This window comes from Shewanella sp. 553 (assembly GCF_059338375.1).
Map to the genome: position 1 here is coordinate 3631811 of NZ_CM181701.1, position 57671 is coordinate 3689481.

The following is a 57671-nucleotide window of genomic DNA, read 5'->3' on the forward strand; positions in this document are numbered from 1 at the left end:
GTTTTATCGTCAAACTCGATACCACACCTAGCGGCGATATCTTGCGCCATTGCTTCACCTAACTGACGCAGCTTAATTAAGGTGGTGTTGGGGTCTGAGGTAAAGGCACGCTCTGCGCTATAGGCTAAATCTAAAAAGATGGGATCGTATGATGACAGAAAACTAAAGTTTGTAGATTTGTTTTCTAAATTTTGACCCAGTGTATTCAATGCCATCATTCCCTCGCAGCGGTATTTTTCTAATCTAATCATAGCTTTTTAAAAATTGATAATCACGATTTAAGTTCAGAATTTGTAGCCCGCTCATTAAGCGGACGAATCGCAAACTCCTAGTTACAGCGTTGAGGCAATTTAGCTACAATACTTTCTTAATCAACAGCTTTAGTTTGTCATAGGGAACACGACATGGATCTCGACTCCATTCCAACGATTGAATCACTTTTAGAGCAAGATGCCATTCACTTTACTGGGAATGCGGAGTGGATTAATCGTTTTATTGATTTAATCACACCTTACGGCGTATTAACGCATTTCATATATGGTTCACCTGCCACAAGGTTTGATTCTCCTTTTAAGACCCTTGACCCGATTGACCTATGCGCCAATACACCACTTATTGATTTAAATACTAATGAAAAGCGGTTTTTAACAACTGAAGAGCTCAATCAATATCAATCAGTAAGGAAAATACACAAGCAAGTGAGACCACTTTACACTGTTAATATTGATAAAGATTTTACTGTTATCGCCCACGTTAACAGCAACAGTGGCAACTTTGATAAGCTTATCCATCAAAAAATTAATGTAAATCCGCACCGCCTAATACACAGCCTGAAAGCATTAGCTAGAGCAATTGACCAATCAAATGCCTTTTTTATCTGTAGCACATGTAATCAATTAATTGACGCCGATTTTAAATCCAAAGGACGCCAGCCGGTCACTTGTGACGATAACGCTTGCAACAATATGGCTAAGCAACATTTCGACGTATCATCTGCAAAAGTAACTAATCAGGCATATAACCAGGATATGCGCATAGACATACTGGAGGATGGAATCACCATTTCAACGGCTATCGTTGGATGGCATGGTCCATATAGCTCCCATCTTGAGTGGGTGACACAACAAAAAATGAGCCTAAACTCCACACCTCGTCAAGTAAAGTCAGCCGCTAAAGCTATTCATGAAAGTGACTCCTACAGAATAAAATGCATATACTGCAAGGAAATGACTAATATTGGCAATATGTTCGATGACGATACCTGCCATTCCTGTGCATCCAGCCAATATGGTATCTTGTATTAATTTATCACTTAGTCCAAACCGCAACACTTGCTCTTTCAAAACAAAAAATGAGTAGTAGAAGCTGACTTCGGCAAAGCAGCTTAACAAAGTAGACTTGGTGACTAAATTGGTGACTAAAATCTAGTTAATCATCACCAAACAAACCCAAGAAGCTGAATATTAAGGATTTAAATTTCTATCACCACATTCAGATCCAAAACGTGGAATAAACTCCCCTCCTAACAAAAAAGCCTCACCATTGAGGCTTTTTTTTTTTGGATGCTGTAAAACTACACCGTGAGTCCCCACATATCGAAGGTTTCTTGGCAAAGCTGTTCTCTAAAATCTGGGTGAGCGATGTCGATTAAGGCGCGGGCTCGCTCTCGCAGTGATTTACCTCGCAAATTGGCGATGCCATATTCGGTGACGATGTAATGTACATGAGCCCTGGTGGTGACCACGCCTGCACCAGGTGAGAGTACGGTGCTGATACGTGACACACTTCCATGCGCTGCAGTGCTTGGCAGTGCGATCACCGAGCGGCCGCCTTCTGATAGGCCCGCACCGCGAATAAAGTCCATCTGCCCACCTACGCCAGAATAGATACGCGTGCCTAATGAGTCGGCGCAAATTTGTCCCGAAATATCCACTTGCAGCGCCGAGTTTATTGCCATCACATTGGGATTTTTACGGATAATCGAGGTGTCATTGACCTGCTCAATATCCATAAAGATCACCGATGGGTTGTCGTCAACATAGTCATAGAGTCGCTGGCTACCGAGGGCAAAACCCGTGACCAATTTACCAGGATGCACTTTTTTGCGGCTATTGTTGATCACCCCAAGTTCGACCAGATTAAGCACGCCATCGGAAAATAGCTCAGTGTGCACACCTAAGTCTTGATGTTCGGTTAAGCAGGCAAGCACGGCGTCGGGGATCGCGCCTATACCCATTTGTAAGCAATCACCATCACGCACTAGTTTTGCCACATTTTGACCTATCGCCAAACTGGTGACATCGCTGGCAGCGAGTGGGTGTTGTGGTAAAGGCATACTCTGCTCATACACAGCGGCAAATTTTTGATAATGAATAAATCCATCACCGTGAGTGCGCGGCATCATAGGGTTGATGTGAGCGATGATTTTTTTAGCTACTTGGCAAGCGGCCAAGGTGGCTTCTACCGAGATACCTAAAGAGCAGATACCGTGTTTATCTGGTGGCGACACTTGAATGATAGCGGTGTCGATGGGTTGCTCGCCCGAGCGAAACAGTTTGGGGACTTCCGAGAGGAAAATAGGTACATAGTCGGCATCGCCACGCTGTAACAATTGACGCGTTGGCAGGCCACCAAAAAAACAGCGGTGTCGCAAATGCCCTTTCAGATTGGGTGAGCTAAGCGACTCGGCACATTCGGTATGCAGCTGTAATAGGGTTAAGTCTTGAATCGTTAACGCATGCTGCGCTAGCGCATCGAGTAGCACCTTAGGCGTCGCCCCCATAGAGTGTGTCCACAGGGTTTCACCGCTTTCGATTAAAGACACAGCTTCTAGGGCAGAGTTACAGATAATGGGGGCCATCAATGGTTATCCAATGTTATTAATCTGTAAGCAGTGTAAGGGCTTATGCAACACTTTAATAGTGATTGCGAGGATGAGTTGCACCTTAGTTGATCTTGAGCAACCTGGCCAAATATTGCCGGGAGCCTCAACGGGCATAAACCAAAAGAGCGCATTATTTTGCGCTCTTTTACTTGATTAATCGCTATTGTGCACAGGCTATTGAAAATACTTTTTCAACGTCGCTTGTTGGTTCAATAGGCTTTGATACAAGGTAAACTGATTGGCCGCTCGATCGAGATTATGGGTGTCATGCTGCACATGGAAGTAGCTATCGCCATTGAGATAGTCGGTCAAAAAGCGGACCCCAATCATTAGGCAGATCACTCGCGCGCCCAGCCATAGGCTACGCTTTTCATCCACAGTTAACACATCACCTAGCTCAGCTAAGTAGCCACGGCAGATAGCGGCAAATATCGACTCGCGAACCTCAACCTTATCAAGGTTGGTGGAATCCTCCTCCTCGGGCGAGGTAAAGGTGCGCACCATATCGCCAAAATCATACATTAAATGCCCTTTCATGCAGGTATCTAAGTCTATGATGGCTAAACTGCTCATGTCGCGCTTATCGTAAAGCATGTTATTGATTTTTGTGTCGTTATGGCAGGTTCGCAGCGGTAATGTCTCAGCCAACAGAGCCAATTCATCAAGTAGATGAGTCTGCGCCAGTGCAAAATCAACCCAGTGTTGGCAGTGTACTAATCGACCCACCATGTCTTGGGTGGCGGCCTGGTTAAGCAGCGCTATTCGTCCGGGAAGATGATGAAATTGCGGGATCACATCTTCCAAGTCGGTCGCATCTAGATCACTCAAGGCGCGTGAAAAATGGCCAAAGGCTTTAGCGGCTGACTCAGCCTCTTGCTCATTAGATACCACTTCGATGCTATGACTGTGGGGTAAGTAATTAATCGCGCGCCAAAAACCATTGTCGGCTAAATCAACATATAAGGCGTTATCCATGGTCAATACAGGTGCCACCACACTTAAATGATAATCACCGCACGCCGCTTTCACTTGCAAGTGGCTGGCTATCTTTTTTGCGTTGTTCACCAAGGCTTCTGGCCTCTTGAAGACTTGAGTGTTAATCCGCTGTAAGACTAACTCGCCCTGCGCTGAGCGCACTAAAAATGTGTCATTGATATGACCATTGCCAAGGGGCGACACTTTAGCGCAATCGGTTATGCCAAAGTGGGGCAGCACCTGCTGCCGAATAAGCTCAATCACCCAATAACTCCATTAATTTTTGTTTGACCCAGAGGGCATCTTGCGGATATGTCACGCCCATCCAGGTGTCGGCGCTAATATTAACGTAAACCGGTTTGACGCTGATATTATGGTCTTGCTGATGCTGTGACGGTAGGCAAGTCTGCACCACAGCGGGCAAGTAACATTCACTGCCAGCAAGATGACCACTATCTTTGATGAAGTGAATCAAGGCCTGCTCTAACACCCTAAAAATATCGACCGAAAACCCCCAGCATGTCATCGACACTAGGCTTTGTGGATCGAGCTCAGCTTGGTGCTGACCATTGTGTCCCAGCAGTTTATCACCTTGCCATGCAATATCGAGCCACTCCTGAACACTGCTTAAATAGTCCCCTTGTGTTTGGCAAATCCCCCGATTAACGCCACCATGTTGTGACAAGGTTTCATTGAGGCAATAAGCCACCATTTGCCACCGTTCGCTAGCGTGTTTAAAGCCATCGACCAGCAATTTAAAGGCATTATCACCATAATAATCATCGGCGTTAATCACTATCATAGGGCCATTAACCCAATGCCTGGCGCACCAAAGTGCGTGGGCAGTCCCCCAGGGCTTGCCCCGCCGCTTAGCTTCACCTTGCAAAGGCAAACACTCGGCTGGTAAGTCATCGGTTTGTTGCACACAAAAATGCAGTGCAAAACCGTCTGGCAAGGCGGTTAACCGCTGCTGCAGCGGTTCGATAAGCTCGGCGCGGGTGATAATCACCGCCGCCGAACATCCTGCCTTTATCGCACTCGCCAGCGAGAGCTCAAGCATGGTTTCGCCATGCGGCCCTAGGTTTGCCAGTTGTTTATCGCCGCCGAAACGACTACCTAAACCAGCTGCCATGATCACCAGCGTGACATTATTGAACTCATTATCGGGTGTACTAGAAGAGTGCGTCGCAACCATTGTCTACAACCAACTGGACTAGGGGCGGCGCGCTGGCCACCGACCATTAAAAATGTAACCGACGAGTTTAATCAGTTATGACGATGAACACCAGCGCCAATAGCCGCCATTCCCCCCTATTGTATAAAGCTAGCTGTAATAGATCTCGCCGATTAATCACCCGTTCATAGTGTTGAACATTAGCCTAAAGATAGGGACGAAACGCCGCTTGTTTCGCCAATGCCGCCTGACTGCCTTTGAGACTAAACTGATACCCACACAACTTAAGGCTGCCGCGCATGGCGACATCGTTAAGAATGGCTCGGGTATCGAGCGGCGAAAATCGGGCTAACGTCGATGAGTCAGGCAATAAACTCACCTCCATCGGGCGATATTGAGCACCATTATTAAAGGTTAACTCTTGGCAGCTACTATCCCCTTTACCAGTGGCTAATGACCACAATAATCCTGGCTCGCCGCGCTCACCCAACCAACTGATCATCAGCACATCTTCATCGAGTAGTATGCTAAAACCGTCGGGCATTATTGCCTCTTGATAAGAGGCCGTTTGGTTTATGCTACCTGATGCTTCGGCGCTGTTCTGCTGCACACTCTGGGTAGAGCTAGGTTCATCCGACCACATTAACACTAATGCGCTCACTAACATCAAGCTGCCAGCGCCAAGCAAACTGGCTCGGGGCCGGGCTTTAATCACCTTAATGGCACGCAAAGCACCTTGACCTATCACCTTTATGATACTTGCGAGGGCTTCACTATTATGTGTACTCGCGCTGTGAGTACTAGAGCCGATAGCATGCTCATAAGATTGTTGGTCATTAGCTTGATGCCCCTGATATCGATAGGGGCGCTCATTGGGGTCATCATCAAGCTCAAGGGGCATAACAGCGTCGCGCGCATCGCCAGCAATCACAGGCTCGACACGCCTTACGCGGCGATTCGCCGGTGATAATGGCCCCTGATAGCCGTAACAGCTTGCCGTAAATTGGCTTTTAGCTGGCGCTTGCAGCACCACAAACACGCAGGCTGCCAACTCCAGTAACACACCACAACCAATAACTATGGTATTAGCTTCATTAATCAGGCCAACACTCAACAATATCAGTCCGGGCACAGGCAAAAAAGCCCATATGATGGGCCGACCTTGCAACCGACGCTTAGCACTTAAGCTAGCAAACAATGCCGCAGCCAGCCCAACTAACAATAGCGATACATGGCCGTTTAGTAGCACATAGAAAATCAATACGGCAAAGAATGCGGCGAGATTGATCAGCGCAAAACGCACACTGCTATCCACGCCTTGACGACAAAAAAAGGTATTAAACTGCATAAAAATCCTACTACATTGGCTATCGGTTCACAGGTTCAGCCAAGAGTCTACGCTATCGACTCTGAGCTAGAACTTAAAAACTACCATAAATTACCCACTTTGGCGGACAAACAGTGACACTAATAGGCTAAATCACTAGCCTAATTTTACCGCTAGGCTGTATAATGTCTGGCTACCTAAATCAATCAGCTTTTGGATAGCACGCTCATGACCGCTCGCGGAAACCTGTTTATTATTTCAGCGCCTAGTGGTGCCGGTAAGTCTTCTCTTCTTAGCGCTATTTTGCAGGATAATCCTGCCGATATGAAAGTGTCTGTATCGCATACTACGCGCCAGCCACGTGTGGGGGAAGTCGACGGCCAACATTATCACTTTGTCTCGGTTGATGAATTTAAAGCGCTTATTGAAAAACAAGCTTTTTTTGAGTGGGCTGAAGTGTTTGGTAACTACTACGGCACCTCTCGCGAAGCGATTGAAGTGATGCTCGCCCAAGGGATCGACGTGTTTCTCGATATTGACTGGCAAGGCGCGCAACAGGTGAAACAGATGATGCCAGAGGCCATAGGGGTATTCATCTTACCGCCGTCAAAAGCTGAACTTGAGCGCCGTCTTACTGGCCGAGGTCAAGACAGTAGCGAAGTGATTGCTGGCCGCATGGCACAAGCCACTTCTGAGATTTCACACTATGGTGAATACGACTTCATCATAGTCAATGACGACTTTGAGCAAGCTCAGGTCGATTTAAAAGCAATTATTCGTAGCCAACGCCTTACTCGCGCTGGTCAAATTCATACTCTAAATGATATGCTTAACGATCTGTTGGCAGACTAACTGTCATAATGTATAATTTTGCGTCATTTTTTCACCCATAATCACTGGAGTTTCAACACATGGCTCGCGTAACTGTAGAAGACGCCGTAAACCAAATCGGCAACCGTTTTGATATGATCCTGGTTGCAGCGCGTCGTGCTCGCCAAATCGCCGTGCAGGGTAAAGACCCTATGGTTGAAGAAGAGAACGACAAGCCAACGGTTATCGCCCTGCGCGAAATCGAACTTGGTTTAGTCACCGCTGACACACTTGATGCCGATGAGCGTCAAACTGTGCGCGAACGTGAAGCGGCAGAAATTGCTGCTGTTGCTGCTATCGCTGAAGGCCGCAACGCTATATAAGGAGTGCTGCCACTTGTATCTGTTTGAAGGTCTCAAGGAGTCTGCGTCAGCTTATTTAGAACCGACGCAAGTAGAATTACTCAAGCAGGCCTATCAGGTTGCGCGCGATGCTCATGAAGGGCAAATGCGTACCAGTGGCGAACCTTATATTACCCATCCGGTTGCGGTTGCTCGCATCCTGGCCGATATGCGTCTCGATCATGAGACGCTAATGGCCGCTCTGCTGCACGACACTATCGAAGATACCCCCGTCACCAAAGAAGAGCTGTCCGAACTTTTTGGACCCGCCATTGGTGAGCTGGTTGAGGGCGTCTCTAAGCTAGACAAACTCAAGTTTCGCGATAAAAAAGAAGCCCAAGCAGAAAACTTTCGCAAGATGATGATGGCGATGACCCAAGATATTCGCGTCATCTTAATCAAACTTGCCGACCGCACCCACAATATGCGTACCTTAGGTGCACTGCGTCCCGACAAACGCCGTCGTATCGCCCGTGAAACCTTAGAAATTTACGCGCCGATCGCCAACCGCTTAGGTATCCACAACATTAAGACCGAGCTCGAAGATTTAGGTTTTCAGGCTTACTACCCGATGCGCTATCGCGTACTCAAAGAGGTAGTCAAGGCGGCTCGCGGTAACCGTAAAGAGCTGATCCAGCGCATTGAAGTGGCGATAAAAACCCGCTTAGAAGATGCGGGCATCAAAGGCACGGTAAAGGGGCGAGAAAAAAACCTTTATTCCATCTATAACAAGATGCGTAATAAAGAACTCCAATTTCAAGAAGTCATGGATATCTATGCCTTCCGCATCATAGTCGACACCATAGATACCTGTTATCGAGTGGTGGGCGCGATGCATAGCTTATACAAACCACGTCCTGGGCGGTTTAAAGATTATATTGCCATTCCTAAAGCGAACGGCTACCAATCGCTGCACACCTCGCTGTTTGGCCCCCATGCGGTCCCTGTTGAAGTACAAATTCGTACCGAAGATATGGATCAGATGGCAGACAAAGGGGTCGCGGCTCACTGGCTCTATAAAGGCGCCGGCACGCAACAGCAAGGCACCACCACCCAAGTGCGAGCACGCAAGTGGATGCAAAGCCTATTGGAGCTGCAACAAAGCGCCAGCACCTCCTTTGAATTTGTAGAAAACTTTAAGACTGAACTGTTCCCTGAAGAGATTTATGTCTTCACCCCAGAAGGGCGTATCTTGGAGCTTCCTGTGGGGGCGACGCCGGTGGATTTTGCCTATGAAGTGCATACCGATGTGGGTAACACTTGTGTCGGCGCGCGCGTCAATCGCCAAGCGTATCCCTTGAGTCAGCCATTGATTTCGGGGCAAACCGTCGAAATCATTACCGCTAAAGGTGCCAGACCCAACGCAGCCTGGCTTAACTTTGTCGTCACAGGTAAGGCACGCGCCAAGATAAGACAACTACTCAAGAGTCTCAAGGAAGATGAGGCGGTGGTTTTAGGTAAACGTCTACTCAATCATGCATTAGGTGATGTCAAACTTAAAGACATTGCCCCTGAACAGATTGACAAAGTGGTGCGTGAAACCAAACATAAGAGTCTAGAGTCATTACTCGCCGATATCGGTCTAGGCAATGCCATGAGCATTGTTATTGCACAGCGCCTTAAAGGTGACAGAATAGAGGTGCAAGAACATAAAGAAGCCAATATGATGCCCATTCGCGGCGCCGAAGGGATGCTGGTTTCCTTTGCTAACTGTTGTCGCCCCATTCCTGGCGACGCTGTTATTGCTCATGTTAGCCCAGGTAAAGGGTTGGTGGTGCACATGGAAAGCTGCGCCAATATTCGTGGCTACCAAGGTGAGCCCGATAAATATATCCCCGTGCATTGGGATAACGCCGAAGGGGTTGAATTTCAAGCTAATTTGCGTATCGAAATTGTCAACCATCAAGGCGCACTGGCAAAAATCACCTCTATCGTGGCCGCCGAAGGCTCCAATATTCATAACTTGAGTACCGAAGAGCGCGATGGCAGAGTCTTTTTGATTAACTTACGGATCTCGGTGACCGACCGAGTCCATTTAGCCAATGTGATGCGTCGTATTCGAGTGCTACCCGAAGTATTGCGTACCTCGCGCAATCGTTAAGTTGCGCGGCGCTTAACCTGCATTTATTAACCCCGTCGGCATAACGACAACTATTAATAACGACAAGTAGGAAAAAGTTTATGGCAGAGAAGATTATTATCGCAACCGACAAAGCCCCACAGGCTATCGGTACGTATTCTCAAGCAGTTAAAGTGGGCAGCACAGTGTACCTTTCTGGCCAGATCCCGTTAAATCCTGAAACTATGCAGATGGTCAGTGATGAGTTTGCAGCCCAAGTAGTTCAGGTATTTGATAATTTAACCGCCGTTTGCGCAGCCGCTGGTGGTTCACTACAAGATATCGTTAAACTCAATATCTATATGACCGACCTGAGCAACTTTGCAACCGTCAATGAGATAATGGGGCGCTACTTTGAGCAACCTTATCCTGCCCGCGCCGCCATTGGCGTTAAACAGCTACCGAAAGATTCGCTAGTTGAAATGGACGGAGTGATGGAGCTTTAATTTAGCCATTACCCTTGAGGGCGCCGCGGCGCCCTTTATACTTTTGATCTACAAGTAATCCCTATCGCCATGAGCCCAGAACGCTTCGCCCGCATCAATCAGATGCTAGACAATCGCCAAACCGACCTTACTGTTTGCCTCGATAAAGTCCATAAAACCAATAATATTGCTGCGGTTATTCGCACAGCTGATGCCGTAGGTATCCATCAAATCCATGCCGTGTGGCCTGACATTGAGATGCGAGTATCGGGTAATACTGCTTCGGGCAGTCAGCAATGGGTAAACACCATCAAGCACTATCATATGGATGAAGCTGCGGCCCAATTTGCTCAACAAGGCATGCAGGTGTTAGCGACCAACTTTTCCCCCAGCGCGGTGGATTTTCGCGAGATTGATTACACTAAACCTACGGTAGTGATCATGGGTAACGAGCGCGATGGAGTCAGTGACGCAGGCCTTGCGATTGCCGACCAGCACATCATTATTCCTATGGTGGGCATGGTGCAATCACTCAATGTGTCGGTCGCATCGGCATTAATCATGTACGAGGCTCAGCGTCAACGCGAACACGCTGGCATGTATGGCACGCGCACCTTAGATGATGCTTACTGCCAAACCATGCTATTTGAACAGGGGCACCCTATTTACGCCAAGGCTTGTCGACGCAAAAATATCCCCTACCCACGCATCGATGATCAGGGAAAAATTGTGGCCGATGACACCTGGTGGCAACGGATGCGCGCCCCCGATCCCGACGCAGAGCAATAAAGTCGCCTAGTCATAATGTGACCCCCCTCCTCAGGTTATCCCTACGCCTAAATCTATGACAATTCGTTTATTATTCAAGCAAAACAATTGTCATAGATCACATTTTTCGCCATACTCAACAAGCGCGCACACATAAACAGAACAACTCGATGCGCTTACTTTCACTTACGGATAACTATGGAATTGCAGATGGACTCACACTTTAAATCTCCGGTCGACATGTTGCAGCATTGGGTCGATCTTTATGGCGACAGCACCTACCTAAGACAACCCATCAACGGCCAATACGTCGACTTTAGCTGGCGAGAAGTACAGCAAAAAATGCAGCAAATTGCTGGAGCGCTGCGTCACCTCGGCCTGCAGCCAGGTGAAAAGATTGCCGTCTTATCGAAAAACTGCGCCGAATGGTTTATTACCGATCTGGCATTAATGCATGGCGGCTATATCAGCGTCCCCATTTACCCAACGGCAAACGCCGATACTATTCGCTATGTGCTAGAACACAGCGAAGCCAAAGCTATTTTCATTGGTAAACTCGATTACTGGGCCGATCAAGAAGCTGGCGTCGGTGGTGATATCCTCCGCATGGCGATGCCCTATGACACCATGCCCGCGCAATACCAATGGAACAGTCTACTCAAATTGGGCCAGCCATTAATCGACGCACCGGTTATCACCCCAGATAAGATAATGACCATCATCTACACCTCCGGCTCTACCGGTAAGCCTAAAGGGGCGATACAAACATTCGCCAGTTTTGAATGGACCTGTAAAGCTGTGGTGCGCGATCTTAAAACCGATGTAGAAGACCGACTGCTGTCGTACCTGCCACTGGCACACATTACCGAACGAGTGGCGATGGAAGGCTCCTCATTTTATTCTGGCAGTTGTGTGGCCTTCGTAGAAAGCCTCGACAGTTTTGTCGACGATGTTAAGCGTGCCAGACCCACGGTATTTTTCTCCGTGCCAAGACTTTGGAGCCTATTTCAGAAAAACATTATCGATAAAATTGGCTATAGCAAACTGAATTTTTTACTAAAAATCCCTATTATCAGCAGTATCGTTAAGCGAAAAATTCGCCAAGGATTAGGGCTTGAACACTGTAATCTACTGGGATCGGGTTCGGCGCCAATTCCACCTTCACTGATCACTTGGTATCACAAGATAGGCCTCGATATTTGCGAAGCGTGGGGCATGACTGAAAATAGCGCTTACTCCATCATTAACCACCCTTTCAATGCGAGTAAAATTGGTTCTGTCGGCCGCGCCGTAGAAGGCTGCAGCATAAAACAAGCCGACAATGGTGAGCTGTTAGTTAAAAGCCCAGGCCTAATGAGTGGCTATTATAAACAGCCCGAAACCAGTGCCAGTAGTTTCGATGCCGATGGCTATTTCCACACCGGAGACTTATGCGCTATCGATGCCGAGGGTTATGTGACCATCACCGGGCGAGTTAAGGACAATTTCAAAACCTCTAAAGGCAAATATGTGGCTCCAGTCCCCATTGAGCGTAAGTTGGCCCAAGATCCTCATGTTGAGCTGATCTGCATCATAGGCTCGGGCTTACCGCATCCTATCGCCTTAGTGCAACTGTCTGAGGGTGCTGCCATGCAGCCTAAAGAGGAGATCCGCACTTCTCTCAAAGCCACACTCGACAGTGTGAATCCGCATCTAGAGTCTCACGAAACCGTCGATGCCATAGTGGTCGTCAGTGAGCCTTGGGATATCGACAACGATGTGCTCACGCCGACACTCAAGATCAAACGTCATGTACTTGAGGAGCGATTTAGCGCCAAAGTCGATGGGCTGCGCGGCGGTAAAATCCGCTGGGAAGATGAGCTTTAAGCCCTTAGACAGAAATTAATCGGTGTAACAGCTAAAAGCACGTCTAAGACGTGCTTTTTTACTATTAATTTAACCGCTTATCTTAAATAAAATTTAATCTTGGCAGTGCAAAATTTTAGTTGCCTTCCGAGTGTTAAAGCCTATCCTTGCCGCCTAACGTTTATTGGAGGTAACCATGTTGACTTTATTAGCCATTATCGGTGGTTTTATTATCCTGACCGCAGGGGCAGAAGCCTTGGTACGCGGTGCTAGCTCGGTGGCATTAAAGTTAGGAATTGCACCTTTAATCATAGGATTAACTATTGTTGCATTCGGTACTAGTGCACCTGAACTGGCTGTAAGCCTTAAATCTGCATTAGCTGGCAACCCAGGTATCGCCATTGGTAATGTTATCGGCTCTAACATCGCCAATATTGGCTTGATCTTAGGTATCACTGCCCTTATTCGGCCAATACAGGTACAGACGCAAATGATCAAACGGGATATCCCTATCATGATCGGTGCCAGCCTACTGTTTTGGGGGTTAATTAGCGATGGCGATGTTAGCCTGCTCGATGGTGCACTGCTCACTGCACTGCTGGTGGCCTATTTAGGCTTTAGCTATATCAGCAGTAAAGGGGAAGGAGCCGACGATATTCCAGGTTCGAGTTCAGTGCATCCGCTATTAGCGACTCTGCTCATCGCCATAGGCATCAGCATGCTGGTTGGCGGTGGTATGCTGTTTGTCGATGGCGCGGTGACACTGGCGCAGCAATTTGGGGTTAGCGAACTCATCATCGGCCTGACCATAGTCGCGATAGGCACCAGCATGCCAGAACTGGTGACATCGGTGGTTGCGGCCCGTAAAGGCGAAAGCGATATCGCCATCGGTAATGTTGTTGGCTCTAACCTTTTTAATATATTGGGTATTTTAGGTGTTACCGCACTTGTACACCCTATCACCTCAGGTGGCTTACAGGTTATCGATATGAGCGTGATGCTGGCGCTGGCGCTGATCTTACTGCCCGTGGCGTGGACAGGCTTGCGTATTGGCCGCCGCGAAGGCGCTTTACTGCTAATGGCTTACCTTGCCTACATGGGTTATCTCATTAATAGCGCCATGGGATAAAGCGGCTAAAGGAGCTGCCTTAAACAAGGCAACCAAACCCAATAGCTCAACAAATAGACCTAGGCAAGAGTCCTAGGTCTATTTGCATTTGCCTCACCCTCTCACGCTTCACCACGCATTCCTTTTCCCTCGGACTGTCACCAGCCCACTGCACGCCAATTTGACTAAGATTGCGTTCAGAGTAAACTCTGATAATATATGTATATATTTACAGTGATTGAGCCAATAGTTGTTTAAATGACTCAATGAATCAAATGGGTATAAAGCGTGGATAGACTCGATCTTATGGCTGTTACAGAGCTAAAAGGCGTTGCGATTAAAATGGCGCAGCGGCTAGAGAAGCTCGGCATAAAAACAGTCCAAGATCTCCTATTTCATCTGCCACTGCGCTACGAAGACCGCACTCAGATATACCCGATTGCCGCGCTTTACCCCGGTAGCTATGGCACCATCGAAGCCGTAATTCAGTCATCGCAAATTATTCAAGGCCGCAAACGTATGCTCACCTGCACCGTACGCGATGACAGCGGCATGATGACCTTACGCTTCTTTAATTTTTCCGTCGCCCAGCGTAACGGTTTAGAAAATGGGGCCACTATTCGCGCCTATGGCGAAGTGCGCCGCGCTAAACATTCGGTAGAGATCATCCACCCTGAATATAAGCTCATTCATGGCGCCAGCGATGCAGGGCTCAGTGAAACACTTACCCCTATCTACCCCACGACCGAAGGGCTAAAGCAAGCCAGCTGGATAAAATTGACCGACCAAGCCTTGTCACTACTCGACAGTGGTGCACTCGCCGAGTTATTACCGCCAGCACTGCGACCTAATCAAATGTCGCTCATCGAGGCCCTCAAATTACTGCATCGGCCACCCACAGGCACCGATCCTTTTACGCTCGAACAAGGCACACACCCGGCGCAGCAGCGCTTGATCCAAGAAGAACTACTGGCCCACAATTTGAGTATGTTACGGCTAAGGCAACGTAGTCATCGCGATACGGCCGTATCGCTCGCGGGGAGCGGCCAACTGATCAATCCGTTTTTAACCACACTACCCTTTAGTCCAACTGGAGCCCAGCAACGTGTGGTGGCAGAGATCAAGAGTGATTTACGCCAGCAACATCCAATGATGCGCTTAGTGCAAGGCGATGTGGGATCGGGAAAAACCTTAGTTGCCGCATTGGCAGCGCTACAAGCGATTGAGAGCGGCTATCAAGTCGCCATGATGGCGCCCACCGAACTACTGGCAGAGCAACATGCCAATAACTTTGCCACTTGGTTTGAGCCACTGGGATTAACCGTGGGTTGGTTAGCGGGCAAGCTCAAAGGTAAGGCGCGCAGCCAATCTTTGGACATGATAAAAAGCGGTGAGGCCCATATCGTTATCGGTACCCACGCGATTTTTCAAGACAAGGTCGAATTTAATAACCTAGCCCTGATCATTATTGATGAGCAGCACAGGTTCGGCGTGCACCAGCGACTGGGGCTACGTGAAAAGGGGATCAGTCAGGGCTTTCATCCACATCAATTAATCATGACAGCCACGCCTATCCCGCGCACATTAGCCATGACCGCCTACGCCGATTTAGACACCTCTATTATCGACGAACTACCGCCCGGCAGAACCCCTGTGACCACGGTGGCGGTATCCGATAGCAGGCGAGCCGAAGTGATTGAGCGAGTGCGCCAAGCCGCGCTGCAACATAATCGCCAAGCCTATTGGGTCTGCACCCTAATTGAAGAGTCGGAAGTGTTAGAGTGCCAAGCGGCCGAAGACACCGCAGAGGAACTCAAGCAGCAACTACCAGAGTTGGCGATAGGCCTGGTACATGGGCGGATGAAGCCCGCAGAAAAACAAGCCATTATGGCCGACTTCAAAGCAGGGATAATTCAATTATTGGTTGCCACGACTGTGATTGAAGTGGGCGTCGATGTGCCCAATGCCAGCTTAATGATCATCGAAAATCCCGAACGCTTAGGTCTAGCACAGTTGCATCAGCTCAGGGGACGTGTTGGCCGTGGCGCCATTGCCAGTCACTGTGTCCTCATGTATAAGGCGCCGCTGTCGGCAACTGCGACTAAGCGCTTAGGCGTACTGCGTGACAGTAATGATGGTTTTGTTATCGCGCAGAAAGATCTCGAAATACGCGGGCCGGGTGAGGTCCTAGGCACTAAACAAACTGGTCTTGTCGACATGAAAATCGCCGATCTTATCCGCGATCAAGCCTTGATCCCCAATATCCAAAAACTGGCGCAACACGTGATGCAGCAGGCTCCCGATAATGTCGATGCCATCATCACGCGCTGGCTCGGGAACAGGCAGCAATATGTACAAGCCTAATCAGTGCTATAACTTGGGTTATACCCTCTGTTGAAGTTAAATATTTTTTATTTCAGTCAACTTCACTAGACAAGTCGACTGAATTTTGCAGAATGAAGAGAGGCTGTGTTGGCCCCTCCTACACACGAGCTATTTTTCAAGGAACTCACATGCAAGTCAGTCAAGAAGATAGAATTGCCCCGCAAGAAAAACGTGGTGGTGCCAGCGCGCTAACGATTGCTGTTGTGGTGATTTTGCTGATCGTGGCCGCTGGCGCTTATTATTTCTTTGACAGCAAAGAAACCCAATCTGAGCCAGAGCAACCAACGGCTGTGACCTTGCCCGAAATCGTCCCCGAGCAGCCGTTACCCACCGATGCCAATCTGCCAGAGCCCGAAGCTGAGCCTGAGCCCGTTGTTGAGCCGCCTGTAGCGGAAGTCACAACGCCACAAGTTGAGCCCATCCCCACGCTCGCTGACAGTGATAGTTATGTGACCGCTAAAACACTCGACGTCGCTAACGGCATGAAAATCGACCCTATTTTAGTTGAAAAAGATATCATCAGACACTTTGTGGTGTTCGTCGATAATATCGCCCAAGGGGAGTTAGCCCGCAAAGTCAGTCCACTTAAGGCGCCCAAGAGCCAGTTTACGGTTTCAGATGTGAGTAATAAAACATACCTAAACCCAGATAGTTACCACAGATACGATCTCTACGCCGACTTTATTAGCAATCTTGATGAGCAGCAACTCGTCACCACCTATGAACAGTTAACGCCACTACTTAACCAAGCGTTTGAGGAGCTCGGTTACAGTAATGGCAGCTTTAACGAACGCATGATCGACGCCATCAACGTGATGCTTGCTGCACCCATTATTGAACAAGCGATTGAGCTCAATAGCGTTAGCGTTAACTATAAGTTTGTCGATCCACAGCTAGAATCGTTACCCAATGCACAAAAATTGATGATCCGCATGGGCCCCGAAAACAGCAAAAAAGTCAAAATGGCGTTGCGTAAGCTGAAAAAACAACTGCAAGAGTAGTCACAGCCAACACCTAAAAAAACCGCCTCATTTGGCGGTTTTTTTACTGTAACTAGCACAGCATGTTATCTAGCTGTACGCACCATAATCATCACCATAACAGGGCAACATCGACATAGCGCAAATCGTGCTTTTTCTCTACATATCGGTGTACAATGGCACAATTGATGCGGCGTAAAGCCCATTCCCCTGTTATGGAAAACGCAGCCGTATGCTGCAGATTGAGGCAAAGCAGTGCAGTTAACCTTTAGGATCCAGTCGTCAGGTGCTTGGTCACCTCGCTACCAACAGATAGCCGATTGGCAACAATGGCCTCAGTCGCTCGGCGATGAAAATGATCTGGCGAGTACACCCAAACTGTCTCAAATACCTGCGATGCAGCGTCGACGCTTTAGCAAGCTGACCAAAATGCTGCTCGATGCGGCATTTCAATGTGATGCCCCTGATCAATGCCGCACTATTTTCGCTTCGCGTCATGGCGAGCTTAACCGCACCGTCGAACTCCTCGAAGATATTGTGCAAGAACAGCCCATTTCCCCCATGGGCTTTAGCCAATCGGTACATAATACTGCTAGCGGTATCTTTAGTATTTTGACCCATAACCGCGCCCCCTCAACCTCTATCGCCGCCAGCGAAACTACGCTGGAACAAGCTCTTATTGAGGCTTATGGCCAGCTTTGTGAAGATAATAGCGATCTGCTGCTGGTGTTTGGCGATGAGCCAGTCTCTGATGTGTATAAAGAGTTCACCCATGAACCTGAGCTGCCTATCGCTATCGCGCTGCAATTGTCGCTGCCAACGCCTGACTCGCCACCGGCCATGTTACTGCAATTACACACCCAACCCAGCGCCCAACAGTATCTCGATGCGCCACCCTTAAGTTATGGCCAGCTGCTCCATGCTATCGCCTGCAAACACCCCCTATATGGGCGTTTAAACCGCTTCATCTGGCAACTCTCCCATGGCTAGCACAACAGGCACAGGTTTACACTCACTGGCCTATATTCCGCGCTGGTTAGCAGGCGTCAGTTGTTATGTGGCTTTCGGCCTCGGTGGTTTATTGCTCTCTTTGACTGTGATCCCTGTGCTAAGGATATGCTCAAGCAATCCACAGCAACGTGCCGCGCGCGTGCAGCGCACAGTTCATAGGATGTTTGGCGGCTTTGTCACCTTGCTCACTTGGGCTGGGGTAATCAAAGTGACCTGCCAAGATCTGCATCGCCTAAATGGCGCTAAGGGCAAAGTGATTATCGCCAACCATCCCACACTGGTGGATGTGGTGGTGCTTATTAGCCTGATGCCCAATGTGGGCTGTATCGTTAAGCAAAGCTTGTGGCGTAACCCGCTTATACGGGTCGTGCTTTCTAGCGCCGGCTATATCCCTAATCGCGGTGCTGATCTACTCTTAAAAGATTGCCAAGCGATGTTGCGTCAGGGCACTTGCCTAATCATCTTCCCCGAAGGCACCCGTACTCAACAAGGAGCCATCATCAACCCATTTGCGCGCGGGGCGGCCAATATCGCCCTGCGGACAAAAACAGACCTGATCCCAATTGTATTGCGCACCAATGCCGTTGGCCTCACCAAACAGCAGCCTTGGTATGAAATACCTCGCCAAACCATAGGCATGCATGTGGAAGTAGGCGAAACCATTGCCCATATCGGGTATGATGCTGGCCCAGGCGGCGAAGCCAAGATGGCGCGTCAACTGACTCGAGATCTTGAAAACTATTATAAACAACAATTTGATAATAATTATGAGCTTACAAAACGAAATTAAACAACTGATCATTGATTGCCTCGATCTTGAAGACGTCAGCATCGACGATATCGACACCGACGCTCCCCTTTTTGGTGAGGGCTTAGGCTTAGACTCGATAGATGCACTAGAACTGGGCTTAGCGATAAAGAAACAGTTCGATGTAAAAATTGAAGCCAACTCCGAAGCGACCAAGGCACACTTTTTCAGTGTGGCCAGCTTAGCCGACTTTATTGAATCACAGCGCGCGTAGGGGGTTACATGCAAAATCGTCAACAGATCCTCGACATGCTGACAAACATTTTGGTCGAAGAGTTCGAAATTGAAGCACAAGATATTACCCCTGAGGCCTCATTATATGACGAGCTCGATCTCGACAGCATAGATGCGGTCGATTTGGTGATTAAACTGCAACAACTTACGGGCAAGAAGATTAAACCCGATGAGTTTAAAGCGGTGCGCACGGTCGATGATGTCGTATCTGCCATCGAAGGACTCGTTAAGCAGTAATGCGCCTGATAATACAAGTAATTAGCACCCTACTGTTATTGGGCTACCCCATAGCCGTATATTTTGGGCTGCATTACTTGCCACCGGGCGTGATTGCGTTAAGCCTATGCCTGCTGCTGGTGGCGCGCTTAGCCATTCAACAACAGCGCGTCAAGGCGATGGCCCTGCCGCTACTGGCTGGTATAGGCTTGACCGCTGGCAGCTTTATTGCCAAGCGTAACGACTGGCTACTCTACTATCCTGTGGTGATCAATCTAACTATGTTGGGGTTGTTTGCTTATTCGCTTAAACACGGCCCCAGCATGATAGAGCGTCTGGCGAGGTTGAAAGAGCCTAAGTTGCCTGACGCGGCGATCCCCTATTTGGCCAACGTCACCAAACTCTGGTGCGGGCTATTTATTGTTAACGGCGTAGTGGCCTGCTATACCGCTCACTACACCAGCTTAGCAACCTGGACCCTGTACAACGGTCTCATCGCGTATCTGCTTATTGGGCTGCTACTCGGTGGGGAATGGCTATATCGAACACTGTGGTTAACAAAGTCATGACAGAGCTATTAAAAACTTGGCTGTCTCAAGGCCCCTCGAGCCAGCAACTTATCAGCTTCAATCACCACGACATCGTCACGGGTAGCGCATTTACCGCCCAAGTGGCCGCCCTGTATGCTAGCTTAAGTGAGCAACCCGCCAAGCGCTGGTTACTGGCAAGCGACAGTAGCGATCTCTTCGCCATAGGGTTGTGCGCGGGGTTGCTTGCGGGTAAACAATTGATCTTACCTAGCAATACCCAAGCAGGCACCTTGAGTGAACTGACCCACGAGTTTGACGGCATCTTGTCCGACAGTTGCCTGTGTGAAGGAAAGTTGATGTTGACGCTCAAAAAAGAGCACTCTGGCGCCGAATCTCACTGGCCGTCCCTTGCAGATAACGCTGTCGTGGGTGAACTGGTGCTCTTTACCTCAGGCAGCAGCGGCCAACCCAAAGCCATCACCAAGACCCTAGCCCAGCTCGATGCCGAAGTCAGCGTACTGGAGCAAACATTTGCGGCGCACCTGCCCCATTGCAGCGTGATATCGACAGTGTCACACCAACATATTTACGGGCTCTTGTTTAAAATTCTCTGGCCACTCGCCGCCAGTCGCCCTTTCCTGAGCGATCTGGTGGAGTACCCAGAAACCTTAACCTATTACACTAGCTTATTTCCTAACTTATGTTTGATCAGTAGCCCGGCGCAACTGTCGCGACTTCCCGAAGCACTCGAGCATCAGCCACAGCTGCATTCGCCCAGCTTAGTCTTTAGCTCTGGCGGGCCGCTCAATTTCCAAGCGGCAGCAGAAATAGCCCACTGCTATGGCAAACCGCCGATTGAGGTGTACGGCAGCACTGAAACCGGTGGCATCGCTTATCGCCGTCAAAGCGCCGACAATCAACCTTGGCGCATTTTTGCCTCACACCAGATTAAGCAAGATGCAATCGATGGCGCGCTGCTGCTCAAATCACCTTATCTGGACAATGACGACTGGCTAAAATGTGACGATAAAGTCAATCTTGTCAGCGACAGCGAGTTTCACCTGCTGGGTCGACTCGACCGTATCGTCAAAATTGAAGAGAAGCGTATCTGCTTGGTGCAGATGGAGCAGTTACTAGAACGCCACCCCATGGTGTCTCAGGCCATGTTAATGGTATTGGAGCAGCCACGCATGCAGCTTGGCGCGGCCATCGTACTATCGGCTCAGGGGAAAAAGATGCTTAATAATGAAGGTAAGTTGGCGGTGAATAACCAACTCAAAGCCCACCTGTTAACCCAGTTTGAGCGGGTCACTCTGCCCAAGCGCTGGCGCTATCCTGAAGTGCTTGAGCTGACCCCGCAGGGCAAGCGTGATAATCAACGATTAATCGAGTTATTTAGCCATGATTAAGTCCAGTTTACCGCCCATTATCGGTAAGACCACACTCGCCGATGGCGTCGAATGGCACCTCGATATTACGGCAACCCTGCCCTATTTCGACGGCCATTTTCCACAGCAAGCCGTGTTACCCGGGGTGACTCAGTTAGATTGGGCGGTGCAACTCGGCGCGCACGAATTTGGCTATGAAGCACAAGTCGACAGCCTTGAAGTACTAAAATTTCAGCAACTTATATTGCCTAGCAGCCAAGTGTTTCTCAAAATCAGCCTCAATGCCAGCAAACATAAGCTCACCTTTGCCTATTACGATGGCGACAAACGTTTTGGCTCGGGTCGTATCGCCCTGAGCGGCGCTAAACTCGAGGAGAGCGCCTGATGCAATTAGCGTTAGTCATTCCTAATTACAACCATCAACAGGCGATTAAGCAGACCCTTGATCGCTTAGCGCCGCTGGCTCTGCCCTGCTATCTAGTTAATGATGGTAGTAACGATGAGACCCGCTACCTCTTAAGCCAATTAGCCGAGCAATATGATTGGGTTACCCTATTGCATCACCCTTATAATCGGGGCAAGGGAGCCGCGGTCACCACGGGACTCAGGGCGGCTTACGCCGATGGTTTTAGCCACGCCTTGCAAGTCGATGCCGATGGTCAGCATGATTTGGACGATATTCCGGCCTTTATCGAGCACGCCAAAGCCCAACCAGAGGCGGTGATTTCCGGCCAGCCGCAATACGATGACTCTGTGCCTAAAGGCCGTCTCTATGGCCGCTATATCACCCACTTTTGGGTTTGGGTCGAGACCTTAAGTTTTGAGATAAAAGATGCCATGTGTGGCTTTCGCGTCTATCCGCTGACGGCGACAGAGCGACTATTTTTAACCGAGGCGCTAGGCGAGCGCATGGACTTTGACATCGAGATCTTAGTCAAACTCTATTGGCAAGGCACACGTATCGTGCACCTGCCCACCAAGGTGATTTATCCAGAAGATGGTAGCAGCCACTTCCAAGCGGTACGGGATAACCTACGCATCTCAGCCCTGCATACCAAACTGTGTTTCACCATGCTCAAACGCCTACCTAAGCGACTGCAGCGCCAGCCCGAGCCACAACAAGCCAGACACTGGTCGCGCATCAGCGAACGCGGCAGTTATTGGGGCATCAAGCTGCTCGCAAGTAGCTATAAGATTGGCGGCCACTGGTTATGCCGCGCCATTATGTATCCGGTGATCGGCTATTTCTTTCTCACTGGCAGCAGCGCACGAGCCGCCTCTTTGCAATTTTTACAGCAAGTTAAAAGCGTTGAACCCCAACACCCCCAACTCAAGGGCAAGATAGGGTGGCGCCATAGCTTAAAACACTTCATCAGCTTTGGTAATGCCGCCTTAGACCGTATCGATGCCTGGTGCAATCGGCTGCAAATAAGCCAAGTAGACTTCGCGAACCGCGAGCTGCTCAACCAACAAATTGAACAGGGGAAAGGCGCGGTATTGCTGGCCTCACACTTAGGTAACATAGAGCTGTGCCGAGCGATATCCAGCCACCAGCACAAGATTAAAGTCAATGTGATGGTGTTAACCGAGAACGCCGAAAACTTCAATCGGGTACTTAAACAACTCAACCCGGACAGCGCACTAAACCTTATCCAAGTGAGCGAACTGGGCCCCACCACCTCCATGCTGCTGCACGAAAAAGTCGCCCAAGGAGAGTTAGTGGTTATCGCAGGCGATCGCACCTCATCGCGCAGCGAAGGCCGAGTCGTTTACGCCCCCTTTATGGGTAAACCTGCGCCATTTCCTCAGGGGCCCTTTATTTTGGCAGGGTTACTCGACTGCCCCGTATATTTAATGTTTTGCTTGCGAGAACAGGGTCGCTATCGCGTCTATTTAGAACACTTTAGCGACACCCTGAAAGGGCCACGCGCCGGACGCATGCAACGCCTAGAGCAAGCCATTGGCCGCTACAGCGCAAGGCTTGAATACTACGCACGGCGCGAGCCACTGCAGTGGTTTAACTTTTTCGATTTTTGGCGCAAGGATGACGAGCACCTGCGCGCGGCGAGTGTAACTCGCCCCTCAACCGCTAACAGGACAGATAAATAGATGACGCAACCCGCAGTAAACCTCGTTGAGTTCGGCCAACGCTCATTGACGCTAGAAGAGGTGGTGGCCATTGCCAAAGGCGCTCAAGCCAAACTCAACCGCCAGCCAGATTACCAAGAGTCGATTCAAAAAGGCGCCCGCTTTATCGACAGCCTACTGGCCGAAGAGGGGGTGGTTTATGGTGTCACCACTGGGTATGGCGACTCCTGCACTGTTGCCGTGGGGCTGGACTTGGTCCATGAGCTGCCGCTGCACTTGTCACGCTTTCATGGCTGCGGACTCGGCGACACTTTCAGTGAAATGCAGTCCCGCGCGATAATGGCGTGCCGGCTCAACTCGTTGGCACTGGGTAAGTCTGGGGTGAGTTATGAGCTGCTGCAGCGCATCGAAACCTTGCTCAATCTTAATATTATTCCCGTGATCCCCCAAGAAGGTTCGGTCGGCGCCAGTGGCGATCTCACCCCGCTCTCCTATTTAGCGGCGGTATTGGTCGGCGAGCGCGAGGTGTTTTATCAAGGCAAGCGCCAAGCGACAGCCCAGGTGTACGCCCAGCTATCCATCACGCCGCTCACCTTACGCCCCAAAGAAGGGCTCGCGCTGATGAACGGCACCGCGGTAATGACGGCGCTGGCTTGCCTTGCCTACGACAGAGCCCAGTATTTAGCTCGCCTGACCAGCCGCATTACCGCCATGGCCTCGTTAACGCTTAAGGGCAACGCAAACCATTTCGATGAGATACTGTTTGCCGCCAAGCCACACCCAGGGCAAAACCAAATTGCCGCTTGGATCCGCGCCGATTTGAATCACCATGAACATCCACGCAACTCTGATCGCTTACAAGATAGATACTCTATCCGCTGTGCACCTCACATTATTGGCGTGTTACAAGATGCCCTGCCGTTTATGCGCCAGTTTATTGAGACCGAACTCAACAGTGCCAACGACAACCCCATTGTCGATGCCGAAGGTGAGCATATTCTCCATGGCGGCCACTTCTATGGCGGCCATATCGCCTTCGCCATGGACTCGATGAAAAACACAGTGGCGAACCTTGCTGACCTTATCGATCGCCAGATGGCCTTGGTGATGGACCCCAAATTTAACAATGGCTTACCGGCTAACCTGTCGGGGGCCACCGGCCATCGCCGCGCCATTAACCATGGCTTTAAAGCGGTGCAAATTGGCGTGTCAGCCTGGACGGCCGAAGCGCTAAAAAACACCATGCCCGCCAGCGTCTTTTCACGCTCGACCGAGTGTCACAACCAAGATAAAGTCAGCATGGGCACCATTGCCGCACGTGACTGCATGCGGGTATTACAGTTAACCGAACAAGTCGCGGCCGCCGCCTTGCTCGCCATGACTCAAGGCATTCATTTGCGGGTAAGCCAACAAGAGTTATGCCAAGCATCCTTGACCCCATCGGTGGCGAAAACCCTGCAACAGGTGAGCGCTGACTTCGACTTTTTAAGCGAAGACCGACCGCTAGAGCAGGTATTACGCCAAACGGTCGATAAAATACAGCAAGGGTTATGGGAAGTGTGCCACTAAGGAATGATGCCGATGAAAGCCATATTGACAACCGAAATGGATATGCTGATCCCCTTCCATGATGTCGACTCCATGGGGATCACTTGGCACGGTAACTACCTGCGCTATTTTGAGGTGATCCGCTGTCAGCTGCTGGATAAAATTGATTATGGCTATCGCAAGATGCAAGAATCAGGCTATGGTTGGCCCATTGTGGATCTGCAGATCAAATACGTGCAGCCCAGCACCTTCGATCAAAAGGTGAAGCTCACCGCGTCACTGGTCGAGTGGGAAAACCGCATTAAAATCACCTATGAAGTCCGCGACCTCGCCAGCAACAAGCGTTTGACCAAAGGCTATACCATTCAGGCGGCGGTCGACATGCGTGACCAGCAGCTGTGCTTTGTGACCCCAGAGTGTTTTCGCGACAAGATTGCACATCTGCTCGACAGCAGCGGAGACTAGCCATGGCCACCTCAAGCCGCTACCTTTGCGCCCTCTTGCTGGGCTTAATCCTCAGCACACCAAGCTATGCCGAGCAGGTGAGTCCTGCTGCCGATAGCACCTTTATCAGCCTGTTTGCCACGCCAGCGGATAAGCTCGCCCTGCAGCAACTGGCCGAGCAGCTCAGCAGTGGCGACACGGCTCAAGGGCAATTTACTCAATATCGCTACTTAACCGTGCTGCAACGCCCGCTTGTCAGCCATGGCGAATTTGTATTTCAAAGTGACTTAGGTTTGGCTTGGGTGCAGCTGCGCCCGTTTGCCAGCACCTTAGTGCTGAGCCAAGACACCTTGGTGCAGATCGACAGTGACGGTCAGCGTCAGGTCAATCGAGCCGATGACAATCCCCAAGCACAAGCCTTAGCACGCACGATTCCCCTATTGATGAGTGCCTTGCTGCGTGGCGACATAGCGCCGCTCAGCCAGCAATTTAGCCTGCATCTCATCCAAGAGGCCAGTGGCTGGCAACTCGGTTTGATCCCCAAAGATCCCATGCTAGCGCAAGCGCTGCCCAAAATGGTGATGCAGGGGCAAAGCCAGATAAAGTCACTCACCTTACTTAATAGCAATGGCGATCGTAGCCTCATTGAGTTTGAGCAGATAAGTGAGCAACCATTATCACCCCAACAACGGGCGCTATTTGGCACCGACAATTTGGGCACCGACAATGATGCCGACAACCGGCCTGACGCGCGCCGATGATCGCCCTTCTCGCACGTCAACTCGACCGTCTATCGGCCAACAGTAAGCTGTGTATGTGGTTGCTGCTACTGGGGACTATGTTCGTCTTAGGCGCAGTGCAGCTGCAACAAGGCGCTAAGCTGCAAAGCGATATTTTGGCCATGCTGCCAACATTACAGCAAGATGCGCTCACACAAACGGCCATAAACCGGGTTGAGCAGCAACTCAGCGACCGTATCTATATCGGATTAGTGGCTGACACTCAGATTCAAGCTATCAGCGCCGCAAAGCGGCTCATGCAGGCACTGGCGCAACATCCTGACAGTTTTACCGACATCAGCAGCGCTAATAGCGATAGCGCCAACGCGTTTAATCACTTTTACTTTGCCCATAGGTTTAAGCTACTCACCGAGCAGCAGCGTAACTTACTCAGCGAAGGTCAGCTGGACAGATTAGAGCAGCAAGCACTCGCCCAGCTCTACAACGCCTTTGGTTATGCCAATAGTGCGCTGCTGAGCCAAGATCCATTGCTGCTGTATCCCGCTAACCTACAAGCCTTAGCGCCAAGCCAACAACTGCAAAGCGCGCAAGGGATCTTGCTTAGTACCCAACAAGAGGCGTCAGGGAAGACTCGCTACGGGGCCATAGTGATGGCGAAAGGCGTAGGCAGCGTTTTTAATCCTAACGCCCAGCAACAACAGATAACCGCCTTAGACGCCTCCCTCAGCCAGTTAAGCATGACTGGCGACATCGAGGTGCTCAAAGCGGGGGCTCTGTTGCATGCCAGCGCCGCAACAACCCAAGCCAAACAGGAGATCTCAACCTTAGGAGCCGCCTCACTTATCGGGGTAATTGCACTCGTGTGGTTGGCGTTTCGCTCGATTTTCCCATTAGTGATAGCCAGCCTAACGATCGCCACCAGCTTGCTGTTTGCCTGCGTCACCACCTTGAGTGTGTTTGGCGAGCTACACCTACTCACCTTAGTGTTTGGCACCAGCCTGATTGGGATCGCCATCGACTACAGCTTTCATTTTTATTGTGAGCGCCTCAGCCAACAACAGGCGGCAACGCCTGCAGTCAATGCGGTGTTTCCAGCGGCATCTTTGGCCATAATGACCACAGTGCTAGCGTACCTTGGCATTGGTTTAACGCCATTTCCGGGCATGCAACAGGTCGCCATCTTCTGCGCGGCTGGATTAATCGGCGCCTACCTGACATTACTGCTGGCCTATCCCAAATTAGCCAATAGCCCACTTAAACCCAGGCCGAGCACCTTGGCATTGGCTCAGAGTTACTTAACACGATTAGCCTTACTGCACCGCCGCCTGCGCAGCAAAGGGGCAGCGCCACTGGCGCTAATTATGACGACGCTCTGTCTGTGGGGGCTGGTGCAACTGACCACAGATGATGATATTCGTAACCTACAACAGAGCCCGCTTGAGGTCGTGCAGCAGGAGCAGCGCCTGCGTCAGTTGCTCAGTGGCGGCACCGATAATCAATTTATCTTGGTCAGGGCCCAAGGCGCGCAGCCGTTATTACAACAACTCGAGCAACTTGCTGAGCCGCTCAAGCAACTGCAGCAGCAAGGCGTGATTGGCAATGCGATTAATTTGGCCAGCTATATCCCTAGCCATCAAAAACAGCAACAAGCGTATCAACTACAAGGCCTTATTTATCAAGATATTGAAACGGTTCTGGGCAGACTAGGGCTCGACCTAGGCTTAGCCCCAAGCCTGCGCCAACAATACCGAGACAGTGCCAGTTTACTGATTGAACCCGACGCCTTTTTGGCGTCACCCGCTGGCATATCGCTCGCCCCGCTCTGGTTAAGCCCAAGCGGTACCGATCCTACGCCGCAATATGGCGCCATAGTATTGCTCGGCGGCATTACCGATCTGGCGGCGCTGCAAGCGAGTATTGCACCGTTCACTCAGGTAGAGCTGGTGGATAAAGTTGCCGATATCTCCAGCGTGATGGCCAAATACCGCGGCCTCACCTTAGCCTTGTTAGCACTGGCGCTGGTGCTGGCCGCGTTGATTTTCTCGCGGCGATTTGGCATCAAGCTGGCGTTATGGATCACCGCGGTGCCTGCATTGGCGGCGTTATTGACCCTAGCAACGCTTGGGCTGCTAGGGTCACCACTGACCTTATTTCATGCCTTGGCACTGATTTTGGTATTCGGGATCGGGGTCGACTACAGCCTATTTTTCGCCGAAACCCAACAGGGTGAAGGGGTGATGATGGCGGTGTTTATGTCGGCCTGCTCCACCTTAATGGCCTTTGGCTTATTGGCATTTAGCCACACGCCAGCAATACACTATTTCGGCTTAACCCTATTATTGGGTATCGCATTCACCTTCGTGCTTGCGCCCCTCATTTACACTTTCACAAGGATAGACAAGTGACCGACTCAACCCATGCTAACGCACCACTCACAGGCCATTATGATGTTGTCATCATAGGTGCAGGCCCTTCGGGAAGCGTCGCAGCCAGCCTACTGCATCAGCAAGGCAAGCGAGTCTTGGTGATTGAAAAGCAGCATTTTCCGCGCTTTTCTATTGGTGAAAGTTTACTGCCTTGTTGTATGCAGGTGTTAGAAGAAGCCAACATGCTAGCGGCGGTTAATCAGGCGGGTTACCAATTTAAAAATGGCGCCGCCTTTAATTGGCAAGGCCGCTCGACCATGTTTGATTTTACCAACAAATTCACCCCAGGTCCCGGCACCACTTATCAAGTCGAGCGCGGCCATTTCGACAAATTATTGGCCGACACTGCCGCTAAGCAAGGGGTTGAGATCCGCTATGGCGACACGGTAACTGCCGTTGACTTATCGGCGACGCCGACGCTCACCATTGTCGATAGCGCCCAACACACCTATAAAATCAGCGCCGAGTACCTGCTCGATGCCAGTGGCTACGGCCGAGTGTTAGCGCGCCTATTACAGTTAGAGCGCCCCTCGAGCTTACCTAGCCGCACCGCCATTTTTACCCATATCGAAGACAATATCGATAAGGTTGAGCTGAGCGATCGCCCATTCAATCGCAATAAAATCTTAATTAGCGTGCATCCTGATAATCGAGATATCTGGTACTGGCTGATCCCCTTTAGTAATGGCCGCTGCTCACTGGGCGTAGTGGCAGAGCCTCACCTATTGGGCGACTTAGAGACCGATGCTAGCAGCATATTGATGCGCTTGGTGAACCAAGAGCCGTACTTAAAACAGCTACTGGCCAAGGCCAAGATTGTCAGAGAATGTGGCCGCCTAGCGGGCTATTCGGCCAACGTCAGCACGCTGGCAACCGACAAGTTTGCTCTATTAGGCAACGCGGGGGAGTTTCTCGACCCGGTGTTTTCCTCTGGGGTCACCATCGCCATGCAATCGGCGTCAATGGCAACGCGCTGCATCGTCAGGCAGCTAGAGGGGGAAAGCGTTGACTGGCAAGCCGAGTACGCCACGCCACTCATGCGCGGCGTCGATACCTTTCGCACCTATGTGCAGGCATGGTATGACGGCCGTTTTCAGGACGTGATTTTTTATGAGTCGCCCAACCCCAAAATCAAACAGATGATTAGCGCGATTTTGGCCGGCTACGCTTGGGATGAAAACAACCCCTTTGTGACAGAGTCTGAGCGGCGACTCAATATGATTGTCGAGCTATGCCAATGACCGCAGTTAAGCGCCTAGGTTTTACGCTAAGCGTATTTATCGTGTTTGCCCTTAGCGGATGTAGCCAACATCTGCAGCGGCAAACCTGTATGCCGCTAGCCAGTGAGGTCAGCTACTGTTTAGCGCCGCTGCTCAATGAGCCACCCCGCAGCCAAAGCCAGCAGGTTAACTTAAGCATCGCAGGCAATCGGCACCAATTATTGAGCCAACTCGAACTCAGCCCGCAGCAGCTGACCTTGGTCGGGCTCGCGCCACTGGGCCAAGCGCTATTTACCTTAACCTTCGATGGTCAGCGACTCGACAGCCAACAAAGCCGCATACTCGGCGAGCAGTTTAAAGCCGAATACCTGCTGGGGTTACTGCAACTTATCTATTGGCCCACCGACACGGTTAATCGCCATTTACAAGGCGCGACAATGGCGACGGTTAAATGTGATGCGCCGCTGTGCCGCAGGCTTTATGCTAACGATAACGAGGTCAACATTATTGATATTCGCTATAGTCAGCCACAACCATGGCAAGCTCAGGTGAAGCTGGCGGTTATCCCAGCGCAACTAACACTGCACATAACGCCGGTTGAGTAACCTAATGCCACTCTCACAAACCATAAGAACCAACATGATGACAGAGATAGCAATCACCCATTTAGGCTTATGTACCCCACTGGGTCAGACTCAAGAGCAGGTATTACAACGCCTGCTCGATGGTGATACCCAAGGGATGCAGTGGCGGGAAGATCTGATCCCCCAGCAGCGGGTATTAGTCGGCGCCATCGCAGAGCCCTTGCCGGCCATTCCAGAGGTTTATCAGCGCTTCGACTGTCGTAACAATCAATTACTCTTGGTGGCCGCCATGCAGATTGAGGCGCAAGTGACGCAGGCTAAAGCCCTGTATGGCGCCGATCGCATTGGCATTATTTTAGGCACTAGCACCTCGGGTATCGCCAAAGGCGAAAAGGCACTGGCTTATCGCGCGGCGCACGGAGTACTGCCCGATGATTACCTCTATTCCAAACAAGAACTGGGCAATAGCTGCGACTTTTTACAACACTATTTTGACCTTAAAGGGCCATGCTATACGGTATCGACGGCTTGTTCATCCAGCGCCAAGGTGTTTGCCAGTGCCAAGCGCTTATTGGCCGCTAACCTGTGCGATATGGTGATTGTTGGCGGCGCGGATAGCCTGTGTAAATTGACGTTAAATGGCTTCTATTCGTTAGAATCTATCTCCAAAGGTCACTGCCAACCCTTTAGCGCCAACCGCGACGGCATCAATATTGGCGAAGGGGCGGCGCTGTTTACCCTGATCAGAGGCCGCGCCGATGTGATGCTTGCCGGTGTGGGAGAGTCGAGCGACGCACATCATATGTCGGCGCCTCACCCTGAGGGACTTGGCGCCATCGCCGCTATCGAAATGGCGCTTAACCAAGCCAATATTAGCGCCAAACAGATCGACTATATTAATCTGCACGGCACCGCGACTATCAAAAATGATGCCATGGAAAGCCGAGCATTAACCCAAGTGTTTGCCGATGACTTACCTTGGGTCAGTTCTACTAAACCCTTAACAGGCCACGCCCTTGGCGCAGCGGGTGCCATCGAGGCGGCCTTTTGTTATTTACTCTTATCAGCCAGTAACCCAAGTGGACGCTTACCGCCGCAGTTGGGCGATCAGCAGTGGGACGATAGCAATCCGCCACTGCGCTTTGTCCCCGCTCACAGCGATAATGCCCATGTGCGCACGCTACACTATGTAATGAGTAATTCTTTTGCTTTTGGTGGCAGTAACGCCAGCGTTATTTTTTGCCGCCCCGAGATGTAACCCAATGAACCAGAGCAACACCCACAACCCAAACTACCCATTAGCGTTGCTCGATGTGGCCGATTATCTGCCCCATCGCGCGCCCATGATCTTGATCGACCGGCTGCTTGAGCATCAGCCAGACACCTTGCTAAGCGAAGTATTTATTCAACCTGGCAGTCCCTATTTTGATGACAATACCCAATCGGTGCCCAACTATGTGGGAATAGAATATATGGCGCAAAGCATCGCCGCGCTTGCGGGAATTGAAGCCGCCGCCAAGCAGCAACCTATCCGCGTCGGATTTCTACTGGGCACCCGTAAACTCCAGCTGCACATTAAGGCGTACCAACTGGGGCAGCGTTACCAGATCAGGGTCAGCCGCCTATACCAAGAGGAGAGCGGACTGGCGGTGTTTGACTGCCAAATTCTGCAGCAAGATACCCTTGTGGCGACGGCCAATGTCAATGTATTTCAGCCGCAAGACACACAAGCCTATATCGCTCAAAGCAGCCAAGACAACAGGGAAGATAACTCATGAACAAACGCGTATTAGTCACCGGCTCTAGCCGCGGAATAGGTAAAGCCATCGCCCTCAAACTGGCGGCCAATGGTTTTGATATTGCGCTACATTTTCACCGCAATCAAGATGCCGCTAACGCCACCCAAGCGCAGTTGCAAGCCTTGGGCGCACAGGTCAGTTGCCTGCAATTTGATGTGGCCGATCGCGCTGGCGTCAAGGCGGCCATTGAGGCCGATATCGCGCAGCACGGCGCCTATTATGGCGTGGTGTTAAATGCCGGCATTAATTGCGACACCGCCTTTCCCGCCATGAGCGAGCAAGAGTGGGACAGCGTGGTGCACACCAATCTCGACGGCTTCTATAATGTGATCCATCCCTGCACCATGCCGATGATCCAAACCCGTCAAGGCGGGCGCATTATCACCATGGCGTCTGTATCTGGCATTGCGGGTAATCGCGGCCAGGTCAATTACAGCGCCTCTAAAGCGGGGATTATTGGTGCAACCAAGGCGCTTAGTTTAGAGCTGGCGAAACGTAAAATTACCGTTAACTGTATCGCGCCGGGTCTTATCGAAACCGACATGGTGACCGATATTCCAAGCGATATGGTTAAACAGCTGGTGCCGATGCGCCGCATGGGCACGCCGGCAGAAATCGCTGGGCTGGCGAACTTCTTAATGTCTGAAGACGCCGCCTATATCACCCGTCAGGTTATTTCAGTTAATGGTGGCATGATTTAATGACAAGCTCGACAAGACGCGTAGTGATCACCGGAGTCGGTGGTGTGAGTGCATTGGGCCACGACTGGCCAACCATTGCCAAACGGTTGCAGGCACAACAAAATTGTGTGCAGCGCATGGATGAGTGGGACAAATATGACGGTTTAAATACGCGCCTCGCCGCCCCCGTCAGCGACTTCGATAACCCTGCTCACTATTCACGTAAAAAGATCCGCGCCATGGGACGCGTCGCTATCATGGCGACATGGGCTAGCGAAAAAGCCTTGATCGATGCCAATCTACTGGACGATCCTGTGGTGAGTTCTGGCGCCATGGGCATCGCCTACGGCTCATCGACGGGCAGTACCGATCCACTCATCGCCTTTGGTGACATGCTGAAAACTGGCGATATGTCTGGCGTCACCGCCACCAGTTATATACGCATGATGGCCCATACTACCGCGGTCAATGTGGGGGTGTTTTTTGGTTTAAAAGGCCGAGTGCACACCACCAGCAGTGCCTGTACGTCGGGCAGCCAAGGTATAGGTTATGCTTATGAAGCGATCAAATTTGGTCTGCAAGATCTGATGTTAGCTGGCGGCGCCGAAGAGCTTTGTCCAACCGAAGCTGTGGTGTTTGATACCCTGTTTGCCACCAGCACTCAAAACGATCAGCCCAGCATGACGCCGCGCCCTTTTGATAGCGATCGCGACGGGCTGGTTATCGGTGAAGGTGCCTGTACCTTAGTGCTAGAAGAGCTTGAACACGCTAAGGCACGCGGCGCGAAAATTTACGCCGAACTGGTGGGCTTTGGCACCAATGCCGATGGGTTACATGTGACTCAGCCCAATGCCGACACCATGGAAGTGGCTATCCGCTTGGCATTAAAAGATGCTCAGCTCGCGCCCGCTGCCATAGGCTATGTTAACGCTCACGGCACGGCCACCGATCGCGGTGATATTGCCGAAACCCAAGCAACTGAAGCAGTATTTGGTCAGCAGATGCCTATCTCGTCGCTCAAAAGCTACACTGGCCACACGCTCGGGGCGTGCGGCTCGCTAGAGGCTTGGTTAACGATTGAGATGATGAATGCGGGGTGGTTTGCGCCGACGCTAAACTTGCAGCATGTGGATCCGGCCTGCGGCAAACTCGATTATATTAAAGATGGCGTTCGCCACCTAGAAACAGATTATGTAATGAGTAATAACTTTGCCTTCGGCGGGATCAATACTTCACTGATCTTTAAGCGCTGGCTAGGCTAACGACAGTAATGCCGTAAAGAACAGTGCCGTAATGAAAATGGCGTAACCTAGGTTACGCCATTTGCATATGCGGGCAAGGCAGCCACACAGCCTGCGAGCTTATCTGAGCGAATTAAGCGAATTAAGCGAATTAAGCGACCAGCTGCTTAATCTCTTGCTGCGCCTGCTGTATTCCTTGCTCTGCAGCATCAGGACCCATATTGAGCGCTTCGGCGTAAACGGTATCGACATTTTCAATACCGATAAAGCCTAATACCGTCTTAAGGTAAGGTACCACATGGTCAGTCCCTCCGGCTTTATGCACCCCACCACGGGTGGTGACGAGTATGGCCCGTTTGCCTTGGAGCAAGCCTTGAGGCCCGGTATCGGTATAGGTAAAGGTGATCCCAGCGCGGGCGATCAGATCGATCCAGTTTTTCAGCTGTGTCGGAATGCTAAAGTTGTACATGGGCGCAGCGATGATCAGCGTATCATGTGCCTTAAGCTCGGCAATCAGTTCATCAGACAGTGCAACCGCGTGCTGCTGCTTGTCTGACAGATTGTCAGCACCTCTTAGCGCGAGTGCAATGTCACCGTCAAGCACAGGTAATGTTTGCTCGGTTAAATCACGCACCGTGACCTGAGAGCTCTGTGCCTGCAACTGTTGCAGCAACTCATCAACTAACTTAGCTGACTGAGAATACTCACCTAAAATACTCGACTTTAACACCAATACACTCGCCATAAATCACTCCAACACGGACTAAAGATGGAGCATTATAAATTTCAATTAATCGAAACTAAAGCGCATAAAATGCGACACAACAATCGATAAAATCGAATAATCTAACAGCTTTGCCAGTCCCAGATCAGCGACGCCATATTAAATCAGCAAAAGCTAAACAATATCGCATTGATTTTATTTGATTAATAAATAAACAACGCAATGCGGCATTTTTTTATGCATCTTGTTGTGATCTTGTGATGATCCCCAGCCGTAGATAGCTGATGTTAATCAACTGTTATAGAGGATGGATGCATGAAACGGATATACCCTGCGATACTACTCAGTACAAGCGTCATATTTGGTCTAAGCGCATGTAATGACGATGATGACGATATTATCAAGTTACCTGAGCCCGTACTTGAAACACAGGTTCGCGTGATCCATGCTGGCGTCGATGCGCCCAAGGTGAACGTCAATGCCAACGGCGCCGCGTTACTCACTGACGTCGATTATGCCGTCTCTAGTGGTTTTATTACGGTGCCTGTTAATACCTATGCCATAGGTGTCGATGCCCAATTGGCCGATGGATCAGTGCTTGAGGTATTAACCGCCGAGCTCGATGCCATGGCAGAGATGCAATACACCGCCGTCGCCGTAGGTAAGGTGGCTGACGACACGCTGCAGCTCAAGCTTATCGCCAATGCGGTCAATGACATCGCCACCGATTACGCTCGCGTGCAAGTATTGCATGGTGCATCAGATGTCGGTTTAGTGGATATTTATGTCACCGCACCGGGGGCCGATATCACAACTCAGGCGCCCACCTTGTCGGCCAACTTCCTCGATGCCAGCGATCAACTTGAGATCTTAGCTAGCGATTATCAGATCCGCATCACCGCTTCTGGGCAAAAAACGCCGGTGTTTGATTCGGGCACAGTCCCATTGCAAGCCGGTAATGATTACCTAATCAGCGCCATCCCTAATGCCGCCACGGGTGATTCACCTGTAGCACTACTGGTCGCGTTAGATGATGCACAGGTGGTGCTACAAGACACCATGACGGGCAGTGATATCAGAGCCATTCATGCAGTAGCTGATGCCCCTGCGGTCGATATCTTTCTCGACGGCGCGGCCACCCCTGCGGTTGATATGCTTAGCTTCAGCGAATTGACCAACTACCTTAATGTGCCTGAGGGCGACCATACCGTTACCGTGGCTGCCGATGCAGACAACAGCGTGGTGGTGATTGATGCCGCGCCAGTGACGCTAACACAAGGGGCTAGCTATAGCGTACTGGCGGTAGGCTCGTTAAGCGGTAGTGATATTGCGCCATTAGTGGTGATGGAAGATCGTCGCCGAGTCGCAACTGAGGCCAAACTCAATATTATTCACGCCTCCTTTTCGGCGGGTAATGTGGATATCTACCTCACTCCAGACAGTGACATTACCGCTGCCACGCCAGCGCTAAGCAATGTGCCATTTAAAGCCACATCTGGCAGTTTGTCCGTGCCTGCTGGCGACTATGTGGTCACAGTAACAGGTACTGGCAGTAAAACGGCGGCCATTGGGCCACTCGATGTTACGCTTGCGGCGGGTAACCTCTACGGCGTAGCCGCGGTAGATGCCGTTGGTGGTGGCGCTCCACTTGGGGTAATTTTGATGGATGACTTTGTGCCAGCGCTTTAGTAACAGCGCCTAAGTGACAGCCATTTAAATTGCCACGCTTTGGGTATAGCAGGTTAAATCAAAGCGTTGCGCTAACCCTAGTATTTCACCGCCGCAATCATGATTGATGAGGTTAATCACCACAGCGCCTAATATAGGCGCTGTTTTTTATCAATATCAAAGTGTCTCTATCTCAACCCCTTTTTGCCTGACTAGATGAGACAAATTAGGGTGTCACTGCCATTTTCTGGTATTCTCTGCATTATTAAAAATGACCTGAATGCATACATAATCATGTCCAAACAAGACTCTTTCTGGTTTAAATCATTACGTTGGATACAAAAGAAGCTGGTTCATACCATAGTGGTCCCCCAGCATCCTTTTGATGACCTTAATCTAGATTCAGATAGACCTCTAGTCTACGTAATGAAGACGAAATCCATCAGCGATATCGCCGCATTGAGCGAGATAACCGCTAAACTCGGCTTACCGAGTCCCTATGAAGCACTCGATGTGTGCGGCGAAAAAGTGTCGCGCGTGGTTTGCCTCGAAGGGGCCAAACCCTTGTTTGGTGAGCGCGAGAGCAACGAGTATTACCTCGACAGCTTCACTCGCCTGTTAAGTGCGCACAAACAACATCCTGAGCTCGACATTCAACTTGTGCCAGTCAGCCTGTACTGGGGGCGTACTCCAGGCAAAGAAGATGACACCATGAAGGCGGCGGTTTTAGAGCGGGAGAACCCGACTTGGCTGCGTAAATGCCTGATGATTTTATTCTTAGGCAGACACAACTTTGTGCAGTTTTCTAATGCGATGTCGCTACGATATATGGCCGATGAACACGGTACAGATAAACGTATAGCGCAAAAACTGGCGCGAGTGGCACGGGTGCATTTTCGTCGTCAACGCAAGGTCATGACTGGGCCTGTCTTGCCTAATCGCCAAAATTTATTCCACTCGCTGCTCAAATCTGAGTCGATGAAAAAAGCGATTCAAGAAGAAGCTCATAGCAAAAAAATCTCCGAAGCCAAAGCCCGTGAAACCGCGCTCGAATACCTAGATGAGATCGCGGCGGATTACTCCGACAGCCTAGTGCGTATTGCCGAGCGCTTCCTCACTTGGCTATGGAATAAACTGTATAAAGGCATCAATATCAAAGGCGCCGAGCAAGTTCGTCAGCTACACCATGATGGCCATGAAATTGTCTATGTCCCTTGTCACCGTAGCCATATGGACTACCTGCTGCTCTCTTATATCCTCTATTACCAAGGCATGGTGCCACCGCATATTGCCGCCGGGATTAACCTTAACTTCTGGCCAGCAGGCCCCATGTTCCGCCGTGGCGGCGCCTTCTTTATTCGCCGCAGCTTCCGCGGCAATAAGTTATACACCGCAGTATTTCGTGAATACTTAGACCAGCTGTTTGCCAAAGGCTATTCGGTTGAGTATTTCACCGAAGGTGGACGTTCACGCACAGGCCGCTTGCTGGCGCCCAAAACTGGCATGATCGCCATGACACTTAACAGTGTGCTGCGCGGAGTCGAGCGCCCGGTGACCTTAGTGCCTGTGTATTTGGGTTATGATCATGTGATGGAAGTGGCCACTTACCATAAAGAGCTCAGCGGCAAGAAAAAGAAAAAAGAGTCACTATGGCAGGTGTTTGGTGCCATCCGTAAATTAGGCAATTTCGGTCAAGGTTACGTTAACTTTGGTCAGCCAATCACACTACACAACTTCCTCAACGAGCAAGTGCCAAACTGGCGTGAAGAGCTGGCCCAAGACCGAGAGCAAAAACCCACTTGGCTCACCCCTGTGGTCAACACTTTGGCTAATCGGGTGATGACACGCATTAACGATGCCGCCGCTGTCAGCTCGGTGACCTTAACCAGTTTAGTGTTACTGGCCTCAGAGCAACATGCACTGGAACGCTCACAGCTGGAAAAACAGCTAGATCTGTATCTGACGTTGCTCAAAAAGCTGCCTTACACCGAGTTTGCCTCGGTCGTTGAAGGCGACGGCGCCAAATTGATAGAACAGGGTCTTGAGCTGAAAAAGTTCAAGCTCGACAGCGACCCACTGGGTGACATCATCTCTATCGATGAGAGCCAAGCGGTCTCCATGACCTATTATCGAAATAATATTATTCATTTAATGGTTATTCCGTCGTTAATCGCCAGTTGCCTAACCCAGCACGATAACTGCACTCGTCAAACGATTATCGATACTGTCGAAGACTTTTATCCTCTGCTACAAGCCGAACTGTTTATGGGGATAGACGATATACCTGAGTATGTGTCTCAGTTATTAGATCTGCTACTTGAACAAGGGCTTATCATTGAAGCCGCTAGCTTTAGCGTCAATCTAGAGCACCTTAATCAGCTACTGCATTTGGCAGGCACCATCAGTGAAACTATGCAGCGCTACGCCATTATCTTCAATATCTTGGCCGCAGCACCTAACATTGAACGCTCGGAACTTGAGAGCGACAGCCATCAGTTAGCTCAGCGCCTTGGCGCATTGCATGGCATTACTGCACCTGAGTTTTATGATAAGAAACTCTACGGTACCCTAAGCGTTAAGCTAAAAGAGTTAGGTTATCTGGCCGGTGATGCTAAGCAAGCCGATGTGCAGCGTATTCGCTCACGGGCGAACCATCTGCTGCGTGCCTCAGTGAAACAAACCATTGTCGACAGTGTCGCTGCGGAGCACCACGCGTAATGGCCAACCATATGAATGCCGCCAAGCATAAAGCCTCTGGCAAATCATTATTGGGTGGCGCAATGATTATCGCAGGTACCGCCGTCGGTGCCGGAATGTTCTCTCTGCCTGTCGTCGGTGCGGGTATGTGGTTTAGTTACTCGCTATTGATGATGTTAGGCGTGTGGTTTTGCATGTTGGTATCAGGGCTATTGCTGCTCGAAACCAATTTACACTTTGAACCCGGCGCCAGTTTTGACACCTTGACCCGCGACACCTTAGGTAACTTTTGGCGTATCGTAAACGGTCTGTCCATCGCCTTTGTGTTGTATATTCTGGCCTATGCTTACATCAGTGGCGGCGGCTCCATCGTCAACCATAGCCTAGCGGGATTAGGAATTGAATTACCCCAAGGCTTAGCCGGACTCATCTTCGCCGTTGGCTTAGCCATCGTGGTGTTTATCAGCACTAAGGCGGTCGATCGCATCACCACCATCATGCTGGGCGGGATGATAATCACCTTCTTTTTGGCCATAGGTAACTTGCTGATCGAAATTGAACCCACTAAGTTATTCCATCCCAATGGTGAGACCCGCTATTTACCCTATATGTTGGCGGCGATCCCGTTTGGTTTAGTCAGCTTTGGTTACCACGGCAATGTGCCAAGCTTAGTGAAGTATTATGGTAAAGATGCCAATACCATAGTGAAAGCCATCACCTTGGGCACCTTAATCGCGTTTATCATCTATGTTTGCTGGCTCATGGCCACCATGGGCAATATCTCGCGTATCGAGTTTATCGATATTATCTCCCAAGGCGGCAATATGGGCGTGTTAGTGGCGGCGCTATCGGATGTGATGGCCAGCAGTTGGCTTAATACCATGCTAACCCTGTTTGCTAACTTGGCGGTAGCCTCGTCGTTTTTAGGGGTGACCTTAGGGCTGTTTGACTACCTTGCGGATCTATTCGGCTTTGAAGAAACTCGCACTGGCCGTTTAAAAACCGCTACCGTCACCTTTGTACCGCCAACCCTACTTGGACTGCTGTTTCCCAATGGCTTTTTAATTGCCATTGGCTTTGCGGCCATCGCCGCCACCGTTTGGGCGGCGATTGTACCAGCCTTAATGGCGTATCGTGCACGGCAGATGTTTCCTGATAGTCAGAGCTTTAAAGTGCCGGGCGGCACTGCAGTGATCGCTATCGTCATTGGTTATGGCGTCCTGACGGCGGCCTGTCATCTGCTTGCCATGGCTGATTTACTGCCCGTATACGGCTCGTAATTCACCTCACTGTTACCCAATAAAAAAAGGCGCTCTATAGAGCGCCTTTTTTGTTTACTGTTGTCATTTACAAGATAAGCAACTAGGTATTAGCCTCATCCTTGCTCAGCGTGCGGCCGTAAATCAGTAAATACAGCGCGGGTAACACAAACAGCGACAGCAACGGTGCGGTGATCATGCCGCCCACCATAGGCGCAGCAATCTTTTGCATCACATCATTACCCGCTCCTGAGCCCCACATGATAGGCAACAGGCCAAAGAAGATAGTCGCGACCGTCATCGCCTTAGGTCGAATACGCATCACTGCCCCCTCGATAAGCGCCGCTTTAAGATCGTCAATGACCACATAGCTGCCGGTCTCTTTACGATGCTTAATGGCATTATTAAGGTAGACCAACATCACCACCCCAAACTCGGCGGCCACACCCGCTAACGCGATCATCCCAACGGCCACCGCTACCGACATATTAAAGTCGAGCAGGTAGAGCAACCAAGTGCTGCCCACCAAGGCGAAGGGCAAGCTGAGCATGATGATAGAAGCCTGCATGGTTGAGCCAAAAGTCATCATCAGCAGAATAAAGATCACTGCCAGCGCCATGGGGATCACCTTTTTCAATTTAGCGTCCACCCGCTGCATATATTCATACTGCCCGGCAAAGCTATAACTGTAACGCGGCGGCACCACCAACTGCTCATCGAGCACCGTTTGCGCCTGAGTGATGTACTCGCCAATTGAAGTGCCCTCAATATCGACAAACACCCACGAGATCAGGCGACCGTTTTCACTCTTTAACATAGGCGCGCCATCGCTAATGCTGATATCGGCCAAGTTGCGTAGCGGCAGGTAATGCCCTGACTTAGTGATCACCGGAAGCTCTCTTAGCTTGTCGATATTGTCACGCAGCTCTCGGGGATAACGCAGGTTGATAGGGTAACGCTCGGCGCCCTGCACCGACTCACCAATTTTCATCCCCCCGATGGCATAGCGCACCACATCTTGAATATCACTCAGCGACATGCCGTAACGGGAAGCCACATCTAACTTAGGGGTGATATCGATATAACGTCCGCCGCCAACCCGCTCGGCATAAGCCGATTTGGTATGTGGCAACTGACTGAGTATCGCCTCGATATCGGCGCCCACTTGCTGCAACTCATTGACATCGGCGCCAGTGATCTTAATCCCTACCGGGGTTTTTATCCCCGTCGATAACATATCGATACGGGTCTTAATCGGCTGCACCCAGGCGTTGGTTAAACCGGGCACTTTAACGGTTTTTTGCAGCTGATCTATGATGTCGCTTAACTCAATACCCTCGCGCCACTCGGCTCTGGGTTTAAGCATAATGGTGGTCTCTAACATGGTGAGCGGCGCCGGATCGGTCGCGGTTTCGGCGCGCCCCACCTTACCAAACACCCGCTTAACCTCAGGCACGGTTTTAATTAATCTGTCGGTCTGTTGCAGAACTTCGGCCGCTTTACTGGCACTGATCCCCGGTAAGGCGGTGGGCATATACAGCAGATCGCCCTCTTCCAGTTCAGGCATAAACTCGCTGCCCATTTGCGTCACCGGATACCAAGCGCTGCCCAGCGCCACTAATGCCACTAACAAGGTGATTTTAGGAAAGCGCAGTACCAGCGTCAGCGACGGCTTATACAAGGCAATTAATACCCGGCTAATGGGGTTACTGCTCTCTTTAGGAATATTGCCGCGAATAAAGAAGCCCATGAGTACGGGGACTAAAGTTATCGACAGCACGGCCGCAGCCGCCATCGCAAAGGTTTTAGTGTAAGCCAGCGGGCTAAACAACCGTCCCTCTTGCGCCTCTAAAGCAAATACCGGCACAAAGCTTAAGGTAATGATAAGCAGTGAGAAAAATAGCGCCGGCCCCACCTCGACCGAGGCTTGAGCCACGATGTGCCAATGCTCTTTATTATCTGGGCCACGCTGATGCTCCTGCCTAAAGTGCTCCAGATGTTTGTGCATGTTCTCTATCATCACAATGGCCCCATCGACCACGGCACCAATGGCGATGGCGATGCCACCTAGACTCATGATGTTAGCGTTCACTCCCATCTTATTCATCACGATAAAGGCGATGAGAATAGACAGCGGTAGAGTGATCACCGCCACCAATGTCGAGCGCGCATGCAGCAAAAACAGCAAACAGACCACGCCGACAACTACCATCTCCTCAATCACCTTGTTGAACAAGTTGTCGACCGAGCTTTCAATCAAATGCGATCTGTCGTAAGTGGGCACAATTTCGACGCCTTGGGGCAAACCGGCCTTAAGCTGCTCTAACTTGACTTTAACCGCTTCAATGGTGGCTAAGGCATTTTCACCGTAGCGCATTACGATAATGCCGCCCACCACTTCACCTTCACCGTCGAGCTCGGCGATGCCACGGCGCGACGCTGGGCCTTTACGCACCGTCGCTACATCTTTAAGTAACAGAGGCGTTCCCGAGGGGCTGGTGATCCCTAGTGGGATTTCACGAAAATCATCTAAGGTTTGTCGGTAACCTTTAGCCCGCACCATATATTCTGCTTCGGCCATCTCAATCACCGAGCCGCCAGCTTCGGTGTTCGATTTCGCGATGGCGTTTTTAATGGTGGCGATATCTAAACGATAGATGGCCAGCTTGTCTGGCTCTACGACGATTTGATAGGTTTGCTCCATACCGCCAACGGTGGCGACTTCTGACACTCCCGCCACACTTTGCAGCTCTAATTTTAAGTACCAGTCTTGCAGACTTTTTAATTGCGACAGGTCTAAACTGCCAGAGCGATCCACTAGGGCATATTCAAAAATCCAGCCCACCCCCGAGGCGTCAGGCCCCAATGACGGCTGAACGCCAGGCGGTAAGCGACTACTTACTTGGCTTAAATATTCCAGTACCCGTGAACGGGCCCAGTAGATGTCGGTGCCATCTTCGAAGATGACATACACATAAGAGTCACCAAAAAACGAATAACCACGCACGGTTTTCGCGCCCGGAACCGCGAGCATCGCGGTCGATAAAGGGTAAGTGACCTGCTCCTCGACCAGTTGAGGGGCCTGCCCCGCAAAAGGGGTCTTGATGATCACCTGCACATCCGACAGATCCGGTAAGGCATCTAACGGGGTATTTCTGAGCTCTTGTACGCCCCACACGCCAATCATGATGGTGATGATCAGCACCATCAGCCTTTGCTGAATGGCCAGTTGAATAATTTTGCTTAACATAATGTCCCCTAGTGCTGATGGCCGCTGCTAAGGCGCATTAAGCTGCCTTTTAGGCTGGCTTCTGAATCCAGCAAGAACTGCCCCGAGATCACCACGTTTTCCCCTTCGCTTAAGCCGCTGAGGATCTCCGCTTTACCTTGAGACATCATGCCCACAGTGACTTGGCGTGCTACAAAACTGTTGTCGCTCTGCTTAACAATCACCCGGTTTTCATGCCCAGTTTGGATTAAAGCCTCTTGCGGGATCACTAAGGCATTACGATTAGGACCGCCAAAAATGGCAATATTGGCCAGCGTATTGGGGCGCAGTGCCACGTCGCTGCTATTGAGCACGATTCTGACCCGTAAACTGCGGGTCACAGGATCAAGTTCGGGGTAGATATAATCGACTACGCCCTCGATATCTTGTAGTCCCATCGCAGGCACTGACACTTCGGTATGTTGCCCTAAAGCAATCCAACTCTGCTCATTCTCAAACACATCGGCAATCACCCACACCTTAGACAAGTTCGCTAATGACATCACCTCGGTGGCAGGCTGAATATACATACCGTCTCTAACCGACAGCTGTTTCACTATGCCATCGGTTTGTGCATAAAAGGGCACCCGATATTGGGTCTGCTCCGTCTTGGCTAGGCGCTCAATTTGGCCGCGAGTCATGCCTAACAGCTCAAGCCTCAATCCGGCACGGCGCACTAAATCTTGATAGTTTTTACTGTTGCCCGAGCTGCGTAAACTGCCCAGCGCCAACAGATAATCATCTTGCGCGTTGATCAAGTCTGGCGAGTAGATCTCATACAGCAACTGGCCTTTCGTCACCTTATCGCCGACAGACTTAATGGCGAGCTTTTCTATCCAGCCGTTGACCCTAGCGTGAATGTGGCTAATTTCACTCTCGTCATAGCCTATCTGACCAACGGTTCTGACAAACTTCCACATAGTGCCCCGTGTCGCTGGCGCTACTTTTAACGCTAAGGCTTGCTGCATGCCACCGGAGACTTGGATCTCGATTTCAGACTGGCCACCGCCCACTTCGACTTTTTCAAGGTTCATGCCGCAGATAGGACACGTACCCGGCACATCGCTGATGATATGCGCATGCATTGGGCAGACATATTTGATCGAAGGCTCACCGGTTAAAGGAGCGGGTTTGGCTTGGGCTAAGGGATCAAATGCCTCAACACTGGCAGCTTGATGCGCGGCATGGGCGGTATCGACGGCCTCTTCCTCCTCCTCTTCAACCAGAAACATATTGCACTGCGGACAGCGGCTGCCGGCCTCATGGCTGGTTTCCTCTGGATGCATGGGGCACACATAGGTTTTTTGCTCGGCGCTAGCGGCCTTATCTTTTAATGCCGACTCATGTTGTTGCTCAACCAGAAACATATTGCACTGCGGGCAGCGACTGCCGGCCTCATGGCTGGTTTCCTCTGGATGCATGGGGCACACATAGGTTTTTTGCTCGCCAAGATGTTGATGTTGGATTTGCGCCGCACTATCACTGCCGCTTAACTCCACTTGGGCCGCACTCAATTGCGGCGTTGCTATCAGTAATACACTGACGAAATACGTCAATGGTTTACGCTTATCACTCATATTGAAATAACTCATAATGCCTCAGTCCCACTCAGTAATTAGTGATGTTTATGCGTTGCTGCGCCATGAGCCGCGTTAACTGGCGTGAGGTTCATACCGCATTTAGGGCAGGTATCCCCTTTTTCACCAACCACTTCAGGATGCATTGGACAGTCGTATTTTGCACTCAAAGCAGCATCTTTAACTGGCGTGAGGTTCATTCCACACTTGGGGCAGGTATCACCCTTTTCACCAATGACCTCTGGGTGCATTGGACAGTCGTATTTTACAGTCGCTTTAGCATCATTTTTATGTTTCGGACAGTTATCACACTTGCTGGCATCATGCTGACCATGGTGTGCTGACGCACTTGCCTGATGTTCGCCGTGTGGGCATTTCTTATGTTCAGCAGCACCTTTAACTGGTGTGAGGTTCATACCGCATTTTGGGCAAGTATCACCTTTCTCACCAACAACTTCAGGATGCATAGGGCAATCGTAATGTTGCCCGGCTTGCTCACCATGAGCGTGCTGATGGGCAGATGCCATCGGCGCCGAGATAACAAAAAGAAAAGCAGTGAGCACTAAACTGATAAGGGTTTTCATTGATTGACTCCATCGTAATGGTGGCCGTATTACTAGGCGTTGAGCCTTGTTATAGCCAAATATGGCTTAAGTAATTGACGGCTAAATATAAAATAATCACCGTTAATATCCCGTTACTGCATAAAACGACGGTAGAGAAGGCGCATCACACTGACAAGTCAGCTTATGGTGACATCGCACAATCTATCGCCATGCACATAGCAGGGGTTAACGACTAAAAATATATAAAAGATTAAAGCTAAAAATCAGACCTGACATTGCAGGTAACATCTAGCGTCGGCAATAGCCGACAATGTTACGCAATCGGAGGTTTAAGTTCTGACCCTAACGAGATGGAGTGGAAATGAGGCATTTGAGTAGCCAAGATAGATTCTGAGCCGCGAAAGTCTGGCCAAGACGTGACGCTAAATAGAGTGCCTGTCATCGAAATCACTAAGCAGTGGGTACAATCTCCCTCGCAATATCCATTGCCTTCACAGCAATGCTGAGCCGCGGGAAGCATATTTTGCTCGGCATCGCAGCAGTGAGCTTGACGCACTATTTCGGATGGATGACACACTTCACTATTGCTCATCTGCATCATCATGGATAAATCATGGGCTTGGGCATTGGGCACCATAGAAAAACCATTAGATAGCATTACCTGTCCCAACATGGCGAACAGAGTAAAGATAACTAATGTATGGTGGCGAAATACGTTGCGCATGAACTTTCCTAACAATGAGATAGCGTCAGTCTATCACGAAATTTTTAAACAACCTTGATTGAATTCACAATTTCCTGACAAACATCAGTGATATCTAAAGGTAATAACCTGCCTATTTCAATATGCCTTTCAGCAAGATAAGTTTATCGAGGCCGGCACTAAATTATGCTTATCAATGCCCACCTGTTGCAATAGACCGGCATAACCACCAATAGGTTCCATCCCTGCTCCAGAAATATTTAGCCACCGTCACAGATGAACACCTAGCAAACTATTCACAACAAGAACAACGTTAACGCAAAGACGTGATCAACCTTGCTACATCCTTCAGTTTGCAGTAACTTTAGTTAATACGCATATATATTAATCAAATTACGATATTCTCATTAATGTAAATTAGAGTTAGAGCTAGCTCTCATTTTACAGTTATAAACCCAGATCCACCGTCTGCTTCTGGTTATACTCAGTGTCAGAGATGAAGTAAATATTAGATAAAACAACTATATTTTGGAGATACAGCGATGAACTGGCGTGCACTATTCAAACCAAGCGCGAAATACTCAATACTAGCCCTCATTGTGGTCGGTGTTGTCATCGGTGTTGTGGGTTATTTCGCGACACAGCAAACATTACATGCAACCAGTACAGATGAATTCTGTATGTCTTGCCATAGCAATCATTCACTTAAGGATGAAGTGTTAGCCTCTGCCCATGGTGGTGGTAGCGCAGGGATCACAGTACAGTGTCAAGACTGTCACTTACCTCACGGTCCAGTTGATTACCTGATTAAAAAGATCATCGTGTCTAAAGACCTTTATGGTTTCTTGACTATCGATGGCTTTAACACGCAAGAATGGTTAGACGAAAACCGTAAAGAGCAAGCAGACCTTGCACTTAAATATTTCCGCGCTAACGACAGCGCTAACTGTCAGCATTGTCACACTCGTATTTACGAGAACCAGCCAGAAACCATGAAGAAGATGGCCAAGAGAATGCACGAAAACAACTTCAAGAAAGACGCTGACAAGCGTAAGACTTGTGTTGACTGTCACAAAGGCGTTGCTCACGTTTATCCAAAAGGATAATCATAGATTTTCAGCACCAGCCGGATAATGAAAACCAAAAAAAGCCTCAATAATGAGGCTTTTTTGTTATTTGATGCCAACCCCTCTCTATGGATCGATAGTTATGCCAAGGATAAATGCGGCAAACTCACATATATCCCCTCAAACTCGGCGCAACACTTGTCACCACAATAAAGCGCGACCTGTAAGGTCACCTTCACCTTACGTCCCTTAGCTAAATCACTTAAATCAGCATCTGGCCAGCGCACCTTGGCGACAGGCGTCGCATCAACAGGGGCCAGATAACGAATATCCGCCTTAGCCAGCACTATATCCCCTGCAACCTGACACAGACTTTGATTAAGCCAAACCACTTCCCAACCCGTTAATGTCATCAAGGTATAGATGCTGCCGGCAAACATAGTGTTATGCAGGTTAATGTTGGGAGCTAAGGATGCCGATACGCTAAAGAGGTCGTCATGATATGACAATGGCGTTATCTGCATAAACTCACTCACCGGAATGGTGTTATGCCAGATCTCAGCCAATTGCGTTAATCGTTCAGCGATCTTAAGGGGCATAGGCTACACCTGCAGATTAAAGGTCACAGGGCCGTCATTAATTAAGCTGACCTGCATATCGGCAGCAAATTCACCCGTTTCGACCGCCATACCTTGCGCTCGACAATAATCCACAAAGGCGTGATACAACTCCTTGGCTTGCTGCGGGGTGCCTGCCCCTGAAAAACTGGGACGCAAACCACGGCCAGTATCGGCAGCTAAAGTAAACTGCGACACCACCAGCAGGCTTCCGCCCACTTGCTGCACATTGAGGTTCATCTTGCCATTATCATCGGCAAAAACGCGGTAGTTCATCACCTTAGAGGCCAACTTTTCCATCTTAGCAATATCATCTTCACGCTCTACACCAAGCAAAATTAATAAGCCTTGATTGATGGCGCCAATGGTCTCTTCTGCCACCTCGACCTTCGCCTGTTTTACCCGCTGAATTAAGGCTATCACAACCCTTGTTCTCCTTATCTACGTCTGTATTACCGCCCTGTCGGCGAAAACCACTTGTCTATGGCTTAGCTCAGCTAAGCAGCACGAGTTGTCGATCTGTTTTATTGATGTTTAATGTAACGGGTCATTTGCGCAACCGCATCGCTGACCGCCTGACGCATCTTGGTATCGATAAGAGTATGATGGCCGCTTTTTACTAGGCGAGAGCGTAATAATGGCGGGCCAAATTGGTTTAAAAAGTCATCCACTAACCGCTGCGGACACACCCAATCCAGCTCACCTTGCAAGATAACGGTGGGGCATTGTAATCGGCCCCCAACCTGTTGCATCAATGGATAAGCCCCAAAATAGTCGTGGCGAGCATAGTGCAACTCGATGCGGGCCAACACCCTGCCTTGCTCAAGATTATCGACACTCATACCTGGGGCGGCGAGCGACAGTTCCCAAGCTAGCCAACGTTGTATCGCCTCATCCCGAATATCACTATCTTGACTATTAAAGTCCTGCTCAAATTGCTGTAAGAGTTGCCCAATATCATCATTGATCCGACGAACAAACTGGCGATATTGGCAGGAAAAAATTTGCGCGACGCCGCGGCGGCCATAAAGCCAGTCGACACCAGCCGCCGATGGAATAAACAGGCCCCACAACACCTGAGCCTGCACCCGCTGCGGATAGATGCAACTGTATAGATACCCTAGCGTTGCCCCAAATGAGCCCCCCAGCAGACACCAGCGCGCCACTCCAGCCCATTGTCTGGCCTTCTCAATGTCGGTTAATAAACTGTGGAGATCATTATTATCTAAGCGGCCATAGGGTTTAGAGCGCCCTGCGGCGCGTTGATCTAACATATAAATACGTAAGCCCTCGACGCCAAACAGAGCAAGCTCATCAATGCAACACCCCGCCCCAGGGCCACCATGCAGATAAAGCACAGGAATGCCGTCGGCATCGCCATATTGGGCTAAGAATAATCGATGACCATCGCCGACATCTAACCAATCTTGGCGGATCAGCGCAAAGGCATCAAACCCGCTCATGGTCTTGTGGCATTATCTTTTTGGGGACGATTATCATCATGGTTGCCTGCATCGGCAACCACCTCATCGCTATCATCGAGTGATAAAAAGCGTTTATCTAAATATTCAGGCATGGCGGCGGTGATCTCGGCGCCAATCAGCACAATGATCCACGACAGATAGACCCACACAAACAGAATAGGGATAGTGGCTAATGCACCATAAATAGCTTCATAGGCCGGAAATTCGGTGAGGTATAATGCAAAGCCTTTTTTGCCCAGTTCAAACAGCAACGCGGCAGCAATTGCGCCTAATAAGGCATGGAAAAACTTCACCTTAGTGTTGGGTACTACCATATAGATGAGTAAAAAGGTCGCCACAGAAAACAGCATGGGTAAGCGCTCGACTAACCAAGGCACCACGTCGCCAAACTCGGTATCATTAAACAGTTGCAGCGATACCACATAAGAGGTCGCCACTAAACTCGCGCCCATCAGTACAGGGCCTAAGGTCAGCACCATCCAATACATAGACAAGGAGACCGCAAATGGGCGCTGCTGTGTGGTGCGCCAAATACCATTAAGCGATTTATCGATATTAGATATCAGTAAAATCGCGACCACCACCAAGGCGCCAATCCCCACCACAGTGCCTTTGGATGCATTAGCCACAAATTCATTAATATAGGTTTGTACGCTATCGCCTGCCGAGGGGATGAAATTATTGTAAATAAAGGCCTCGATATGCACTCTAATGCCTTTAAACACAGGGAAAGCCGACAGCATCGACATGGTTACCGCCACCATAGGCACCAAAGATAATAGGGTCACGTAAGCCAAATGACCGGCGCGCATGTTGATCTGATCTTCCGCCACACGCTGCTTTAGATGTATCATAAATGCCCAGATACCTAGCATAATGGAACGAAACAGGCTTATGTCGATTCTATTTATCACGGTATTCTCTTGATTCAAGTAGTGTTAACTGCGTAAGCTAGATTACAAGTTTAAAGACACTAGATACAAGTGTAAGGAATAAATTCATGTCTCAACAAGGTTCTGCAGGCAATGTGATTGCCGCTATCGCAAGTTTCTTTTTCCCGGGGTTGGGGCAATTAGTGCAAGGACGCATCTTGGCAGCCTTACTCTTTTGCATCATCACCATCGTTGGTTACGCTTTATGGTGGCTGATTGTTCCGGCAATTATAGGCGGTATCGCCCATCTATGGAGCATTATCGACGCGGCCAAATTTAGAGCTGACTAAACTCACACAAGGATACTTCTAGGATGAAAAACAGACTATCTGCAGCCATCATCACCTCGGTGATGCTACTCAGCGGCTGCCAAAGTGCCTATTACGGTGCGATGGAAAAAGTGGGTTACCATAAACGCGACATCATGGTTGACAGAGTAAGCGATGCCAAAGAGTCGCAGCAAGAAGCGCAAGAACAATTTAGCTCGGCATTAGAGGAGATGCAGGCACTGCTCAATCATGATGGCGGCGATCTGCAAAGCGCTTACAACAAGGCCAAAGATGAGTACGAAGCCTCACAAGAGGCCGCCGACGAGGTCAGCAGTCGTATCAATAAAGTAGAAGATGTCGCCGAAGCACTCTTTGATGAGTGGCAAACAGAGATTGGTGAGATAAGTAAAGCCAGCCTACGACGCAATAGCGAGGCTAAACTGCGCGACACCCAGCGCTCATACACCCAACTGATGCGCACCATGCGCCGCGCCGAGGGCAAAATGGCGCCCATTTTAACGGCGATGAAAGACAACATGCTTTATCTCAAGCATAACCTTAATGCCCAAGCCATAGGCGCCATTAAGGGCGAGTTTGCCAGCCTGCAAACCGATATTTCTAGCCTAATTAACGAAATGAATAAATCGATAGCCGAGTCGACCCAGTTTATCGAATCCCTCGAAGGGGCAAATTAACTGCCTATTCATAAAAGCCCTCACGTCTGAGGGCTTTTTTGTGTCTTCTGTTTTCAGCACACCGACTCAAATACAGTGAACTAATTTAAGCGAACATCAATGCTGCTTTGGCCGTATTACACTTTACTAACAAGGCGATACAGATCATCAAACCGGGCATATAAGGGCTTAATTTCGCGATTCACACCACACTATCGATAGCATAGAAGAACTAAGATCATCCCATCTCCTCTTATAGATACAAGCTATTAGTTGGTATTTCCACAATGACAATAATCGAATCTGTAACCTTAATGTTAGCCTTGGTGTATAGCATCAGTTTGCTCTATTGGAGCGGCAAAAAATGGGGGGCACTGCTGGCGGGAGGCCTACTCATTGGCACCTTGGCAATCACCCTTTACTGGCCGTTATTATTAGCGCTATTTATCGCCGTCACTGGACTGGCTATCGCCAACCGCTATCACCCTGAGCTGATTAAAGGCACTGTGAGAGCCAACACTCTAAGGGAGGTATGCCAACACCTGCTGGCACTGTCCATGTTGCTGGTGGGTTTACAGTTTGCCGCTAATGCCGCCCTACTAAAAATGGGCATAACGCCTTGGTTAATGCGCCCCGATGTAGGTGATGGATTTTTACCTATCGCGGGGGGGATCGAGCTAAAGGCCATTTTAAGTTTAGGCATTTGGGATCAAAACCACCCTGCTGCAGCTGTGATGCTCACCGTGGTACTACTGACAGGGCTATTGTGTAAGCGAGCGTTTTGCGGCTGGGCTTGCCCACTGGGCTTGGCGGGTGAATACCTGTACAAACTCAGAAAACGCGTCATTAAACGTGAATTTCTGCCACCAGCATGGCTAGACTGGCCACTTCGTATGCTCAAATACCTACTATTGGCCGCCTTACTCTACATTGTGATCGGTATGCCTAGTGCATCGATCCCCCATTACCTCAACGGTAACTACCATAAAGTTGCCGACCTAAAAATGGCGCTATTTTTTATCACTCCAGGACTGGTCACCTTAATTTGCTTCGGGGTTATTTTGGCAATAGTCGCTTGGCGACGCCAAGGCTTCTGTCGCTACATCTGTCCCTATGGTGCACTACTTGGGCTACTGAGTTTTTTAAGCCCATTTAAAATACGCCGTAATACCCAACACTGCCTTATCGAATCTAAAGGGATGAACTGTGACAAATGCACCCGCGCCTGCCCAGCGGCCATCAGCGTGCACACCCAAAAGCATATTCGCTCAGACGAATGCCAAGCCTGTATGCGTTGTGTATCCGCTTGCCCTAAAAAAGAGGCACTGCACTTAAGTACTCGTAATGGCATCACACTATCTGCCCGTGGCTTGACCATCATGTTATTCGTGCTGCTATTTATGCTGCCACTGATCGCCTATGTGAGCGGTTTTTGGGTCAGCCAGACCCCAACTGAAATGCGGATGTACCTGATTCAACATCTTAACGCCATTGGTCATTAACCCCTGACCGCCTCGTTGGTATATCGTGCCTCAATACCAAGACAAAAAAGCCCTCAACATTTGCATGTTCAGGGCTTTTAATACTTAAAGCTTAAGGGCTAGCGACTCGTAAGTGCTAGCACAGGCTTAAGAAGCGTCTTTTGAACCACGGTTGTGGCGCTTACGCTCGTTTTCTGTCAAGAAACGCTTACGAACACGGATGCTCTGCGGCGTTACTTCAACTAATTCATCATCATCGATAAATTCAAGCGCCTGCTCAAGGCTTAAGTTGATCGGTGGAGTCAGTACTTGTGCTTCATCGGTACCCGATGCACGCATGTTGGTTAGCTGCTTACCTTTCAAACAGTTCACTGTAAGGTCGTTAGCACGCGCATGAATACCAACGACTTGGCCTTCATATACTTCGGCCGCGTGGCCAATAAACAGGCGACCACGATCTTGTAAACCAAATAGTGCGAAGGTTAACGCCTTACCTGTTGCGTTAGAGATCAATACGCCGTTAGCGCGTTGACCAATATCGCCACCTTTAAATGGACCATAGTGATCAAAAGTGTGGTAAATCAGACCGGTACCAGAAGTGGCTGTTAAGAACTCAGTTTGGAAACCGATTAGACCACGGCTTGGAATCACGAAATCGATACGCACACGGCCTTTACCGTCAAGCTGCATATCTTTCATTTCAGCTTTACGGGTACCTAGCTTCTCGATAACGCCGCCTTGATGTTCTTCTTCAACGTCAACGGTTACGGTTTCGAACGGTTCACACATCACGCCATCGATCTCTTTCATGATCACTTCTGGACGCGAAACGGCTAACTCGTAACCTTCACGACGCATGTTTTCAATCAAGATTGACAGGTGAAGCTCACCACGGCCCGATACGCGGAAACGATCTGGGCTTTCAGTTTCTTCAACACGCAGTGCAACGTTATGCACTAATTCCTGCTGTAGACGCTCAAGGATGTTACGTGAAGTCACGTACTTACCTTCTTTACCAGCAAATGGAGAGGTGTTGACTTGGAAAGTCATGGTCAATGTTGGCTCATCAACTGACAGTGGTGGTAGTGCTTCTACAGCGCCTACTGCACAGATAGTGTCAGAGATCTTAAGCTCACCAAGACCAGTGATTGCTACGATGTCACCAGCGTTAGCAATTTCAACTTCGGTACGGTCTAGACCCATGTAACCTAATACTTGGCCGACTTTACCATTGCGTGTCTTACCATCAGCACCAACGACAGTGACTTGTTGGTTAGTCTTAACGCTACCACGCTTGATACGACCTACACCGATAACACCTACATATGAGTTGTAATCAAGTTGCGAGATCTGCATCTGGAAGTCACCTTCCGAGTCAGCATCTGGGAATGATACTTTTTCAACGATAGTTTCAAACAGTGGCGTCATGTCGACACCCTCTTCGTCTGGATCTAAAGTTGCGTAACCGTTTAACGCAGATGCGTAAACGATTGGGAAGTCTAGTTGCTCATCAGTCGCACCTAAGTTGTCGAATAGATCGAATACTTGGTCGATAACCCAATCAGGGCGAGCACCTGGACGGTCAATTTTGTTGATAACAACGATTGGCTTTAAGCCTTGTGCGAATGCTTTTTTGGTGACGAAACGCGTCTGTGGCATTGGGCCATCAACCGCATCAACCAGTAGCAATACACAGTCAACCATCGAAAGAACACGCTCAACTTCACCACCGAAGTCGGCGTGGCCAGGGGTGTCAACGATGTTGATACGGTAATCGTTCCACTTGATGGCAGTATTCTTTGCAAGGATCGTGATGCCACGTTCCTTTTCGATGTCGTTCGAATCCATCACCCGCTCAGCGGCTTCTCCCCGAGACTCCAGGGTTCCAGACTGTGCCAGCAACTTATCAACAAGGGTAGTTTTACCATGGTCAACGTGTGCAATAATGGCGATGTTACGTAAATTCTCTAACACAAATAAACCTCTTACCATCAAAAAAATAGGGTATTACTAACAGCTTCAATAATAGCTATTGCAATAAAAAACGTGCCATTCTACTCTAGACGAGGACTCTCGCACAGGATTATTTTTTAGTCAGCTATGAATAATCATGATCATCACAGTGCGCACCAAGATGGTGAATGCACCATAAAAAGGCAAGGGACGCACCAATATGGTGCAGGCCAGATTACACCACTCCTTCCACTTATTTGCATCCCTTTATTATTCAACAGCTTAAAATATTGGCACGAGTCTCGCTTTATCTTGGTCAGTACCGCGTTAAGCGTAAGTTGAATGTTATAAGAAGGGCATCCCCTCTACCCTACACGGAGATTTAAGAATGTCAGCAGAATCAGTTTTACAACAAATAGCAGAACTTGAAGTCAAATTTGTTGATTTGCGTTTTACCGATACCAAAGGTAAAGAGCAGCACGTTTCTATTCCGCATCACCAAGTTGATGCCGATTTCTTCGAAGACGGCAAGATGTTTGATGGCTCTTCAATCGCAGGTTGGAAAGGCATTAACGAATCAGACATGGTATTGATGCCAGATCCAACCACTTTTGTATTAGATCCTTTTACAGAAGAAACCACTGCACTTATCCGCTGTGACATTCTTGAGCCTGGCACCATGACAGGTTATGACCGCGACCCACGCTCTATTGCCAAGAAAGCAGAAGAGTATCTCGTCTCTACGGGAATCGCCGATACCGTATTGATTGGCCCAGAACCAGAATTCTTCCTATTTGATGATGTAAAATTTGGCACCGACATGTCAGGTTGTTTCGTCAAGCTTGATGCCAAAGAAGCGGCTTGGAACTCTGGTACCCATTATGAAGATGGCAACACAGGTCACCGTCCATTTGTAAAAGGCGGTTATTTCCCAGTAGCACCAGTTGACTCTTCACAAGACCTGCGTAGCGCTATGTGTCTAGTGCTTGAAGAGATGGGCCAAGTCGTTGAAGCACATCACCACGAAGTGGCGACTGCGGGTCAAAACGAAATTGCCACACGTTTCAACACGCTAACAAAAAAGGCCGATGAAATTCAGATCCTTAAGTATGTTGTGCACAACATGGCGCATGCTTATGGCAAAACAGCCACCTTTATGCCTAAGCCAATTGTTGGCGACAACGGTAGCGGTATGCATGTACATCAATCACTAGCTAAAGACGGTGTTAACCTATTTGCTGGTGACAAGTATGGCGGATTGAGTGAAACCGCTTTGTATTATATTGGTGGTATCATCAAGCACGCTCGCGCACTGAATGCTTTCACCAACCCAAGCACTAACTCTTACAAGCGTTTGGTGCCACATTTTGAAGCACCAGTTATGCTTGCATACTCTGCACGTAACCGCTCTGCTTCTATCCGTATCCCTGTGGTACCAAGCCCGAAAGCGCGCCGTATCGAAGCACGCTTCCCCGATCCACATGCAAACCCATACTTAGGTTTTGCTGCGCTTCTAATGGCCGGTCTTGACGGTATTCAAAACAAGATCCACCCAGGCGAAGCGATGGATAAAGATCTGTACGATCTACCTGCAGAAGAAGCCGCTGAGATCCCACAAGTGGCAACCTCACTGGAAAATGCACTCGAAAACCTCGATGCTGACCGTGAGTTCCTTACTAAAGGTGGCGTATTTAGTAATGACTTCATCGATTCATATATCGCATTGAAGAAAGGTGAAGCAGAGCGGGTAGCGCGCACGACTCACCCTGTTGAATTCGAGCTTTACTACAGCTTGTAATCTGCGCTGCAGATAATAAAACCGCCTTACATAGGCGGTTTTTTTATTTATATTGCTATGGCGCATTCACACAGCCACCAACACAATTAATGCTTAAAAATGCATTCTTCGCAATACACTGAATTAGTCGCCAGACAACATAGGCAGTAGACTTTAATGCCTTAATTCTTATCCATCTTTGCAGGCCACATCCCAGCCTAATTAGACTATCAGTCATTAGACTTTAATCTGCTTTAAAATGATTTATCTTTATGGGTAAACTGCTATGATGAGCAGGCCGTTAATTTACAGTAGAATCAATTATGTCTAGCCGAGATCCGTTTGCCAGTTACACTTGGAAGAGCGATATTTTTAGTTGCGAAAGTAACGATATCAGCACCTTTTATACGAGCTTAAAAGAGCAAGTCACTCGATTAGGTTTACTGGAGCGCAAGCTTGGCGACGCGGGACGCTACCCACTGAATCTGTACCAATCTCCGGCACAAAAATCGGGGCAACCCTCACTGTTAATTAGCGCAGGATTTCACGGTGAAGAAGCCGCAGGCCCTTGGGGAATGTTACATTTCCTCAATGAGTTAGAACCCGAACTCTTTCAACGCATCAACCTTAGTCTACTGCCACTTGTCAACCCAACAGGATTCAAGCGCGGCCATAGATTCAATAAGTTAGGTCAAAATCCTAATCGAGGTTTTTTGGTCGACAATGGTCGCGGCAAAAGTAATGATGACACCTCTGCTGAAGGTAAAATACTGCTTGAACATTCGCAGTTATTACAG

The 57671-nt window shown here is 49.6% G+C and carries 52 protein-coding genes (2 of these 52 running past the window's edge); 37 read left to right on the plus strand and 15 right to left on the minus strand.

From position 1 onward, the window contains the following. Positions 1 to 215, minus strand: partial view of a type I restriction-modification system endonuclease gene (hsdR, locus tag AC5YBZ_RS16015; protein ID WP_494543736.1) — the 5' portion only. Its footprint begins 3331 nt before the window's first position; the window shows 215 of its 3546 coding nt (coding positions 1–215); its start codon is at positions 213 to 215; its stop codon lies beyond the left edge, outside the window. Positions 216 to 404: 189 nt separating this feature from the next. On the opposite strand from hsdR, the gene AC5YBZ_RS16020 reads away from it, so the two are divergent. Then, entirely contained in the window at positions 405 to 1304 is a 900-nt protein-coding gene (locus tag AC5YBZ_RS16020; protein WP_494543185.1) for a hypothetical protein, read from the plus strand. A gap of 269 nt (positions 1305 to 1573) precedes the next feature. Here AC5YBZ_RS16020 and AC5YBZ_RS16025 read toward each other — a convergent pair whose 3' ends face one another. The 4 genes from AC5YBZ_RS16025 to AC5YBZ_RS16040 form a co-directional block, all read right to left on the minus strand. Further along, a complete protein-coding gene (locus AC5YBZ_RS16025) occupies positions 1574 to 2860 on the minus strand; it encodes an acetyl-CoA hydrolase/transferase family protein (RefSeq protein ID WP_494520708.1) in 1287 nt (428 codons plus the stop codon). A 198-nt stretch (positions 2861 to 3058) separates the two neighbouring features. After that, complete coding sequence (locus AC5YBZ_RS16030) at positions 3059 to 4123, minus strand: phosphotransferase enzyme family protein (RefSeq protein WP_494520707.1); 1065 nt, start codon at positions 4121 to 4123, stop codon at positions 3059 to 3061. Next, positions 4116 to 5054 (minus strand): NTP transferase domain-containing protein, encoded by a 939-nt coding sequence (locus AC5YBZ_RS16035; protein ID WP_475515089.1) that lies wholly within the window; start codon positions 5052 to 5054, stop codon positions 4116 to 4118. Before AC5YBZ_RS16035 ends, AC5YBZ_RS16030 begins: the two co-directional genes overlap by 8 nt. A gap of 184 nt (positions 5055 to 5238) precedes the next feature. Next, positions 5239 to 6381, minus strand: coding sequence for a hypothetical protein (locus tag AC5YBZ_RS16040; protein WP_494520706.1), 1143 nt, complete (start codon positions 6379 to 6381; stop codon positions 5239 to 5241). Positions 6382 to 6588: 207 nt separating this feature from the next. Between AC5YBZ_RS16040 and gmk the strand changes: the two genes are divergently transcribed. From gmk to AC5YBZ_RS16175, 27 genes are all read left to right on the plus strand, one after another. After that, entirely contained in the window at positions 6589 to 7212 is a 624-nt protein-coding gene (gene gmk, locus AC5YBZ_RS16045) for a guanylate kinase (protein WP_475515091.1), read from the plus strand. A gap of 59 nt (positions 7213 to 7271) precedes the next feature. Next, complete coding sequence (gene rpoZ, locus AC5YBZ_RS16050) at positions 7272 to 7553, plus strand: DNA-directed RNA polymerase subunit omega (RefSeq protein ID WP_012275521.1); 282 nt, start codon at positions 7272 to 7274, stop codon at positions 7551 to 7553. A 13-nt stretch (positions 7554 to 7566) separates the two neighbouring features. Continuing rightward, entirely contained in the window at positions 7567 to 9672 is a 2106-nt protein-coding gene (gene spoT, locus AC5YBZ_RS16055; RefSeq protein WP_494520705.1) for a bifunctional GTP diphosphokinase/guanosine-3',5'-bis pyrophosphate 3'-pyrophosphohydrolase, read from the plus strand. 80 nt (positions 9673 to 9752) lie between these two features. After that, entirely contained in the window at positions 9753 to 10136 is a 384-nt protein-coding gene (locus tag AC5YBZ_RS16060) for a RidA family protein (RefSeq protein WP_494520704.1), read from the plus strand. A gap of 69 nt (positions 10137 to 10205) precedes the next feature. Further along, positions 10206 to 10904 carry a tRNA (guanosine(18)-2'-O)-methyltransferase TrmH gene (trmH, locus tag AC5YBZ_RS16065; RefSeq protein WP_494524041.1) on the plus strand — a complete coding sequence of 233 codons (699 nt, stop codon included), beginning with the start codon at positions 10206 to 10208 and terminating at the stop codon, positions 10902 to 10904. A gap of 189 nt (positions 10905 to 11093) precedes the next feature. Then, positions 11094 to 12749 carry an AMP-binding protein gene (locus AC5YBZ_RS16070; RefSeq protein WP_494524042.1) on the plus strand — a complete coding sequence of 552 codons (1656 nt, stop codon included), beginning with the start codon at positions 11094 to 11096 and terminating at the stop codon, positions 12747 to 12749. 175 nt (positions 12750 to 12924) lie between these two features. Continuing rightward, the gene (locus tag AC5YBZ_RS16075) at positions 12925 to 13857 is read left to right on the plus strand and encodes a calcium/sodium antiporter (protein ID WP_494543186.1); all 933 of its coding nucleotides are present in this window, start codon (positions 12925 to 12927) and stop codon (positions 13855 to 13857) included. A 267-nt stretch (positions 13858 to 14124) separates the two neighbouring features. Further along, positions 14125 to 16200, plus strand: coding sequence for an ATP-dependent DNA helicase RecG (gene recG, locus AC5YBZ_RS16080; protein ID WP_494520700.1), 2076 nt, complete (start codon positions 14125 to 14127; stop codon positions 16198 to 16200). A 149-nt stretch (positions 16201 to 16349) separates the two neighbouring features. After that, positions 16350 to 17222 (plus strand): DUF3014 domain-containing protein, encoded by an 873-nt coding sequence (locus tag AC5YBZ_RS16085; RefSeq protein ID WP_494520699.1) that lies wholly within the window; start codon positions 16350 to 16352, stop codon positions 17220 to 17222. A 234-nt stretch (positions 17223 to 17456) separates the two neighbouring features. Next, entirely contained in the window at positions 17457 to 18191 is a 735-nt protein-coding gene (locus AC5YBZ_RS16090) for a beta-ketoacyl synthase chain length factor (protein ID WP_494520698.1), read from the plus strand. After that, complete coding sequence (locus tag AC5YBZ_RS16095; RefSeq protein ID WP_494520697.1) at positions 18184 to 19002, plus strand: lysophospholipid acyltransferase family protein; 819 nt, start codon at positions 18184 to 18186, stop codon at positions 19000 to 19002. The genes AC5YBZ_RS16090 and AC5YBZ_RS16095 overlap by 8 nt, the downstream gene beginning before the upstream one ends. Continuing rightward, positions 18980 to 19234 (plus strand): phosphopantetheine-binding protein, encoded by a 255-nt coding sequence (locus AC5YBZ_RS16100; RefSeq protein ID WP_110457601.1) that lies wholly within the window; start codon positions 18980 to 18982, stop codon positions 19232 to 19234. The genes AC5YBZ_RS16095 and AC5YBZ_RS16100 overlap by 23 nt, the downstream gene beginning before the upstream one ends. 8 nt (positions 19235 to 19242) lie before the next feature. Then, positions 19243 to 19491, plus strand: coding sequence for an acyl carrier protein (locus tag AC5YBZ_RS16105; protein ID WP_494520696.1), 249 nt, complete (start codon positions 19243 to 19245; stop codon positions 19489 to 19491). Next, complete coding sequence (locus AC5YBZ_RS16110; protein ID WP_494520695.1) at positions 19491 to 20039, plus strand: COG4648 family protein; 549 nt, start codon at positions 19491 to 19493, stop codon at positions 20037 to 20039. Before AC5YBZ_RS16105 ends, AC5YBZ_RS16110 begins: the two co-directional genes overlap by 1 nt. Then, entirely contained in the window at positions 20036 to 21409 is a 1374-nt protein-coding gene (locus tag AC5YBZ_RS16115; RefSeq protein WP_494543187.1) for an AMP-binding protein, read from the plus strand. Before AC5YBZ_RS16110 ends, AC5YBZ_RS16115 begins: the two co-directional genes overlap by 4 nt. Then, positions 21402 to 21773 (plus strand): ApeI family dehydratase, encoded by a 372-nt coding sequence (locus AC5YBZ_RS16120; protein WP_494520694.1) that lies wholly within the window; start codon positions 21402 to 21404, stop codon positions 21771 to 21773. The genes AC5YBZ_RS16115 and AC5YBZ_RS16120 overlap by 8 nt, the downstream gene beginning before the upstream one ends. Continuing rightward, positions 21773 to 23497: a glycosyltransferase family 2 protein gene (locus AC5YBZ_RS16125; RefSeq protein WP_494524046.1), complete on the plus strand. Its 1725-nt coding sequence runs from the start codon at positions 21773 to 21775 to the stop codon at positions 23495 to 23497. Before AC5YBZ_RS16120 ends, AC5YBZ_RS16125 begins: the two co-directional genes overlap by 1 nt. Continuing rightward, a complete protein-coding gene (locus AC5YBZ_RS16130; protein ID WP_494543188.1) occupies positions 23498 to 25045 on the plus strand; it encodes an HAL/PAL/TAL family ammonia-lyase in 1548 nt (515 codons plus the stop codon). It begins immediately after the preceding gene. A 12-nt stretch (positions 25046 to 25057) separates the two neighbouring features. Next, positions 25058 to 25489 (plus strand): acyl-CoA thioesterase, encoded by a 432-nt coding sequence (locus AC5YBZ_RS16135; RefSeq protein ID WP_475515106.1) that lies wholly within the window; start codon positions 25058 to 25060, stop codon positions 25487 to 25489. Between the two features lie 2 nt (positions 25490 to 25491). Continuing rightward, entirely contained in the window at positions 25492 to 26229 is a 738-nt protein-coding gene (locus tag AC5YBZ_RS16140; RefSeq protein ID WP_494543189.1) for an outer membrane lipoprotein carrier protein LolA, read from the plus strand. Then, complete coding sequence (locus tag AC5YBZ_RS16145) at positions 26226 to 28613, plus strand: MMPL family transporter (protein WP_494543190.1); 2388 nt, start codon at positions 26226 to 26228, stop codon at positions 28611 to 28613. The genes AC5YBZ_RS16140 and AC5YBZ_RS16145 overlap by 4 nt, the downstream gene beginning before the upstream one ends. Beyond that, positions 28610 to 29875, plus strand: coding sequence for an NAD(P)/FAD-dependent oxidoreductase (locus tag AC5YBZ_RS16150; protein ID WP_494524050.1), 1266 nt, complete (start codon positions 28610 to 28612; stop codon positions 29873 to 29875). The genes AC5YBZ_RS16145 and AC5YBZ_RS16150 overlap by 4 nt, the downstream gene beginning before the upstream one ends. Further along, a complete protein-coding gene (locus tag AC5YBZ_RS16155; protein WP_494543191.1) occupies positions 29872 to 30459 on the plus strand; it encodes a DUF3261 domain-containing protein in 588 nt (195 codons plus the stop codon). The genes AC5YBZ_RS16150 and AC5YBZ_RS16155 overlap by 4 nt, the downstream gene beginning before the upstream one ends. A 34-nt stretch (positions 30460 to 30493) precedes the next feature. Next, positions 30494 to 31696, plus strand: a complete 1203-nt coding sequence (locus AC5YBZ_RS16160; RefSeq protein WP_494543192.1) for a beta-ketoacyl-[acyl-carrier-protein] synthase family protein — start codon at positions 30494 to 30496, stop codon at positions 31694 to 31696. Between the two features lie 4 nt (positions 31697 to 31700). Continuing rightward, positions 31701 to 32216, plus strand: coding sequence for a hotdog family protein (locus AC5YBZ_RS16165; RefSeq protein WP_475515112.1), 516 nt, complete (start codon positions 31701 to 31703; stop codon positions 32214 to 32216). Beyond that, positions 32213 to 32938 carry a 3-ketoacyl-ACP reductase FabG2 gene (locus tag AC5YBZ_RS16170; protein WP_110457615.1) on the plus strand — a complete coding sequence of 242 codons (726 nt, stop codon included), beginning with the start codon at positions 32213 to 32215 and terminating at the stop codon, positions 32936 to 32938. The genes AC5YBZ_RS16165 and AC5YBZ_RS16170 overlap by 4 nt, the downstream gene beginning before the upstream one ends. After that, positions 32938 to 34179, plus strand: a complete 1242-nt coding sequence (locus tag AC5YBZ_RS16175; protein ID WP_494524053.1) for a beta-ketoacyl-ACP synthase — start codon at positions 32938 to 32940, stop codon at positions 34177 to 34179. The genes AC5YBZ_RS16170 and AC5YBZ_RS16175 overlap by 1 nt, the downstream gene beginning before the upstream one ends. Positions 34180 to 34309: 130 nt before the next feature. Here the strand turns inward: AC5YBZ_RS16175 and AC5YBZ_RS16180 are convergent, their stop codons facing one another. Continuing rightward, complete coding sequence (locus AC5YBZ_RS16180) at positions 34310 to 34903, minus strand: FMN-dependent NADH-azoreductase (RefSeq protein WP_494520684.1); 594 nt, start codon at positions 34901 to 34903, stop codon at positions 34310 to 34312. A 294-nt stretch (positions 34904 to 35197) separates the two neighbouring features. On the opposite strand from AC5YBZ_RS16180, the gene AC5YBZ_RS16185 reads away from it, so the two are divergent. From AC5YBZ_RS16185 to mtr, 3 genes are all read left to right on the plus strand, one after another. Next, positions 35198 to 36571, plus strand: a complete 1374-nt coding sequence (locus tag AC5YBZ_RS16185) for a DUF4397 domain-containing protein (RefSeq protein WP_494543193.1) — start codon at positions 35198 to 35200, stop codon at positions 36569 to 36571. Between the two features lie 273 nt (positions 36572 to 36844). After that, entirely contained in the window at positions 36845 to 39268 is a 2424-nt protein-coding gene (plsB, locus tag AC5YBZ_RS16190; protein WP_494524055.1) for a glycerol-3-phosphate 1-O-acyltransferase PlsB, read from the plus strand. Next, a complete protein-coding gene (gene mtr / locus AC5YBZ_RS16195; RefSeq protein WP_494543194.1) occupies positions 39268 to 40527 on the plus strand; it encodes a tryptophan permease in 1260 nt (419 codons plus the stop codon). The genes plsB and mtr overlap by 1 nt, the downstream gene beginning before the upstream one ends. Before the next feature lie 82 nt (positions 40528 to 40609). Here the strand turns inward: mtr and AC5YBZ_RS16200 are convergent, their stop codons facing one another. The 4 genes from AC5YBZ_RS16200 to AC5YBZ_RS16215 all read right to left on the minus strand — a co-directional run bounded on the left by AC5YBZ_RS16200 (position 40610) and on the right by AC5YBZ_RS16215 (position 46641). After that, complete coding sequence (locus AC5YBZ_RS16200) at positions 40610 to 43756, minus strand: efflux RND transporter permease subunit (protein ID WP_494543195.1); 3147 nt, start codon at positions 43754 to 43756, stop codon at positions 40610 to 40612. 8 nt (positions 43757 to 43764) lie between these two features. After that, positions 43765 to 45366 carry an efflux RND transporter periplasmic adaptor subunit gene (locus AC5YBZ_RS16205; protein ID WP_494543196.1) on the minus strand — a complete coding sequence of 534 codons (1602 nt, stop codon included), beginning with the start codon at positions 45364 to 45366 and terminating at the stop codon, positions 43765 to 43767. A 23-nt stretch (positions 45367 to 45389) separates the two neighbouring features. Beyond that, positions 45390 to 45935, minus strand: a complete 546-nt coding sequence (locus tag AC5YBZ_RS16210) for a heavy metal-binding domain-containing protein (RefSeq protein ID WP_494520678.1) — start codon at positions 45933 to 45935, stop codon at positions 45390 to 45392. 295 nt (positions 45936 to 46230) lie between these two features. Then, positions 46231 to 46641, minus strand: coding sequence for a hypothetical protein (locus AC5YBZ_RS16215; protein WP_494520677.1), 411 nt, complete (start codon positions 46639 to 46641; stop codon positions 46231 to 46233). A 521-nt stretch (positions 46642 to 47162) separates the two neighbouring features. On the opposite strand from AC5YBZ_RS16215, the gene AC5YBZ_RS16220 reads away from it, so the two are divergent. Continuing rightward, on the plus strand, positions 47163 to 47726 hold the full coding sequence (locus tag AC5YBZ_RS16220) for a NapC/NirT family cytochrome c (protein WP_494520676.1): 564 nt from the start codon (positions 47163 to 47165) through the stop codon (positions 47724 to 47726). A gap of 101 nt (positions 47727 to 47827) precedes the next feature. On the opposite strand, the gene AC5YBZ_RS16225 is transcribed toward AC5YBZ_RS16220, so the two are convergent. The 4 genes from AC5YBZ_RS16225 to AC5YBZ_RS16240 all read right to left on the minus strand — a co-directional run bounded on the left by AC5YBZ_RS16225 (position 47828) and on the right by AC5YBZ_RS16240 (position 50702). Beyond that, a complete protein-coding gene (locus AC5YBZ_RS16225) occupies positions 47828 to 48286 on the minus strand; it encodes a thioesterase domain-containing protein (protein WP_494543197.1) in 459 nt (152 codons plus the stop codon). Between the two features lie 3 nt (positions 48287 to 48289). Continuing rightward, positions 48290 to 48727, minus strand: coding sequence for a D-aminoacyl-tRNA deacylase (gene dtd, locus AC5YBZ_RS16230; protein ID WP_494543198.1), 438 nt, complete (start codon positions 48725 to 48727; stop codon positions 48290 to 48292). Between the two features lie 101 nt (positions 48728 to 48828). Continuing rightward, positions 48829 to 49767 (minus strand): alpha/beta fold hydrolase, encoded by a 939-nt coding sequence (locus tag AC5YBZ_RS16235; protein WP_494543199.1) that lies wholly within the window; start codon positions 49765 to 49767, stop codon positions 48829 to 48831. After that, on the minus strand, positions 49764 to 50702 hold the full coding sequence (locus AC5YBZ_RS16240; RefSeq protein WP_475515127.1) for a virulence factor BrkB family protein: 939 nt from the start codon (positions 50700 to 50702) through the stop codon (positions 49764 to 49766). Before AC5YBZ_RS16240 ends, AC5YBZ_RS16235 begins: the two co-directional genes overlap by 4 nt. A gap of 86 nt (positions 50703 to 50788) precedes the next feature. On the opposite strand from AC5YBZ_RS16240, the gene AC5YBZ_RS16245 reads away from it, so the two are divergent. The 3 genes from AC5YBZ_RS16245 (at position 50789) to AC5YBZ_RS16255 (ending at position 53165) form a co-directional block, all read left to right on the plus strand. After that, positions 50789 to 51010 (plus strand): hypothetical protein, encoded by a 222-nt coding sequence (locus AC5YBZ_RS16245; RefSeq protein WP_475515128.1) that lies wholly within the window; start codon positions 50789 to 50791, stop codon positions 51008 to 51010. 23 nt (positions 51011 to 51033) lie between these two features. Then, a complete protein-coding gene (locus AC5YBZ_RS16250) occupies positions 51034 to 51684 on the plus strand; it encodes a DUF2959 domain-containing protein (protein ID WP_475515129.1) in 651 nt (216 codons plus the stop codon). 266 nt (positions 51685 to 51950) lie between these two features. After that, on the plus strand, positions 51951 to 53165 hold the full coding sequence (locus AC5YBZ_RS16255) for a 4Fe-4S binding protein (RefSeq protein WP_475515130.1): 1215 nt from the start codon (positions 51951 to 51953) through the stop codon (positions 53163 to 53165). 126 nt (positions 53166 to 53291) lie between these two features. Here AC5YBZ_RS16255 and typA read toward each other — a convergent pair whose 3' ends face one another. Then, a complete protein-coding gene (gene typA, locus AC5YBZ_RS16260; protein WP_475515131.1) occupies positions 53292 to 55118 on the minus strand; it encodes a translational GTPase TypA in 1827 nt (608 codons plus the stop codon). Positions 55119 to 55485: 367 nt separating this feature from the next. On the opposite strand from typA, the gene glnA reads away from it, so the two are divergent. Then, positions 55486 to 56895, plus strand: a complete 1410-nt coding sequence (glnA, locus tag AC5YBZ_RS16265) for a glutamate--ammonia ligase (RefSeq protein ID WP_475515132.1) — start codon at positions 55486 to 55488, stop codon at positions 56893 to 56895. Between the two features lie 302 nt (positions 56896 to 57197). Beyond that, positions 57198 to 57671: the 5' portion of an N-acetyl-ornithine deacetylase gene (locus AC5YBZ_RS16270; RefSeq protein WP_494543200.1), read on the plus strand. The gene runs 351 nt beyond the window's last position; 474 of the gene's 825 nt are visible here — the first part of the coding sequence; it begins with the start codon at positions 57198 to 57200; its stop codon lies beyond the right edge, outside the window.

Bases quoted from the DNA above. Each gene is read 5' to 3' on its own strand.
- rpoZ (WP_012275521.1), top strand. From the start codon at position 7,272: ATGGCTCGCGTAACTGTAGAAGACGCCGTAAACCAAATCGGCAACCGT.
- trmH (WP_494524041.1), top strand. From the start codon at position 10,206: ATGAGCCCAGAACGCTTCGCCCGCATCAATCAGATGCTAGACAATCGC.
- glnA (WP_475515132.1), top strand. From the start codon at position 55,486: ATGTCAGCAGAATCAGTTTTACAACAAATAGCAGAACTTGAAGTCAAA.
- AC5YBZ_RS16245 (WP_475515128.1), top strand. From the start codon at position 50,789: ATGTCTCAACAAGGTTCTGCAGGCAATGTGATTGCCGCTATCGCAAGT.
- AC5YBZ_RS16165 (WP_475515112.1), top strand. From the start codon at position 31,701: ATGAACCAGAGCAACACCCACAACCCAAACTACCCATTAGCGTTGCTC.
- AC5YBZ_RS16160 (WP_494543192.1), top strand. From the start codon at position 30,494: ATGATGACAGAGATAGCAATCACCCATTTAGGCTTATGTACCCCACTG.
- mtr (WP_494543194.1), top strand. From the start codon at position 39,268: ATGGCCAACCATATGAATGCCGCCAAGCATAAAGCCTCTGGCAAATCA.
- AC5YBZ_RS16220 (WP_494520676.1), top strand. From the start codon at position 47,163: ATGAACTGGCGTGCACTATTCAAACCAAGCGCGAAATACTCAATACTA.
- AC5YBZ_RS16180 (WP_494520684.1), bottom strand. From the start codon at position 34,903: ATGGCGAGTGTATTGGTGTTAAAGTCGAGTATTTTAGGTGAGTATTCT.
- AC5YBZ_RS16115 (WP_494543187.1), top strand. From the start codon at position 20,036: ATGACAGAGCTATTAAAAACTTGGCTGTCTCAAGGCCCCTCGAGCCAG.
- AC5YBZ_RS16110 (WP_494520695.1), top strand. From the start codon at position 19,491: ATGCGCCTGATAATACAAGTAATTAGCACCCTACTGTTATTGGGCTAC.
- AC5YBZ_RS16125 (WP_494524046.1), top strand. From the start codon at position 21,773: ATGCAATTAGCGTTAGTCATTCCTAATTACAACCATCAACAGGCGATT.
- AC5YBZ_RS16225 (WP_494543197.1), bottom strand. From the start codon at position 48,286: ATGCCCCTTAAGATCGCTGAACGATTAACGCAATTGGCTGAGATCTGG.
- AC5YBZ_RS16100 (WP_110457601.1), top strand. From the start codon at position 18,980: ATGAGCTTACAAAACGAAATTAAACAACTGATCATTGATTGCCTCGAT.
- AC5YBZ_RS16095 (WP_494520697.1), top strand. From the start codon at position 18,184: ATGGCTAGCACAACAGGCACAGGTTTACACTCACTGGCCTATATTCCG.
- AC5YBZ_RS16020 (WP_494543185.1), top strand. From the start codon at position 405: ATGGATCTCGACTCCATTCCAACGATTGAATCACTTTTAGAGCAAGAT.
- AC5YBZ_RS16070 (WP_494524042.1), top strand. From the start codon at position 11,094: ATGGACTCACACTTTAAATCTCCGGTCGACATGTTGCAGCATTGGGTC.
- AC5YBZ_RS16215 (WP_494520677.1), bottom strand. From the start codon at position 46,641: ATGCGCAACGTATTTCGCCACCATACATTAGTTATCTTTACTCTGTTC.
- AC5YBZ_RS16145 (WP_494543190.1), top strand. From the start codon at position 26,226: ATGATCGCCCTTCTCGCACGTCAACTCGACCGTCTATCGGCCAACAGT.
- AC5YBZ_RS16155 (WP_494543191.1), top strand. From the start codon at position 29,872: ATGACCGCAGTTAAGCGCCTAGGTTTTACGCTAAGCGTATTTATCGTG.
- AC5YBZ_RS16120 (WP_494520694.1), top strand. From the start codon at position 21,402: ATGATTAAGTCCAGTTTACCGCCCATTATCGGTAAGACCACACTCGCC.
- AC5YBZ_RS16205 (WP_494543196.1), bottom strand. From the start codon at position 45,366: ATGAGTTATTTCAATATGAGTGATAAGCGTAAACCATTGACGTATTTC.
- AC5YBZ_RS16210 (WP_494520678.1), bottom strand. From the start codon at position 45,935: ATGAAAACCCTTATCAGTTTAGTGCTCACTGCTTTTCTTTTTGTTATC.
- AC5YBZ_RS16085 (WP_494520699.1), top strand. From the start codon at position 16,350: ATGCAAGTCAGTCAAGAAGATAGAATTGCCCCGCAAGAAAAACGTGGT.
- gmk (WP_475515091.1), top strand. From the start codon at position 6,589: ATGACCGCTCGCGGAAACCTGTTTATTATTTCAGCGCCTAGTGGTGCC.
- AC5YBZ_RS16135 (WP_475515106.1), top strand. From the start codon at position 25,058: ATGAAAGCCATATTGACAACCGAAATGGATATGCTGATCCCCTTCCAT.
- AC5YBZ_RS16170 (WP_110457615.1), top strand. From the start codon at position 32,213: ATGAACAAACGCGTATTAGTCACCGGCTCTAGCCGCGGAATAGGTAAA.
- AC5YBZ_RS16075 (WP_494543186.1), top strand. From the start codon at position 12,925: ATGTTGACTTTATTAGCCATTATCGGTGGTTTTATTATCCTGACCGCA.
- AC5YBZ_RS16025 (WP_494520708.1), bottom strand. From the start codon at position 2,860: ATGGCCCCCATTATCTGTAACTCTGCCCTAGAAGCTGTGTCTTTAATC.
- AC5YBZ_RS16130 (WP_494543188.1), top strand. From the start codon at position 23,498: ATGACGCAACCCGCAGTAAACCTCGTTGAGTTCGGCCAACGCTCATTG.
- AC5YBZ_RS16140 (WP_494543189.1), top strand. From the start codon at position 25,492: ATGGCCACCTCAAGCCGCTACCTTTGCGCCCTCTTGCTGGGCTTAATC.
- AC5YBZ_RS16250 (WP_475515129.1), top strand. From the start codon at position 51,034: ATGAAAAACAGACTATCTGCAGCCATCATCACCTCGGTGATGCTACTC.
- AC5YBZ_RS16185 (WP_494543193.1), top strand. From the start codon at position 35,198: ATGAAACGGATATACCCTGCGATACTACTCAGTACAAGCGTCATATTT.
- AC5YBZ_RS16105 (WP_494520696.1), top strand. From the start codon at position 19,243: ATGCAAAATCGTCAACAGATCCTCGACATGCTGACAAACATTTTGGTC.
- AC5YBZ_RS16035 (WP_475515089.1), bottom strand. From the start codon at position 5,054: ATGGTTGCGACGCACTCTTCTAGTACACCCGATAATGAGTTCAATAAT.
- AC5YBZ_RS16255 (WP_475515130.1), top strand. From the start codon at position 51,951: ATGACAATAATCGAATCTGTAACCTTAATGTTAGCCTTGGTGTATAGC.
- AC5YBZ_RS16175 (WP_494524053.1), top strand. From the start codon at position 32,938: ATGACAAGCTCGACAAGACGCGTAGTGATCACCGGAGTCGGTGGTGTG.
- plsB (WP_494524055.1), top strand. From the start codon at position 36,845: ATGTCCAAACAAGACTCTTTCTGGTTTAAATCATTACGTTGGATACAA.
- AC5YBZ_RS16235 (WP_494543199.1), bottom strand. From the start codon at position 49,767: ATGAGCGGGTTTGATGCCTTTGCGCTGATCCGCCAAGATTGGTTAGAT.
- AC5YBZ_RS16040 (WP_494520706.1), bottom strand. From the start codon at position 6,381: ATGCAGTTTAATACCTTTTTTTGTCGTCAAGGCGTGGATAGCAGTGTG.
- AC5YBZ_RS16200 (WP_494543195.1), bottom strand. From the start codon at position 43,756: ATGTTAAGCAAAATTATTCAACTGGCCATTCAGCAAAGGCTGATGGTG.
- AC5YBZ_RS16060 (WP_494520704.1), top strand. From the start codon at position 9,753: ATGGCAGAGAAGATTATTATCGCAACCGACAAAGCCCCACAGGCTATC.